Below are 56,066 nucleotides of genomic sequence, written 5' to 3'. Positions count from 1 at the left end.
GGGGAGACCACCGCGCGGTAGTGCTCGATCGCCCCCGACCGCTCCAGCTCGCGCACGCGGCGGTGGCACGGGGAGAGCGTCAGCCCGACGCGGTCGGCGAGGTCGGTGAGGCTGATCCGCCCATCCTCCTGGAGTACGGCAAGGATCTCGCGGTCGATGGCATCCATGCGGTGGATTCTTCCACATTCCGTCGGACACTGCGCAGAATCAGGGAGCACTTTCGGCCCGGATTGACATAGATTGCCGCCCAGAAGCGGGAAAGGCCCGCGTGAGGGACGGAGGCAGCGGGATGGCGACCACGGCGATCCTCGGATTCTGGGGCGTGGCAGCGCTCCTGGTGCTCACCCCGGGCGCCGACTGGGCGTACGCGATCGCCGCGGGGGCCGGGCGACGCGCGGTGTCGTCGGTCGCGGGCATCCTGAGCGGCTATGCGCTCGTCGTCGTCGCCGTGGCGGTGGGGGTGGGAGCCCTCGTGGCGGCCAGTCCCGTCCTCCTCGGCGTGCTCACGGTCGGGGGTGCGCTCTACCTCGTGTGGATCGGGTTGAACGGACTCCTGCGCCGTTCCGTGCCGCTGGCCGAGGTGACGTCGCGTGCGGGATCGCCGTGGGCCAGCTTCCTCCGCGGCGCCGGTGTGTCCGGGTTCAACCCCAAGGGACTCCTGGTGCTGGTGGCGCTCGTGCCGCAGTTCACCAGCCCCGAGTCCGGCTGGCCGCCCGCGGCGCAGATGCTGCTGCTCGGAGGACTGTTCGTGGTGACCTGCGCCGTCGTGTACTCGGGCGTCGCCCTCCTCGCGCGCTTCGTCCTGGTCTCGCGGCCGCGGAGCGCCGCGGTGGTCGCCAAGGTGTCGGGCGCTGCCATGACGGCGATCGGCGTGGCGCTGCTGATCGAGCGCGGAGTGATGCTCCTGCCCGGCCACTGAGCCGGCGGGGCGATGGGCCCCATCGCCGTCATGATCCGCTGATCGCTGCGTCCTCTCAGGTGACACCACCCGAGAGGACAGAGGATGAGGTTCCTGCGCGCACTCGCCGTCGGCGTTGCCGTGATCGCCGGCATCGGCAGTATCGGCAGCCTGGCGCCGACCGCGGCGCGTGCGCTCGAACGCAGTGCTCCGGCGGCCACGACTCCTTCCCGCGTGCTCTACATCGCAGTCGCACATCCCGACGACGAGTTCCAGGCGGCGGCGATGTACGCCGACCGGCCGGACCTCTACAAGGTCTTCGTGCTGATGACGCGCGGGGAGGCGACGACGCACTGCAGCCCGGTCGTGTACGGACTCGCCGTGAGCGAGGGAGCGCCGCCGGTGACACCCGCTCCGCGTGGGATCCGCACCGCGTCGTGCGAGGAGGCGCGGCTGAACTCCTGGCTGTCCTACTTCTCCGCCATGTCGCAGACCGACACCTCGCTGCCCGGCGACTTCGGCCCGGCGACGACGTCGGGGGCGTTCCCGGCCGGCGGGGTCTCGCTGTCACGTCCGGGGGTCCGGCCGGAGATCCCCTCGAATGCCGTGATCCCGGACTTCACGGACTCGACCGCCCGGGTGTGGGTCGACCGCCGGGGCCGGGGTGCGCTCGTCGGCTTCAACCTCGGCGACGGCGCGCTGACGCCGGCGAAGGCTGCGTGGGCGCTGCGGACGGTCATCGGCGGCAGGGCGGCGCTCGGTCTGGACACGACGCTTCCCGACTACGGCGCCGTCGGCACATTCAGCAACGAGAACGTGCCGGGCTGCTTCCGCTACAGCCACCGCGACCACACCGCGATCAGCGACGCGCTGCGGCAGACCGACCTCGGCTTGCGCTTCCAGGGCGCGACGACCTGCCGCGACGACTCCGGGACCACCAGCACCTCGACGGTCCCCGCGGGCCACCTCGATGCCGCCTACCCGGCGGACGGCTCCGCCGGCGCTTTCGCGCAGAGCTACTCGTGGCTCGAGACGCCGGTCGTCTCCCGCGCGGATCAGAGCTCCCTCTTCATGGGTGTCCAGAGCGTGGATGTGCGTTTCCAGCACCTGCCGGGGCGCCGGGTGAGCGGGGCCGACCGCTTCCTGACCAGTGTCGCGATCTCGCAGGCGTCGTATCCCGACGGCGCCCCGGTGGTCTATCTGGCGTCGGGCACGAACTTCCCGGACGCGCTCTCCGCCGGAGCGGCAGCGGCCCACCAGGGCGGCCCGCTCCTGATCACGGCGCCGTGGATGCTGCCGGGCGCGGTGGCGGACGAGATCACCCGGCTGCATCCCGCTCGGGTCGTCGTGGTCGGAGGCGACAGTGCGGTCACGCCCGCGGTCGCCGACGCCGTGGCCGCCCTCGCGCCCGACGTCGTCCGGCTCGCGGGCGGAGACCGGTTCGACACCAGTCGCCGGGTGGCCGAGTACGCTTTCGCGCCGGGCTCCGCGGCGACGGCCTACATCGCGAGCGGGTCCAGCTTCCCCGACGCGCTCTCGGCGACGGGCGCGGCGGGAACCGAGGGCGCTCCCGTCCTCCTGACGCCGGGCGGCGACACCACCGGCGCGACGGTCCGCGCCACGCTCGCCGGCCTGGCGCCGAAGCGGATCGCCGTCGTCGGGGGCGCCTCCGTCGTACCGGCCTCCCTCGACCGGGCACTGACCGGGGTCGCGCCGGTGCAGAGACTAGCGGGAAGCGATCGGTTCGCGACCAATGCGCTGGTGACGGCGTTCGCCTACGACTCCGCCCCGTCGGCGCTGATCGCCTCGGGCCTCAACTTCCCCGACGCCCTGACCGGCGCGGCCTGGGCGGGCCACGCGCACGTGCCCCTGCTCCTGACCCGCGGCGGGTGCCTCGCGAAGCTCGAGGCCGACCAGCTCTACACGCTCGGAGCCGACTCCATCACGATGCTCGGCGGAGCGGACGTTGTCGGGGACGGTGTCACGCGCGGCGCGACCTGCTGAGCGAACCGCCCGAAGTGGGGCCAGCGGTTCCCCAGATCTGGGGGTACTGAGCGGTCGTCCGTTATCCCTTCGCGCTTCTAGGCTGGCGAAGCCGGTGATCCCCGGCGACGAAAACCCGAAGGAGACGGACCAGCATCCGTCTCGACCTGCCCGAGGATCCGCTTGCCCCACCGTGCCTCCAGCGCGCGCGCCTTCGCCGCGCTCGCTCTCATCGCCCTGACCACCACCGGCTTCTCCGCCCTGCCCGCCGAGGTACCCGCATCCGCCGGCTCACGCGTGGTGGCGTCCACCAGCGACGCCGGCGACCCCACCGGCGCGACGAGCGATCCGTCGGCGACGGGCGCACCGGTCGATCCATCCGACCCGTCCGCTCCCACCGATCCGGCCGCACCCGCCACCCCTGACCCGACCGACCCGTCCGGCGGCAGCACCGGCACACCCGCGGACCCGACGGCACCGGAGAACACCCCGTCGCCCGATCCGACCGATGCGCCCAGCACGTCGACCCCCGCGCCGACCGACCCGGCAGCCCCCGCACCGGCGCCGACCGCGTCGCCGGCGCGCATCCTCTACATCGCCATCCCGCATCCCGACGACGAGTTCGAGGCCGCGTCGTTCTACGCGAACCGGCCGGACCTCTACAAGGTGTTCGTCCTGATGACCCGCGGCGAGTCCACCTACCACTGCAGCCCGGTCGGCTACGCACTCAGCGTGCTCGACGGCATCACCCCGGTGTCGCCTGCACCGCAGGGGATGCGGACCGCCTCCTGCGAAGAGGCGCGCCTGAACTCGTGGCTGAACTACTTCACGACGATGTCGCGGTCGGACACCAGCCTGCCCGGGGACTTCGGACCCTCCGTGACCACGGCGGCCTTCCCGACCGGGGGCGTGGATCTGAAGCGCGAGGCCCGTCAACCGGACCGGCCGAACGGCGTCCACGCCGCCGACTTCACCGACTCCACAGCCCGGGTCTGGACGGACCGGCAGGGACGCGGTGCCCTCGTGGACTTCGACCTCGGCGACGGCGACCTGACCCCGGCCAAGGTGGACTGGGCGATGCGCACGGTGCTCGCGCAGAAGGCGGCGCTCGGCATCGACGGCTCGCTGCCCGACGCCGGTGTCGTGGGCGCCTACAGCAACCTGGACGCCAAGGGATGCTTCGTCTACACCCACACGGATCACGCGGCCGTCGACGACGCGCTCCGGCAGAGCGACTTCACCCTGCGGCTGCAGGCCGTCGCCACCTGCCACACCGACCCCGGAGCGAGCACCACCCTCACCGTGCCGGCCGACGAGCTGGATGCCGCGTACCCGGCGGACGGCTCGGCCGGAGCGTTCGCCGCGAGCTACGGCTGGCTGGAGACCCCGGTGATCTCCCGCACGGACCAGAGCTCGCTGTTCATGGGCGTGCAGAGCTTCGACGTCCGGCACCAGCACCTGCCCGACCAGCGCGTGAGCGGATTCGACCGCTATGCGACGTCGGTCGCCATCTCGCAGGCCGGCTATCCGATCAGCGCTCCCGTCGTGTACGTCGCGTCGGGCACGAACTACCCGGACGCGCTCTCGGCGGGCGCCGCAGCGGCCCACGAGGGCGGACCGCTGCTGCTGACGGCGCCCTGGATGCTGCCGAAAACCGTGGCCGACGAGATCGTCCGGCTGCACCCGGCGCGGGTCGTCGTGGTCGGGGGCGTCAACGCCGTCACGCCGGCGGTGACCGACTCCCTCGCCGCGATCGTGCCGAACGTGGTGCGGCTGGCCGGGGGAGACCGGTACGACACGAGCAGTATCGTCGCCCACTACGCCTTCGCGCCGGGCTCGGCGGACATCGCGTACGTGGCGAGCGGCACGAGCTTCCCCGACGCGCTCTCGGCCACCGGCGCCGCCGGCAGCCAGGGCGGGCCGGTCCTGCTGACGCCGGGGAGCGACACGACCGGCGTCACGGTCGGTGGAACCCTGGCGGCCCTTGCACCGAAGCGCATCGCCGTGGTCGGCGGCGCGAACGTCGTCCCGTCGTCACTCGACCACGCCCTGTCCGCGGTCGCGCAGGTCACCCGGCTCGCCGGCTTCGACCGGTTCGCGACCAACGCCGCGGTCACGGCCTTCGCCTTCCCTGACGCTCCGACCGCGCTCATCGCCTCCGGGCTGGACTTCCCGGATGCACTCACGGGCGCCGCTTGGGGCGGTCACGCGCACCTGCCGCTCCTGCTTGCGCGGGGCGGCTGCCTCACGAAGCCGGAGGCCGATCAGCTCTTCAGCCTCGGCGTGCGCTCGACGGCCGTGCTGGGCGGCCCGAACGTGGTCGGCGACGGGGTCTCGCGCGGCACGACCTGCTGACGCCGGAGCCGCGGCCGGCCGCGCCGGGGGCGGCGGGGCCGCTCCCGCCTGCGCTGCGGCCGGCCGCGGTCAGCCGACCGGCGCCGTCGCCGCGTCGGCGCCGCGGCTCTCCACGACGCGTCGCGCATCCGGGCACGCCGCCTGAGCGGTCGCCGCGAGCAGGCCGTTCGCCTGGTCGGCGGTGAGCGAGTAGCCCTTCTGCTCGACGGTCAGCACCTGGCTGTAGAACGCCGTCGACATCTTGGGGGAGCGGAGGGTGGCGCAGGTCAGGTCGGTGAACTCGCCGACGCTGTCGGCCGTCACATCGTTCACCCCCGGCAGCGTCCGAACGTAGCCCAGGAGCTTCTCGTCGGCGGAGGACAGTGACGCCGTCGGCCGGGGCGTCGCCGCGGGCGCGGTCGTCCCGGGCGCCGCACCTGCGGACGCGACGGACGCCACGTGCGTCGGGTCCGCGGGGTGCGGGGCGGCCACTACGGCCGTCGTCATGGCGACGCCCAGCACCACGAGCGCTCCGCCGCCGATCGCGAGAGCGGTCCGCGCCCTCACGCGCCGTTGCCGCGGGGGTCGTCCGCGTCGCGCTCGGCCTGCTCCGCATCCAGCTTCTCCGCGATCTCCGCCCGGTAGCGCACCCGGCGGATGCGGCGGGTCATGTCGATCACGAGGAGGACGACGGCCACCGCGAGCAGGAACGTCACGACGAAGCCGAGCACGCCCGGGGTCACCGAGTCGTCGGAGGGCGATCCCGTCGGCGTGGGGGCGGGCGTCGCCGCCAGGCGGACGGAGGCGCGCAGCAGGGCGTCCGCGATCACTCGGCCATCACCCCGGCGAAGAGGTCGGTCTCGGGCATCTCGGTCTCCACTCCCATGCTGGACTCGTCGTCCGGGTGCGCGTGCACGGCCATCAGCCGGCGGGCGGCAGCATTCACAGCTTTCTCTCCTAGTCTGGTTCCAGCCTACCGTCGCCCGACGGCGGGCCCCTGAGCGGGAGGCGGAGCTGGACGGCATGGCGGTGCACGCATGACGGCGACCCCGACCCTCGACACCCGCTACGGCCGTACCCCGCAGCGCAAGCGGCGCGACCGCTGGCTGCTCGTGGGCGGTCTCGTGGCACTCGTCGCCGTCGTCACCGCCTGGGTGTTCTGGGCCGGCTGGGACAACGACCAGGCGAACCTCGAGGCCACCGACACCGCGTACACCATCCCCGACGACCACCATGTCGACATCTCGTTCACCATCAACGCCCCCGTCGGGACGCCGGTGACCTGCGCGATCCAGGCGCTCAACGAGGACTTCGCGATCGTCGGCTGGCGCATCGTCCAGTACTCCGGATCGGACCAGCGCGTGACCGCGCACACCGAGTCCATCCGCACGATCATGAAGCCCAACACGGGTTTGATCAACAGCTGCTGGCTGACCTAGTATTGTGCGGATACGCCCCGGCTTTGCCGGGGCGTCGACTTTAGCACCGGTTCCCAACCGGCCCCATCTGCCGAGCGGCTCCCCGCCGCACCGGCGCGAAGGAGTTCATCATGTCTCAGGAGTCTCAGGTCACGTTTCTGACCCAGGACGCGTACGACCGTCTCTCGGCCGAACTCGAGGAGCTCAGCGTCAACGGCCGTAACGAGATCGCGAAGCGCATCGAGGCGGCCCGCGAAGAGGGCGACCTCAAGGAGAACGGCGGCTACCACGCGGCGAAGGACGAGCAGGGCAAGATCGAGGCCCGCATCGTGCAGCTCACCAACCTGCTGCGCAGCGCCACCGTCGGCGCCGCCCCGGAGAGCCACGGCGTGGTCGAGCCGGGCACCGTCATCACCGCGACGATCGCGGGCGACGAGAGCGTCTTCCTCATCGGCAACCGCGAGATCGCCGCGGGCACCGACCTCCCCGTCTACAGCGAGCAGAGCCCGCTCGGCGCGGCCATCCTCGGCCTGAAGGTCGGCGACAAGACGGAGTACACCGCTCCCAACGGCCGTCAAATCGCGGTCGAGGTGACGAAGGTCGAGACCTACACCGGTCAGTGAGCCCGACCCGCACTACAGAGAGAACGCCCCGACTGACGTCCGGGGCGTTCTGCATTTCTGCGGCGCGCTCAGCCTCCGTTGTAGGCGGGGTGCATGGCGATCAGGAGGACGGCCGTCCAGTGGCAGAGGAACGCGAGCACGGTCAGCGTGTGGAAGATCTCGTGGAAGCCGAAACGCCCCGGGAACGGGTTGGGTCGCTTCATGCCGTAGATGACGGCGCCGATCGTGTACAGGATGCCGCCCACGATCACGAGGACCATCATGGCGACGTTCGCGTTCAGCAGGTCGACGATGTACATGATCGCCGCCCAGCCGAGCGCGATGTAGATGGGCACGTAGAGCCAGCGCGGGGCGTGGATCCAGAACACCCGGAACCCGATCCCGATCAGTGCACCGGCCCAGACCAGCGAGAGCAGCAGGATGCCCTTGCTCGGCGGCAGCGCCAGCACCGCGAGCGGCGTGTAGGTGCCCGCGATCAGCAGGAAGATGTTCGCGTGGTCGATGCGCTTCAGGATGACCTTGGTGCGCGGACGCCAGTTGAAGCGGTGGTAGAGCGCCGAGTTGCCGAACAGGAGCATCGACGTGAGCATGAACACCGCGGACGCCCACTTGGCGGGGGCGCCCTGCGCCAGGGAGATCAGGACGATCCCGGCCGCGATCGCGACCGGGAAGGTGCCCGCGTGGATCCATCCGCGCCAGGTCGGCTTGATGTCACCGGGATTCGCGGGCGACGCGTCCAGCAGCGGGATGTTGGGCAGTTCCGGTCCGCCATCGCGCGCCTCCTGGTCGTCGGCCTTCACGGCGGCGTCGGAGGCGTCGAGCGTGCTCGCGGGCTCGGCGAGGAGCTCGGCGACGTCCTCGCCATCGCGGACACCATCCGGACGGGAGGGGTTCGGGCTGTTGCGGGGCGACATGGAGCAAGCGTAGAGGAGGCGGGTGCCGGGATGCTGAAAGCACGGTCCGCACGGCAGCCGCATCCCGGTGACCGCGCTAACGTAGCAGCGTGAGCAGACGAGCAGCACCCGGGGCCAGCGGCCTGCTCTACGGTCTCTACCAGAAGCGCCTCCGCCGCGACCTCAACCGCGACGCGCTGCCGAAGCACGTCGCGATGATCATCGACGGCAACCGGCGGTGGGCGCGGCAGGCCGGGCTGACGACGGTCGCGCACGGGCACCGAGCCGGCGCGGCGAAGATGCGCGAGTTCCTGGAGTGGTGCGACGAGCTCGGGATCGAGGTCGTCACCCTCTACCTGCTGTCGTCCGACAACCTGACCAACCGCGAGAGCGGCGAGCTGGGCGACCTGATCGAGATCATCGCGCAGCTGGCCGAGGACGTCTCGCACTACCGCGACTGGCGGGTCAAGCACGTCGGGACGACGACCGGCCTGCCGGCCCGCCTGGTGGAGGCGCTCGCCGACGCCGAGAAGCGCACGGCCGACAACCCGGGGATGCACATCAACCTGGCGGTGGGCTACGGCGGACGCAAGGAGATCACCGACGCGATGCGCAGCATCGTCGCGGCGCACCACGCCGAGGGCGGGAGCCTGGAGACCCTGGCTGACCTGCTCACGCCGGACCTCATCGGCGAGCACCTGTACACCGGAGGCCAGCCCGATCCGGACCTCGTCATCCGCACGTCCGGCGAGCAGCGGCTCAGCGACTTCATGCTCTGGCAGAGCGCGCACAGCGAGTTCTACTTCGTCGAGGCGCTCGGGCCGGACCTGCGCGAGGTCGACTTCCTGCGCGCGGTGCGCGACTACTCGCGCCGCAACCGCCGCTTCGGCGGCTGATCCGGCGTGGGCTTCTGCGCGGCTTCGGCGGGCTTCGGCGGCTGATGCGGCGTCGGGCGATGCGCCCATCCGGCAGAATCGAAGGGTGACGACGATCGAGGAGTTCGCCCGCGGGTTCGGCGAGGAGCCCGGCTACCTGGACTACGGGCGGGTCGGACCGCTCTCGGAGGCCGCGCGCGCCGAGGCCCTCGGCCAGTACGAGATCCTCTCGCGCGCCCGCTTCGGCACGATCGAGCGGATGCGCGCGGAGGACGACCGCGTGCGCGATGCTGTCGCGGTCGTGACCCGGTTCCCCTCCGAGCAGATCGTGTTCCAGCCGAACGCGTCGAGCGGGCTCCTGCACGCCGCGTTCGGGCTGACCGGCGGCGACGTGCTCGTCTCGCCGGCCGAGTTCCCGTCCGTGACCTACGCGGCCGAGCGCGCCGCGCAGGCGCTGCGCGTCGTGACGCCGGTGTGGCTCGAGACCGACCACGACCGCGTGACGCCCGCGCGCATCCGGGAGCAGCTCACCGACTCCACCTCGGCGGTCATGGTCAGCCTCGTGGACTCGCGAACCGGTTACCTGGCCGACATCGACGGCATCCGTCAGGTCATCGGCGACCGTCTGCTGATCGTCGACGCGATTCAAGGCTTCGGCGTCGTCGACGCGCCGTGGGAGGTCGCCGACGTCGTCGTGTCGGGCGGCCAGAAGTGGATGCGCGCCGGCTGGGGCACCGGGTTCCTCGCCCTCAGCGAGCGCGCCGTCGACCACCTGACCCCGGTGTTCAGCGGCTGGACGGGCTCCGGCGTCGACCAGCCGTGGGACGAGGTGCTCGAACCGGTGCGCGGCGCCCGCGCCTTCTCGGTCTCGAACCCGGACCTCGTCGCGGAGGCGCGGTTCGCCGCCGCCCTCGAAGAGGTCGCAGAGGTCGGCGTCGCGGCGATCGCGTCCGCCGTCTCCGACGGGGTGGAACGCGTGCTGGAGCTGGCCGACGAGTTCGCCGTCCCGGTGTCGTCCTCGCGCAGCCCTAACGAGCGCGCGGGCATCATCGTGCTGGAGCCGCAGCCCGAGCAGCTGACCGCGCTCGGCGCATCCCTCTTCAACCACGGTGTCACCGCGTCGGTGCGCGCGTCCAACGTGCGGGTCAGCGTCCACGCGGGCACCACGGAGGAGACGTTCGACATGCTGCGCGCCGCCTTCACCTCGTACGCGTCCGTCGCCTGAGGGCCGCGGGCAACCTCCCAGAACTGGGGGCGATTGTTCACCCGGCCGTAACACGACACGCGGCAGGTCCGCCGATCGATGTCGGCGGCCGGGCGTAGGTTCGACCCATCGGGCACCGCGCCCGATCGAGACGGCCACAAAAGTTCGTCTCGGAACCCAGCGGCCGTCTCGCCAGTGAGATCCGCCGGCTCCCGAGGGAGCGGCGGGGTGGGAGTGGTCGTGGCGGAATCAGCAACCCGACAGGCAGCAACCCGGTCGAACGGCTCGACGGCGGGGGAGGCGAAGACCGCAGAGCGCACGTACGTGCTCGACACGTCCGTCCTCCTCTCCGATCCGAAGGCCATCTTCCGTTTCGCGGAGCACGCTGTCGTCATCCCGGTCGTCGTCGTGAGCGAGCTGGAAGGCAAGCGCAACGATCCCGAGCTCGGGTACTTCGCGCGGCAGGCGCTGCGCAACCTCGACGACCTGCGGGTCGAGCACGAACGGCTCGACTTCCCGATCCCCGTCGGCGACGGCGGCTCCCTGCGGGTGGAGCTCAACCACTCGAACATGTCCGTCCTCCCGAGCGGCATGCAGCTCGGCGACAACGACTCCCGCATCCTCGCCGTGGCGCTCAACCTGTCGAACGACGGGCTCGACGTGACCGTCGTCTCCAAGGACCTGCCGCTGCGCGTCAAGGCGGCCTCCATCGGCCTGGCGGCCGAGGAGTACCGGCACGAGCAGGTCGTCGACTCCGGCTGGACCGGCCTCGCCGACATCTCGCTCGGCAGCGACCAGATGGCGTCCCTCTACGAAGAGGAGTGGATGCGGAGCGACCAGGCGAAGGGCCTCCCGATCAACACCGGGCTCGTCATCCACTCGGACCGAGGCTCGGCGCTCGGCCGGGTCGTCGCCGACGGCGAGGTGAAGCTGGTGCGCGGCGACCGCGACGTGTTCGGGCTGCACGGCCGCTCGGCGGAGCAGCGGCTCGCCATCGACCTGCTCCTCGACCCGGAGGTCGGCATCCTCTCGCTCGGCGGCCGCGCCGGCACCGGCAAATCGGCGCTCGCGCTCTGCGCCGGCCTCGAGGCGGTGCTGGAGCGGCGGCAGCACAAGAAGATCATGGTGTTCCGCCCGCTGTACGCGGTCGGCGGCCAGGAGCTCGGCTACCTCCCCGGCGACGCGGGGGAGAAGATGAACCCGTGGGGTCAGGCGGTGTTCGACACGCTCGGCGCCCTGGTGTCGCAGAACGTCCTGGACGAGGTGCAGGACCGCGGCATCCTGGAGGTGCTGCCGCTCACGCACATCCGCGGCCGCTCCCTGCACGACGCGTTCGTGATCGTGGACGAGGCGCAATCGCTGGAGCGCAACGTGCTGCTCACGGTGCTCAGCCGGATCGGCCAGAACTCGCGCGTGGTGCTGACGCACGACGTCGCGCAGCGCGACAACCTGCGCGTCGGCCGCCACGACGGTGTCGCCAGCGTGATCGAGACCCTGAAGGGCCACCCGCTCTTCGCCCACGTCACCCTCACCCGCTCCGAGCGCTCCGCCATCGCGGCCCTCGTCACCGAAATGCTGGAGGCCAACGAACTCGCCTGACCCGGCGCGCCGCCCCCGGGCAACCCCCGTCGAGTACACGAAAACTGCACGCGGAGAACGGTTTCCGCGTGCAGTTTTCGTGTACTCGACGGTGGGGGGCGCGGGTTCGCGGGGCGGCTAGCGGGTGGCGGCGGCGAGGGGGCCGGAGAGCCAGCGTTCGACGTCGTGCGGGGAGCGGAGGCGGACGACCACGAGGTGAGGATGCGCGCGCTCAGCGGCCGGGACGCGCTCCGCATACGTGTTGCGGGTCGAGATCGACCAGCGCACGATGTGCTCGCGGTCGGTGAAGAACGTGGCCAGGCCCGGCTCGCGGTTACCGTTCCACAGCTCGATCCGGCGGATGCGGCGGACGACGGTGCGGCGCACCACCCGAGGCAGTGTCACGCGGAGGAAGGGGAGGTCGAGCCAGACGAGGAGGTCGGCGCGCTGAGCCAGAAGTTCGCGCGCGCTCGAGTACTGCCACTCGGTCGTCCAGGCCTCCTCGGCCGTGAACGCCTCCACATCCGCCACGAACTCCGGACGGGGCTGCCAGTCCGGGCCGTGGAAGAGACCGTCGATTTCGGTGTGCGGACCGCCCGTCAAGCGGGCGATCCGCCCCGCGAGCGTGGTCTTGCCGCTCCCCGCCACTCCCGCGACCAGCACGCGCCGCGGCCGCCTCGGCAGCGCATCCGCAAACGACAGCATCCCTCGACTCTAAAGCGCCTGCGCCCGCCTCCCGCCCCCCGTCATCGCTTCCTCACTTAATCCGCCGACACGCCGCCGCCGCCCGGATTAACTGAGGAACCGATGGTGGGGCAGCGCCCCCGAGTACACGAAAACTGCACGCGGAGAACGGGTTCCGCGTGCAGTTTTCGTGTACTCGACAGTGGAGCGACCACGGTGGGGCGGAGCCCCGAGAGGAGGGGTCAGCCGGGGTGGGTCATGGAGAGGACGTCGAGGGCCGAGTCGAGCTGGTCGAGGGTGACCTCGCCGCGGTCGACGAAGCCGAGGTCGATGACGGCCTCGCGCACCGTGATGCCCTTGGCGACGGCGTGCTTGGCGACCTTGGCGGCCGCCTCGTAGCCGATCACGCGGTTGAGTGGCGTGACGATGGACGGGCTCGACTCGGCGAACGCGCGCGCCCGCTCGAGGTTGGCCTCCAGGCCGCGGATCGTCTTGTCGGCGAGCACGCGGCTGGCCTGGGTGAGCAGGCGGATGGACTCCAGCAGCGCTGTGCCCATGACCGGGATGGCCACGTTCAGCTCGAAGAGGCCGGACGCGCCGCTCCAGGCGATGGTCGCGTCGTTGCCGATGACCCGCGCGGCGACCATGAGCACGGCCTCCGGGATGACCGGGTTGACCTTGCCGGGCATGATCGACGAGCCGGGCTGAAGGTCCGGGATGTGCAGCTCGCCCAGTCCGGTGTTCGGGCCGGAGCCCATCCAGCGGAGGTCGTTCGAGATCTTGGTCAGTGAGACCGCGATCGTGCGCAGGGCGCCGGACGCCTCGACGAGCGCGTCGCGGTTCGCCTGCGCCTCGAAGTGGTTGCGCGCCTCCGTGATCGGCAGCTCGGTCTCCTGCGTCAGCAGCTCGATGACGAGCTGCGGGAAGCCGAGCGGCGTGTTGATGCCCGTGCCGACCGCGGTCCCGCCGAGCGGCACCTCGGCGACGCGGGGGAGTGCGGCGCGGATGCGCTCGATGCCGTAGCGCACCTGCGCGGCGTAGCCGCCGAACTCCTGGCCGAGGGTGACCGGCGTCGCGTCCATCAGGTGGGTGCGGCCGCTCTTGACGGCCTCCGCCCACAGCTCCGCCTTCTCCTCCAGGGCGACAGCGAGGTGGTCGAGCGCCGGGATGAGCTCATCGGTCAGCGCGCCGGTGACGGCGATGTGCACCGAGGTCGGGAAGACGTCGTTCGACGACTGCGACGCGTTGACGTGGTCGTTCGGGTGCACCGGACGGCCGAGACGCTCCGACGCGAGCGTCGCGAGAACCTCGTTCATGTTCATGTTCGACGACGTGCCCGATCCGGTCTGGTAGACGTCGATCGGGAACTCCGCGTCGTGCGCACCGGCGGCGACCTCGTCGGCGGCGGACGCGATGGCGTCGGCCACGTCCTGGTCGAGCACGCCGAGGCGCGCGTTCGCCAAAGCGGCCGACTTCTTGATGCGGGCCAGTGCGGCGATCTGGGCCGGCTCGAGCACCGAGCCCGAGATGGGGAAGTTCTCGACGGCGCGCTGCGTCTGCGCGCTGTACAGGGCGTGCTTCGGCACACGCACCTCGCCCATCGTGTCGTGTTCGATGCGGTATTCGGCGTCCGCCTGGGTGTCCACCACGGTGTGTATTTCCTTTCTGTTGGCGGGAGCTGGTCAGTCGCGCAGACCGACGACGACGTCGGGCACGACCCGGCCCTCCGCGAGCCGGTAGTTGGCGCCCACGATCGCGAGGGTGTTCTCGGCGACCGCGGAGCTGATGATCTCGGACTGCGCGAGCAGCTCGGACACGGTGTCACGGAGGTGCTCGCGGCCGACCTCGCTCGCGTCGACCGCGGCCGGGTCGACCGCGCCCTCGCCCGCCACGCGGTGCACGGCGGGGACGATCGGCTGGATGAGCTGCGCGATGTGCGGCGGCAGGGGATCGGCGTCCGCGGCCTGCGATCCGATGGCCGCGGCGACCGCGCCGCAGCTGTCGTGACCGAGCACCAGGATGAGCGGGACGTGCAGCACCGCGACCGCGTACTCCAGCGATCCGATGACCGAGTCGGAGACGACCTGGCCGGCGTTCCGGACGACGAATGCGTCGCCGAGGCCGAGGTCGAAGATGATCTCGGCGGCCAGCCGCGAGTCGGCGCACCCGAAGATCGCGGCGACCGGCTCCTGGCCACCCGCGACGACCTCCCGTCGCGCGACGTCCTGGTGGGGATGCTGCGGCTCGCCGGCGACGAAGCGGGCGTTGCCGTCGAGCATCGCGGTCCAGACTTTTCCTGGGCGGGTCGTGGGCACTACTGTCCTCCTCCGAGTGAGCGGATCTGGTCGGCGAGCGACGCCGCCACCGTGCGGAACTCGCCGTCGTCGGCGGTGCCGAAGACGATGATCGAGCTGTCGCCGGACCGGTTGACGAGCGCGTACGCCACGTTGCCGTTGTCCGAGCTGGATGTGCGGTTGTCGTAGACGTCCCAGGTCACGCCGTCGATCTGGCGCGTCCCCTTGATCATCGACTTGTTCACCTGGTCGGCGACCCAGCTGTCGTTGGCGCCGAATCCCTGCGTGATGCCGATGTACTGCTGCTTGGGCGTGATGAGGCCGATGTACCAGGAGTCGACGTTGTCCGGGGTCTTGGTGCGCAGCTCGGCGCTGTTGGACGACCACGTGGACGGCAGCTTCGGCACGAGCAGCCGGTCGGGCTCGCTGCCCTGCGCCTGCTGGGCGATGCTCGTGTAGTCGACGGCCGGCTTCGTCGCCGTCGGGTTGCCCCGCGGCACGATGAGGACGATCACCGCGACGATCGCCAGGGTGGCGAGGAGCGAGTAGACGAGGTTGTTGATCGTCTGACGGTTGCGGTGATTGGCCGAGTTCTGCGCCTTACGGGCGGCGGTCTCCTCGGGCGTCTCGGGCCGGCCGAGCTCCGCGACGACCACGGGCGGCTTGTTGCGGGGGCTCATTCGCCGTCGAACGCCCCCGATGCGCCGGAGGGCGCTGATGCGCCGGAGGGCGCCGATGCGCCGGAGGGCGCTGCTGCGCCGGACGCTGCGGCCGAGCCGGCGCGTGCGGCGTCGAGCCGCGCCTTCGCCCCGATCAGCCACTCCTCGCAGTGCCGCGCGAGCGCCTCGCCGCGCTCCCAGAGGGAGATCGAGTCCTCGAGGGTGGCGGTGCCCTGCTCGAGCTCGCCGACCACGCGGATCAGCTCGTCGCGCGCCTCCTCGTAGCTGAGGGCGCTGAGCGGATCCCCGGCAGGGGACGTCGTCTCGGGAGTGGGCATGGCATCCATTCTATTTGGCTGGCTGTGCGCCCGCTGGCCGCGCGGTCTCGCCTGTGGAGAACCCGTCATGCCCGGCCGGTGAGGGCAACTCCGTGCCGGCGGTGGCGCCCAGCGACCCGCCGGACACCGTCAGCCGCAGCGCCGTGCCCTCCGGCGCCTCCGCCGGGTCGGTGACGACGTGGCCGGCAGTCGTCTGCACGATCGCGTAGCCGCGGTCGAGGGTCCCCTGGGGGGAGAGGGCGCGGAGTTGGCCGCGCAGCTCGGCGACGCGGGTAGTCTCGCGCTCGACGCACCGACCCACGAGCTCTGTGCCGCGCGCGACGAACCGGGTCAGCTCCTCGGCGCGCGAGTCGACGATCCACGACGGGGATGCGAGGACCGGCCGGGTGCGCAGGTGCCCGATCCGGTCGATCTCGTGGGCGATGCGCTGCGTGACGCGCATCCCGAGCCGCGCCCGTGCCTGCTGCACCCGGGCGAGCTCTTCGGCGACGTCCGGCACCACACGCTTGGCCGCATCCGTCGGCGTGGATGCGCGCAGGTCGGCGACCTCGTCGAGCAGCGGGCGGTCGGCCTCATGACCGATCGCACTGACGATCGGCGTCAGGGCCGCCGCGGCGGCCCGCACCAGGCGTTCGTCGCTGAAGCCGAGCAGGTTCTGGAAGTCTCCGCCGCCGCGCGCCACGATGATCACCTCGACCTCGGGGTCGGCGTCGAGCGTGCGGATCGCGGAGACCACCTCGGTGACGGTCCGCTCGCCCTGCACGGCCGCGTGCAGCACCCGGAAGCGCACCTGCGGCCAGCGCAGCTGCGCGTTGCGGAGCACATCCTTCTCGGCGTCGGAGTCTTTGCCCGTCACCAGCCCGATGGTGTGCGGGAGGAAGGGGAGGCGCTTCTTGCGCTCGATCGCGAACAGGCCCTCGGCGGCGAGCTGCTGGCGCAGGCGCTCCAGCCGCTCGAGGAGGTCGCCCAGGCCGACGTGCTTCATGTCGTAGACCTGCATGGTCAGGGTGCCGCCCTTGACCCAGAAGTTCGGCTTGATGGCGGCGACCACGCGGTCGCCCTGCTTCAGGTCGGCCGGGATGCGCGCCTTCACCGACGACCAGATCGTGAAGCTGATCGTCGCGTCCTCGTTGAGGTCTTTGAGCTTGCCGTAGACGTTGCCGCCGGAGATGCCCCACTGCGTGATCTCGCCCTCGACCCAGGCGGTGCCCAGGCGGTCGATCCATCCCTTGATCTTGCTGTTGAGCAGCGCGACGGGCCACGGAGCGTCGACCGTCGGGGGAGCGGCCTGCATGGCGACCGTGGAGGTCGGCGCCGTCGAGGTTTGGCTCACCGGGTGCTCCCATTCCGTGTTCAGCGCGCTCACGTAGGATCGAGGGGTGAGCGACGCAACCATCAGCCTCCCGATGCCGCGCATTCCCGGCGCCAGGCGACGGCTTCAGGATAACCCGGTCGTCGGACATAAGCGGGTGCTGCTGGCAGCGCCCCGCGGTTACTGCGCCGGGGTCGACCGGGCCGTCGTCGCCGTCGAGAAGGCGCTCGACCTGTACGGCGCGCCGGTCTACGTGCGCAAGCAGATCGTCCACAACGTGCACGTCGTCTCCGAGCTGGAGCAGCAGGGCGCGATCTTCGTCGACGAGGTCGACGAGGTGCCGTCGGGCGCGCACGTCGTGTTCTCGGCACACGGCGTCTCGCCGGCGGTCGTCAACGCCGCCGCCGAGCGTGGACTTCGCGCCATCGACGCGACGTGCCCGCTGGTGACCAAGGTGCACCGCGAGGCCGTGCGGTTCTCGCGCGACGACTTCCAGATCCTGCTCATCGGCCACGCCGGTCACGAAGAGGTCGAGGGGACCGCGGGCGAGGCGCCCGACCACGTCACCCTGGTGAACGGTCCGGACGACGTCGACTCGATCGTTGTGAGGGATCCGGACAAGGTCGTGTGGCTGTCGCAGACCACGCTCTCGGTCGACGAGACGATGGAGACGGTGCGCCGCCTGCGCGAGCGCTTCCCGAACCTGCAGGACCCGCCCAGCGACGACATCTGCTACGCCACCCAGAACCGCCAGGTCGCCATCAAGAAGGTGGCCGAGCAGGCCGACCTCGTGATCGTCGTCGGCTCGGCGAACTCGTCGAACTCCGTCCGGCTCGTCGAGGTCGCACTCGAGTACGGCGCGAAGGCCGCCTACCGGGTGGACTACGCGAGCGAGATCAAGCAGGAGTGGCTGGACGGGGCGGCATCCATCGGTGTCACCAGTGGCGCCTCGGTGCCGGAGGTGCTCGTGCAGGAGGTGCTCGACGACCTGGCGGGCGCGGGGTACCGCGACGTGCAGGAGGTCAAGACGGCGGAGGAGGACCTCATGTTCTCGCTGCCGAAGGAGCTGCGCAAGGACATCACGGGCAAGCAGGACGCGCGGGCGCTCGGCGGTCGCGGGCGCTGATTCCGGTCGGGGGCGCTGATCCCGCGCCCGGGCCTCAGGGGTTCTGCGTCGGCGACGACGTGCCGGGCGCGGTCGTTCCGCTGTAGAACCCGAGCAGCACCGGATCCGTCGCGAGCACGGCGCCCGCGAAGATGAGCAGGACGACCATCGCCACGATCCCGGCGACGAGCGGCACCCAGAAGGCCAGCCTCCGCCGGACCAGCAGCAGCGCGGCGATCACGGCGGACACGACCCAGATGACCGCCATGAGGATCGAGCCGACGAGCACCAGCGTGCTGACGACGGGGGCAGGCGTGTAATCGCCGAGGCCGTTCGTGCTGTGCAGCAGCTGCATCGAGGCGGGGATCGCCTGCAGCGTGGCGATCGAGTACGACATCCCGAAGAACCCGAAGACGGCGAGCAGGACGGTGAGCGTCAGATTCCAGGTCGGGGCCGGCTGACCGGGTCCCGCGGTCTGGCCGGGCGCTCCGGGGACTCCCTGCGGGTGGCCGTCCGGACGCTGGCCGTAGGGCGGCTGCAGTCCGGGCACTCGCGCACCGGACGGCGGTGCGCCCGCGCGGTCGTACGCGTCGTCGCCGTCGCCCTCCCGCTCCAGCGGGCGCGACGTGTCCAGCCGGTCGGCGTCGGCCGGGGGATGCCACACCCAGCCGGGAGGCGCCAGCTCGCCGTACTGCGGGCGCGGCCGGTCGTCCGGCTGCGATTCCTGCTCGGCCATCGCGGGGCGCCTCCTCGCTGGGTGGTGGTGTGGCGGCGGGATGTCGTGGACGCCTCCGCCGCCGCGCTGGCTACTTGCCGGAGTGTCCGGCCGAGCCGAGCTGCTGCGTCGCCTCGACGACGCGTGCGGCCATGGCGGTCTCGGCGACCTTGCCCCATGCCCGCGGGTCGTAGGCCTTCTTGTTGCCCACTTCGCCGTCGATCTTGAGCACGCCGTCGTAGTTCTGGAACATGTAGCCCGCGATCGACCGGGTGAACGCGTACTGCGTGTCGGTGTCGATGTTCATCTTCACGACGCCGTTGCGGACCGCCTCGGCGATCTCCTCGTCGGTCGAGCCCGAGCCGCCGTGGAAGACGAGGTCGAGCGGCTTCGGGCCGTGGCCGTACTTGGCGGCCAGGCCGTCCTGGATCTCCTTGAGCAGCTCCGGGCGCAGCTTCACGTTGCCCGGCTTGTAGACGCCGTGGACGTTGCCGAAGGTGAGGGCGGCCATGTAGCGGCCCTTCTCGCCGAGCCCGAGGGCGTCGACAGCCTTCTCCGCGTCGGCGAGGGTCGTGTAGAGGGCCTCGTTGGAGCCCTCGTGACGCACGCCGTCCTCCTCGCCGCCGACGACGCCGATCTCGACCTCGAGGATGGCGTTGATGGCCTTGGTGCGCTTGAGCATCTCCTGCGCGATCTGCAGGTTCTCGTCCAGCGGCACGGCCGAGCCGTCCCACATGTGCGACTGGAAGATCGGGTTGCGGCCGGCCTTCACCTCTTCTTCGGAGGCGGCGATGAGGGGGAGCACGAAGTCGTCGAGCGCGTTCTTCGGGCAGTGGTCGGTGTGCAGCGCGACCGTGATGGGGTAGTTCTTGGCGACCTCGGTGGCGAACCGCGCGAACGCCAGCGCACCGGTGGCACGCGCCTTGACGGTCTGGCCCGCGAAGTAGTCCGCACCGCCGGTGGTGACCTGGATGATGCCGTCGCTGCCCGCCTCGGTCAGACCCTGTAGCACCGCGTTGATGGTCTGCGAGGACGACACGTTGAACGCGGGGTAGGCGAACCCGCCGGCCTTCGCTTTGTCGAGCATCTCTGCGTACTGGTCCGGCGTGGCGATGGGCATTGCAGCTCCTTGGGATGGGGATGTCGAACGCCCTCATCATACCGAGGCGGTCGGACGCCCGATCCGGGGTCGCGGAGGCGGGCCGAGTCTGTGGAGAAGCCGCCGCCTGTGGACGGATCTGGACATCCGTGCACGACCCCTGACGGGCCGGGACCCGCTCGATACACTGGCAGCGTCCGGCCGCGACGCCCGCGCCGGCGTTGACGACGACGTTCCGCATCCGTCCGGGAGGACCCACCATGACCAGCACCGACAGCGCACCCCACTTCACGCATCCCGACCGGAACCTGGCCATGGAGTTGGTGCGCGCGACCGAGGCGGCGGCCATCCGGGCGACCCCGTGGATCGGGCGCGGCGACAAGAACGCGGCCGACGGTGCGGCGGTGGATGCGATGCGCAAGTTCCTCGGGACGGTCAACTTCGACGGCGTCATCGTGATCGGCGAGGGCGAGAAGGACAACGCGCCCATGCTGTTCAACGGCGAGCACGTCGGCAACGGCCGCGGACCGGCCGTCGACATCGCGGTGGACCCGATCGACGGCACGTCGCTGACCGCCGCCGGGCGGCAGAACGCGCTGTCCGTGATCGCCGTGTCGGACCGCGGTTCGATGCTGGATGCGTCGTCCGTCTTCTACATGTCGAAGATCGTGACGGGGGCCGAGGGACGCGGGGTCGTCGACCTGTCGCGGCCGATCGGGGACAACATCCGCGAGCTGGCGAAGGCGAAGGGCAAGCCGGTGGGCGAGATCCGTGTCGCCGTGCTGGACCGGCCGCGGCACGAGGAGCTGATCGAGGAGATCCGTGCGGCCGGCGCGGGGACCCGCCTGCTGCTCGACGGCGATGTCGCGGGCGGCATCAACGCGGCCCGGTACGAGTCGCGCATCGACATGTGCGTGGGCATCGGCGGCAGCCCGGAGGGCATCACCACCGCGTGCGCGATCAAGGCTCTGGGCGGTTTCATGCAGGGCCGGCTCGCGCCGAAGGACGACGCGGAGCGCGCGGCCGGGATCGCCGCGGGCCTCGACATGGACAAGATCTACGATGCGGATGACCTGGTGAAGGGCGACAACACCTTCTTCGTGGCGACCGGTGTCACCGACGGCGGCCTTGTGGAGGGCGTCCGCCGCAAGGGCCCGATCATCCGGACCGAGTCGATCGTGCTGCGGTCGAAGTCCGGCACGGCTCGTCGTGTGATCGCCGACCACCTCGCGGAGAAGTGGCTGGAGCCCGACCAGCTCTGACCGGCCCGCTCTGAGGCCCCCGCTCCGACCGGCCCGGCTCTGACCGGCCCGGCCGCCGGCCTTACGCCGCGCCGCTGTCGCGCTCGGCCTCCAGGGCGTGAGCGCGCTCCTGCTCCTCGATCGCCAGCTTGTCGATCCCGTGCATGTCGCGCGGCTCCAGCTCGCTGACCAGTTCGAACGCGGTCAGCTCGCGCGGCGCCTCCTCGATGCCGTCGAGCACCCCGATCACCTTGGTCTCGTCGAGCGCGTTGAGCTTGCGGGCGGCCGGGAACACCTGGCGCTCGAACGACCCGACGAAGCCGTTGTAGTCCTTGACGGTGCGCTCCAGCGAGCGTCCGAGCTTCTCGATGTGGCCGGCCGTCGTGGCCAGCCGGCTGTAGAGAGTGCGGCTCAGGTCGAAGAGCTGCTTCGCCTCCTGGGTGAGCACATCCTGCTGCCAGCTGAACGCCACGGTCTTGAGCACCGACCACAGCGTCACCGGCGAGGCGAGCGCCACGCGCTTGCCGAACGCGAACTCCATGATCGACGGGTCCGCCTCGAGCGCGGACGACACGAGCGACTCGCTCGGGATGAACGCGATGACCAGCTCCGGTGACGACTCCAGGCCCGTCCAGTACGCCTTGCTGCCGAGCGCCGTGATGTGGTCGCGGACCGCCTTGACGTGCTGCTTGAGCAGGGCCTCGCGCTGAGCACCTTCCGGTCCCGTCGCGGTCGCGGGGATCTGGCTGGCTTCGAGGTACGCGTTGAACGGCACCTTGGCGTCCAGCGCAATGCTCTTGCCGCCGGGCAGCCGCACGATCATGTCGGGACGGCCCGCGCCGGACTCCGAGTGGATGCTCGACTGCACGTCGAAGTCCACGCGCTCTAGCAGGCCCGCAGCCTCCACCACGCTCCGCAGCTGGGTCTCGCCCCAGACTCCGCGGGTGCTGTTCGACCGCAGCGCGGACGCCAGGGCCTCCGCCGTGCTGCGCAGGCGCTCCTCCGACTCGGCGGCCGACCGCAGCTGCTGGGTCAGCTGACCGTGCTGCTGGTTGCGCTGCGTCTCGAGTTCCACAACCTTGCGCTGCATGTCGCTCAGGCTCTCGCGCACCGGCGCGAGCGCCTGCAGCACCTTGCTCTCGGCCCGCTCCTGCGCGGAACGCGCCTCGGCCTCGGCGCGGTGCCGCTCCACCGTCTCGCGGTACTGCTGCTGGGCGGTGAGCAACTGCTCCTGCAGGGCGTCCACGCGGCCGTGCGCAGCGGCCAGGTCGGCGCGGATCTCCGACTGCACCGCGGCCTCCGTCGCGCGCAGCTCGGCCAGCTCGGCCTGATGCTGCGCGGCCAGCACGGCCGGGTCGACCAGCGGCGTCGCGGGCTCGGCCGCGGACCGCGTGCGCATGAGCTTCGCGACGGCGAAACCCGCGCCGACGGCGCCGGCGATGAGCCCGATCAGGAGGCCGAAGAGCAGGGCGAGGATGTCCATGCCCTGAGTGTGTCAGAGGCCGCCGACACTGGGGGTCGCCGGGTCCGCGAGTCGTGAGTGGATGCGCGTATCCGCCGCGAGTGGCGACATCTACTCACGACTCGACGCCCGCCGGAGCGGGGCGCGCGAGGCGCGGGGCGCGAGGGTCAGGCGGCGACGGGGACGCCGATCCGCCCGAGGCGGGCGCCGGTCAGCGCGGAGAGGTCCGCGATCGTCGCGGCCTCGTGGCGCCGCGCCGCGTGGATGACGATGGCCGCGCAGGCCTCCGCGTCGGCGAGGGCGTCGTGGTGCTGGAACCCGTCGAATCCCGCCGCCATCGCCGCGACCGGCAGGCGGTACGACTCGAGCGTGTAGGTGCGGCGGGCGACCTGGAGGCTGCACAGGTAGCTGTATTCGGGGCAGGCGACGAGTGTGGCCTGGCAGGCGGCGCGGATGACACCCATGTCGAAGCCCGCGTTGTGGGCGACGAGGTGGTCGTCCTCGGCGAACTCGACGAGGTCGGCGAGCTGGTCGACCCAGCTCGCCGCGTCCGCCACCTGGTGGGGCTGGATGCCATGGATGCGGATGTTCCACTCCTGGAACTGGTCGTGCCCGAGCGGCGGCCGGATGAACCATCCCGCGCGGTCGACGACCTTGCCGTCCCGCACTTTCACCAGCCCGACCGAGCACGCGGAGGCGGGGGAGGAGTTGGCGGTCTCGAAGTCGATGGCGGTGAAGTCCAGGGTCACGTCGTCATGCTGACACGGCCCACCGACGCCGCCCGGCATCCCGCCCGCGTGCCGCCGCATCCCGCATCCACAACCCGAAGAGGTCGGCGTGAGCGCCGGCGCGTACCATCGGCGGCATGCGATCCCGTCACCAGCGCGACCTCCACGCGGCCTCGTTCGACCGGGCCGCCGACGTGTACGACGCCGCGCGGCCGTCCTACCCGGCGGATGCCGAGAGCTGGCTCACCGAGGGCATCGAGGGTCCGGTACTCGACTTAGGCGCAGGGACCGGAAAGCTGACCGCGGCGCTGGTCGCGCGCGGCTTCGAGGTGTCCGCGGTCGACCCGTCGCCCGAGATGCTCCGCGTTCTCGGCGAGCGCCTGCCGGACGTGGACGCGCGCGAGGGCAGCGCCGAGCGCATCCCCTTCCCGGACTCCGCGTTCGGGCTGGTGCTGGTCGCGCAGGCGTGGCACTGGGTGGATGCGGAGCGCGCGATCCCCGAGGTGGCCCGCGTGCTGCGCCCGGGAGGCCGTCTGGGGCTGATCTGGAACGAGCGCGACGAGAGCGTCGGCTGGGTGCGCGAGCTGGGCGAGCTGATGGATGCGGGGTCGTACGCCTTCGACGACGAGGGCGACCCGGTGCTCACCGAGCCGTTCGGGCGGTTGGAGAAGCACGAGACAGGCTGGGTGCAGGCGCTCAGCCACGACGGGCTGCTCGACCTGGCGCGGTCCCGCAGCTACTTCATCACGAAGGATGCGGACGGTCAGGCCGCGGTCATCCAGTCGCTGCGGCGCCTGCTGCGCGAGCATCCCGACCTCGCCGGCCGCGACACCATCGAGCTGCCGTACGTCACCCGCTCGTACCGAGCCGCCCGGGAGGGCTGACCCCGGCCCGTAGAATGGACGACCGTGGCTCTCACTATCGGAATCGTCGGACTGCCCAACGTGGGCAAGTCCACCCTGTTCAACGCGCTGACCAAGAACGACGCGCTCGCCGCGAACTACCCGTTCGCGACCATCGAGCCGAACGTCGGCGTGGTGAACCTCCCCGACCCGCGGCTCGACCGCCTGGCGGAGCTGTTCCACAGCGAGCGGATCGTTCCGGCGCCGGTGTCGTTCGTCGACATCGCGGGCATCGTGAAGGGCGCCAGCGAGGGCGAGGGCCTGGGCAACAAGTTCCTGGCGAACATCCGCGAGGCCGACGCCATCGCGCAGGTCGTGCGCGGCTTCAGCGACGCGGATGTGGTGCACGTCGCGGGCAAGACCGACCCGGCCGGCGACATGGAGACCATCAACACCGAGCTCATCCTCGCCGACCTGCAGACCCTGGAGAAGGCGGAGCAGCGCTACGAGAAGGAGGTCAAGGGCCGCAAGCTGGAGCCGATCGTGCTCGAGACCGCGCGCGCCGCGATCGAGTACCTCAACTCCGGCAAGCCGCTCTCGACGTCCTCGATCGACCTGGAGCCGGTGCGCGAGCTCGGGCTCCTCACCGCGAAGCCGTTCATCTACGTCTTCAACGTGGACGAGGACGTGCTCACCGACGAGTCCCGCCGCGCCGAGCTGGCAGCCCTGGTCGCCCCGGCGCAGGCCGTCTTCCTCGACGCGAAGCTGGAGTCGGAGCTGATCGACCTCGACGCGGCCGACGCTGCAGAACTGCTGGCCTCCACCGGCCAGGAGGAGTCCGGCCTCGACCAGCTCGCCCGCATCGGCTTCGACACCCTCGGCCTGCAGACCTACCTGACCGCGGGCCCGAAGGAGTCGCGCGCCTGGACCATCCACAAGGGATGGAAGGCCCCGCAGGCGGCCGGCGTCATCCACACCGACTTCGAGAAGGGCTTCATCAAGGCGGAGGTCATCTCCTTCGACGCCCTGATGGAGGCCGGAAGCGTCGCCGAGGCCCGCTCCCGCGGCAAGGCGCGCATGGAGGGCAAGGACTACGTGATGCAGGACGGGGACGTGGTGGAGTTCCGGTTCAACGTGTAAGACCGCCGGACGCCCGCTGAATGCGGGACGCTTAGTGTGCCCGTGGTGCTGTTGGCGCAGTCGGAGGGACCTCCCGCCGGGCCTGACGGATCTGAGCCGGGGACCACGGTTGATTGACGACCAATCGCTCGGTTGTTGTGCACCCTTGTTGCCTCACATCACTCGGAACACCGCGTGGAGGCCCTCGCTTGGTGGATGAATGCGGTGACGATCTTCGCTGCGTGCGCTTCCCTGTTACCGCACAGCGACTGCCAGACTGTATGCGTTATCGAGTCTTGAGCCGATCAAGGATGTGGCGATTTTGAAGTTCCAGGTAAGCGACAGGCAGCCCTCAGAGCCCGAGGCAGGCACATTCTGGCTGCAACACGCTGAATGGAACGACTGGTGGAAGTTCCGCACTCTTTACTCGCTGCATTATTTCGATTCGCGCGAGTCGACTCGACTCGGTTTCATCAAAATTCTGGATCGCGAGCACAACTACGTCGAGGACGAGCAAGAAACTTGGTCGACCCCGATTCCTGAACTTTTCGATTCGCTGCCGCCGAGGTACGTCTCTGTCGGCCAAGACACGGACCTTTACATCAATATTCACAATCTATTCGGCGCCGAACGCGGCGCTGACATTCTGTCGGATCTCAGAGACCTGGCTGTAAATCAGAGCGAGTTCGAGGACGTTCGTTTGTCCCCCGGTGTCATCAATTCGCTCATGAGAAGCGTCACCGCCTACTCTGTTCGCCGTCAGTACCCACGACTTCTTCAGCTTGGCGACGTGCGGGCGTCGTTCGATTTCTCGTTCGTCCGTGAATCGCTCAACCCGATTGCACCCCCGCTCAAACTCGACTTCGAGGTAATTGGTGATTCCAAGCCGCCGACCAACGTCCACGTATTGATTGGCCGGAACGGTGCTGGAAAGACCAGCACACTCCTCTCACTGGGGCGCCACATCTTGGGCACGTCGACCCCCAAGGATCGCGACGGCTATATTCCGACCGACGGTCCGCCCCTCGAGGCGGCGAATCTCGTCTATGTTGCGTTCAGCGCTTTCGATAACCCGTCGCTGCCAGTCGAAGACGATCGCGAGTCGTACAAGGTGCCCTACGCGTATCTAGGTCTCCAGCGGAGGACTGACGACGGCAAGATCGTCACGCAAACCCCGAACGATCTTGCTGTTGGCTTTGCGGACAGTGCATGGCTTGTCGCCAGTTCCAAATCGCAAGGCACATGGATCGAGGCGCTTGCCACCCTAGAATCCGACCCAATCTTCTCGGCGGCTGAGGTCAGAGAATTGGCGGTCAGATACGACGAAGAGACGACTGAAGCTGAGTTCCGTGAGTCGGCGATGTCGGTCTACAACAAGTTGAGTTCGGGACACAAGATCGTCCTCCTCACTGTGACGCGCTTGGTGGAGACCGTAACTGAGCAGACGCTCGTTTTGATGGATGAGCCGGAAGGGCATCTTCATCCGCCTCTGCTATCAGCATTCACACGGACGCTTTCGGACCTGATGCGTAACAAGAGTGGGATTGCCATAGTTGCGACGCACTCGCCCGTCGTTCTGCAAGAGGTTCCACGAAAATGCGCTTGGAGGATTCGCCGAACAGGGGCGTTCGTTCAGGGACGTCGGCCCGTCTTGGAGACCTTCGGTGAGAACGTGAGCACTCTCACGAGCAGCGTGTTCGGATTAGAGGTAACGGATTCCGGCTTTCATAAAATGGTCATCGATGCGGCACGCAGTCGAAGTTCCTACGAGGAAGTACTCGACTACTTTGGCGACGAACTGGGGTTTGAAGCTCGAAGCGTTCTCATGAACTGGTACGCCGAAGTGGAGTCGAGGTGAGGACCCTAACTAAACCCCCTTTTGGCGTGGGGGATGTTCTCGCGGTTATGGAGTCCTCGCCGGAGGTGATCCTCGCGGTCGCGAGCAAACAGTCCTTGGTGGACGCGGAAGCGACCTACGCGACACTGGGACAGGCCGGAGAGTTGTACCGCACTCCAAAGACGCTCGGTACGATCGGTGCTCCCGAGCATCTCGCCGTCAAATGGGCATATACGAACCGGCTAGTACCCCAAGACCGCAATGCTCGCATGTACTACGAGATTCTGAAGGAACTAGTCGGAGATTTTGACTGTCCGTACTGTCTCCGACGCGAGGTCGACGAGCTCGATCATTACCTGCCTAAGTCGACGTTCCACTATCTCGCTGTCACTCCGCTCAACCTTGTGCCGATATGCAGCAAGTGCAACAAGAAGAAGAAGGCCTTCGTGGCCGCGGTGGCGGAGGAACAACCGCTCCACCCGTATTTTGATGATCTCGGAGAGTTCGATTGGCTGGTCGCCGTCCTAAATGAGACGAGCGGAGCGTTGACTTACACGATCGTGTCGCCCCCTCGGTGGAACGCGACCCTATCGGCGCGAGTCGGCGCGCACTTCAGCCGTCACGAACTCGGGCGGCTCTACTCGAAACAGGCGTCCCGCTTCCTCGGTGGTCTCCGTCTCGAACTGACAAAAAGGTTCGTGCTTGGCGGCGCGCCCGCCGTAAGGCAATCTCTTCTCGACCTTGAACGCTCTTGGGCAACCGGAGGCTTCGAGCCGTGGAACGTCGCTGCACTTCGCGCGTGGAGTCAAAGCGAATGGTTCTGTGGGGGTGGTTTTGGGCCGCTTGTCTTGGCCAATGATGACCTGCCGTCAGCAAGCGACCCGATTGCTTGACAAAGCCCGACACGCGCCTTCATCTTCGCGTCCTCTGGAAGTAATGCTTCGCGCTCGGTTCGACCCGGTCCAGCAATGCCTAACCGTGTCGTAACGTGGTGGAGTTCCGGTTCGACGTCCAGCCATTTCAGCAAGGGACTAAGCCATGAATAACTGGCCCGACGGAGCGCTGACGCGTGAGGACGTGTCCGAGTTCCTCGACGAGACGACACGTTGGCATGTCGAGTGGTGCGCAGGATCGGGACGGGCCGCAACCGAAGGACGGGGCGTATCGCTGCCTGACGGGGTGCTGAACGGCGTCCCTACGCGTGCGAAGCGTCGCAAGTTCGAGCGCGGCGCCCACGACCATCGGACATGGTTCTTCGCCTTCGTCGGCCAGGACGGCAGTTTGACCTTCCACGAGGGGCCATAAGCACTCAGCTGTAGAGCTGGCGACAGGTATCCCCGGCGCTCACCAGCCGTATGACCCAGGCACCCCCTTGAACGGCCCGACCACAGCCCTCGTGACCCAGCCGCCGTAGAAGCCTCCGGGCTGCGGCGTGACGACCTCGCCGTCGACCGTGCACTCGTCCATCTGCTGGGCGTAGACGGCGACGCGGTCCCGGAGCAGCTCGTACCCGGGCGACGGATGCGGGTAGTTCCATCCGCTCGCGGACCGCACCTCGCCTCCGCCGCGCACGTCGAGGTATCGTGCGGTTCCCTTGAACTCGCAGAACGACGAGCCGTCGGCGTCGACCAGCGCGCCGGGCGCGAAGTCCGCGATCGGGAGGTAGTAGACAGGCGGATGGCTGGTCTCGAGCACCCGGACGACGTCTCGGGTGTCGACGATGAGCTGGCTGCCCAGACGGATCGTGACGGGCGCGGCCACGCGCTCGATGCGCGGCGGCCTCGGGTAGTCCCACACGGACTCCTGACCCGGTCCTGGGATCTCGGGGCGGGGTCGGGTCACCTGTTCACTGTACGTCCGCGGTGCTTCACTGGGGTATGGCCGCCTCACCGATGTTCCCGCTCGGATCCGTGCTGTTCCCGTTCGTGGCGATCCCGCTGCGTGTCTTCGAGCCGCGCTATCTCACGTTGGTCGGCCGATTGCTCGACGAGGTCGAACCGGGGTTCGAGTTCGGCGTCGTCCTCATCGAGCGCGGGTCCGAAGCCGGAGGTGGCGACCAGCGCGCCTCGGTCGGGACGATCGCGCATCTTGTGAGCGCCACCGCGGACGCCGACGACCTGTTCATCGTGGGCGTCGGGACCCGGCGGTTCACGGTCGAGGCCTGGCTCGACGACGACCCGTATCCCCGGGCCGAGCTCTCGATGCTGCCCGATCTGGAGTGGTCCGACGCGCTCGAACCCCTGCGGGCCGAGGCCGAAGCGGTCGTCCGCCGCGTGATCGCCCGCGTCGACGAGCCGGAGTCGGATGCAGCGATCGAGCTGTCGGAGGATCCGGTCGCAGCCGTGTGGCAGCTGGCGGCGATCGCCCCGCTGGGCGAGTACGACAGGTACACCCTGCTGAGGTCGACATCGATGGGGGGTCTCCTGCGTCAGGTGATCGATCTGACCCTGGAGGCCGAGGAGCTCTGGGCCGCCGGGGGAGGCATCTGACCACCGCTCACCGCCTCCAGTCCTCCATTCCTCCATTCCCAGCCCTGCCCCTCGAACGAGGGAATACAGATCGTCCGCCCGGGATGCTTAGCTGATTTGATGCGCTCCAACCCGGCCGGCTCGCGCCGGCGCTTCCCGTCCCTCCTTCGCCGATCGTCCGTTGCGGCCGTGACGCTGCTCGTGGCCGGGCTCACGTGGACGGGGACGACCGCCGTTGCGACGCCCACGACGGTGTCGACGCCGTCGGCCGGGCAGCTCGTCGTGCCGGGTGGCGGAGGCAGCCAGCTCGCCATGCTGCCGGACGGGTCGCAGCTGTATGCCACCTCAGCGGCGAGCATCCTCTCGCATGTGGACATGGTCGGCCACCGCGCCCTGGCCTCCGTGCCGATCGACGTCTACCCGTACGACGTCGATGTCACCCCGGATGGACGGATGCTGGTCGTCGCCGACCTGCAGACACGGTGGAACACCGGCCTCGGGACCGCCGGCGCTGTCGTGCTCGTGTCGACTGCCTCCAATTCCGTCGTCAAGGTCCTGCCTGTCCGGGGCGAGGCGCTGACCGTCCGGGTCGCACCCGACGGCCGGACCGCCTGGGCGCTGACGAGCACATCCATCCCTGACACGACGCAGGAGATCTCGACGCTCGTCGGCGTCGACCTCGTGCAGCAGAAGGTGACGACGACGATCGACCTGGGCACGGGCACGGTGATCGGCGCCGACATCGCTTTCGCTCCCGACTCGTCGAAGGTGTACGTGCCGGAGTTCGACACCGCGGGCGCGGTGGGGCGGCTTGCCGTGATCGACATCGCGTCCGGACAGCTGACCTCGACGGCGCCGCTTCAGACGCAGCCCCGCGCCGCGGTGATCACCCAGGATGGCGCGTCGCTGTTCCTCCTGAACCGCCCCGGCGTCGACAGGTCGTCCGCCACGCTCGAGAAGGTCGATCTGGCGACAGGGACCTCCACGGTGATCTCGTTGCCCGGCTCCCAGAACCTGTTCCACCCGATCGGGATCTCGCCCGACGGCTCCTCCGTGTACGTCGGCATGACACAAGCTGTCGACCGGCTCCAGGTCTCCGACAGCACCGTGACGAGCATCAGCCTGCACACCGACGCGACCTCCATCGGCTTCGTGCCCGGAGGCGCCCGCGTCCTCGTCAGCGAGAACAACCGCGAGCTGGCCGTCATCGACGACGCGTCCCGGACCGTCACCGCGCAGGTTCCCGGCGCCGGCGGCGGGCCGATCGCCATCACCCCCGACGGGCACACCGCGTTCGTCATGGGCGGCGGCCGCACCGACACGACCGTGGACGAGCAGGGGTTCGGGATCGTCGACCTCGACTCGGTCGGCTGGGCGCCGACGGTGACGCGCATCTACGGTTCCGACCGGTATCAGACCTCCCTCGCTGCCGCCTCCGCCGCCTACCCGGCGACCGCCCCGGTCGTGTACGTCTCCACCGGGACCGACTTCCCGGATGCCCTGGGCGCCGCGGCCGTCGCCGCCAAGGCGAAGGGCCCGCTCATCCTCACCCCGCCGGGCTTCCTCGCAGCGGGGACGGTCGACAAGATCAAGGCCCTTGCCCCGAAGCGGATCGTCGTCGTCGGCGGCGTCAACGCGGTCGCACCGGCCGTGGTCGACCAGCTCAGCGCGATCGCGCCCGTCACGCGCGCGGCCGGGTCCGACCGGTATGCGACGAACCGCGCGCTGGTGCAGTCCGCCTTCACAGCGCCGGTGCCCAAGGCGTACATCGCCACCGGACGCGGGTTCGCCGACGCCCTGTCCGCCTCGGCCGCCGCGGGCGGCGCCGGAGCGCCGGTGATTCTCGTGGACGGCTCGGCCGCGACCGTCGATCCGGCGACGCTCGAACTGCTGCGCACGCTGGGGACCACATCCTTCACCGTCGTCGGCGGCTCGGACGTGCTGTCGGACGGCATCGCCCAGCAGCTGGCGACGCTCGGCTCGGTGACCCGCCTCGGCGGCGGCGACCGCTACGGGACGTCGTTCCTCGTCGGCCAGGACGCGAACGCCCACCCCGCCTCCGCCTACCTCGCCACCGGCTCCGCGTTCGCGGACGCGCTCTCCGGTGCGGCGCTCGCGGCGAGCACCGGCTCCCCGCTCTACCTGGCCCCTCCGGGGTGCATCCCGCGGATGACGGAGGACGCGCTCGCGGCGGCCGGCACGGCGAAGGTCGGCGTGATCGGCGGCCCGAACGCGCTCGGCCCGTGGGTCGAGTCGCTGTCGATCTGCTGACGCCGGGGCTGCTACGCCGCTCCTCCGGAGGGCCCTCGCATCCTGTCTCGCGCCGCCCGTCACCCCGGTCGTACCATGACCCTGCGCCCACGATGCACCAGGAACGGGGGACGGCACGACGGACGAAACAGGGAACCCGGACGACGATCTCCCGCCGGACGATCGAGTGGACGACCTCGGCCTGCCGCCACCCCTGAACGCCGGCAAGCCGGCCGCGCCCCCCGCCATCAGCTCCAGTTACGGCGAGGAGGTTCCGCGCGATGCCTGAACTCCTCAACCGGTCGCCGGGGGAAGTGCTCGCCGCGATGGGCCGGTCGTTCGGCGCCACCTGGCCGAACCCGTGGTGGCCGAGCGGCAACAGCAACTACGACGACTGCGCGGCCTGCGTCAGCTACTACCTGTTCGGGCTGAACTCGTTCGGCAATCCCTACTACACCTACGTCTCGCAGATCCAGAACTGGGGACGCGACCGCGGCGTCTGGCACGACGGCTCGGCGGGCGTGCAGCCCGGCGACGTGCTGGCGTTCGACTGGGACGGGGACGGCGACCCCGACCACACCGAGATCGTGGTGGCCGTGTCGCCGGGCGGCTCCGTCGTGACCTCGCGCGGCACCAACTCCAATCCCGGCGACGACATGCGCGACCGCACCCGCTCGGCCGGGTACATCCTCAGCTACATCCGGCCGCCCTATCTGCAAGGAGATGAGTTCGACATGGCCTCACTCGACGACCTCAACCGCATCGTCAACGACGCCGTCGCGCGGGCGATCGCCGCGACGGCGAGCGCCACCGCCACGCGCACCAGCGCGATCCGGAGGGAGGGACGCGGGCGGCTCTACTTCTGCGAGGAACCTCCGCCCGGGCTGCCCCAGTTCATCTGCATCTTCTGGGATCGCACGGCCAACAACATCCTCTACGCCAACGGCGGCGAGACGCAGGCCCGGCACTGGAACGAGCTGTACTACCAGACGGCCGACACCGTGGAGCAGGCGAGAAGCGCCGCCGTCGAGCCGGACCGGTTCCGGAAGCTCGTCGATTTCGCACTCGGCCGGGATTCGTCGTTCACGAACCAGTTCGCGGACAACCCCTGAGCGGAGCCGACCGTCAGGGCAGGTCGAGCTCGCGTCGGGACCCGGCGAACCGGTCGGCCAGGAACCGGCCGTTGGCCAGCAGGGCCGAGGCGTCCCGCTCGACCGCCGCATCCCTCATCGTCCGCGCCGCGGACTCGAGGGCGTCGAGCTGCGCGATCAGCGCCTGAGCCGGGGTGAGGCCGCCGGCGAGCGTGTGCTCGGCCGCCCACCCGGCGGGCAGCGCGAGGTAGGCCCGCAACGTGTCGGGGAGGTACACGGTCGCCGCCACGCGCACGATCACCTCGGGCTCGCCGGTCCCGGCCACTCGCGGGAGTGTGTCCGCCAGCAGGGCGCCGATCCGCTCCACGGCCTCCGCCGCCTCCGCGGGGACCCGTCGCCGGACGCGCGCGGCGAGGGTCAGCAGGTCGCGCGAGAGGTTGGCGTCGTCGACGCGGACCTCCGATCCGGGCGCCAGGATCCCGAGCGCCTGCAGCGCGCGCTCCGAATCCGCCGCGTCTTCCGCGGCGCTCACCGCGAGGGCGGTGACGAGCTGGGCGAACGCCGTCAGCCACTGACTGACGGGGACGGTGCGGCTCGACAGCGAGACCGTCCCGTGGAGCTGCTCCACCGTGGCGGTCCAGCGCGGCCCCGGCTCCCACTCCAGCGACAGCGCCTCGGTGGGACCGGACAGGCGCAGGCGGGTGATCGGACCGGGCCGCTGTGCCATCCAGTCGCTCAGCGACCGGGTGCGCTCGACGAGCAGGGCGCGGGATGCGACGTCGGCCGGGAGCGAACGGACGACGCTGTCGATGAGTTCGAGCAGGAGCATCTGGGGGTCGGAGTCGGTCGCCGCCCCGCTCAGTCTGTCGAACTCCATACTCGCGCTCCTGCGACGTGCCGGTCCGGGTGAGACGTTCGTCGGACGCCCCACCCGCTCATCCAAGCACGTCCGGCCGTGTCGCAGAACAGGGCGGATCACCTTCCCGGCGGGCGCCCAGACGGCGCGCGGGGCCGCGGCAGCCCGCGGTCACCAGGACCGTCGCACCGTCGCCTTCCCGCCCGCTACGAGACTCCGCGGCGGCACGTCCTCCGCGACGACCGCGCCTGCCGCGATCACGGAGTCTCGGCCGATCGTGACACCGGGTAGGATCGTGGCGCCCGCGCCGATCCACACGTTCTCCTCCACGTCGATCGGGCCTCCGGTCAGCCAGATGCGGCGGTCCTCGGTGTCGACGGGGTGTCCGACCGTGATGAAGGTCGCCTGGGGCGCGACCATGACGCGCTCGGCCAGGCGGATGCCCGCATAGTCGAGGAACGTGCAGTTCTGGTTGATGAAGACGCGGTCCGCGAGGTCGAGGTTGAGCCCGTGGTCGGTGAAGAACGGCGGGTAGATCGTGGCGCGCGGCGGCAGCGGACGGCCGAGGATGCGCTCGAACAGCTCCGCCTTGCCCGCCTCATCGTCGAAGGGCAGCACGTTGAGGCGGGACGTGAGGGCGGTCACCTCGAGCACGCGCTCGGACATCGCCTGGAACTCGGGACTCTGGATGCGCATCAGCAGGTCGGACACCCGTCGATCCTCGCGCTCCTTCCGGGCCGTGCGCAGCGGACACGCCCGTGCACCGCATCCACTCGTCGCGCTAGGTTGGTGCGGGCGGCGAGCCGCCGCCGAGATCCGGGAGGGCAACATGCCGTACGTCGTCGACTTCGAGAACGTGTCCACCGTCGGGCTGGAGTCGTCCCCGGTCGCCGAGGCGCTCGCGGGGCTGCGGGCGAACGAGGCGCGCTACTTCCGCAACAAGTACGACCACGCCTTCACCGTCGGAACGGCAGAGGAGGAGGCGGACGCCGTCGCGCGCGTCGCCCGGGTGCTCGAGGAGGAGCGCGGCATCGTGATCGCGTCGCCGGCGCTCGAGGCGACACGGTTCCAAGTCGAGGGGATCGACTGGACCTACGTCTTCTACGAGTCCGGCCTGTCGGTGAACCTGCTCTGGACGCTGGAGGATGCGGGCAAGCGCGCCGTCGGGTTCAAGCTCTCCGATGGGATGGACGAGCCCGACGAGCTCTCCGCGTTCAAGTTCGCGCGCCAGCGGTCGAAGCTGGCCGGCACCATCCGCGGGTCCTACTTCGTCGTCAAGGGCGACTACTGACCTCGCGCACGAACCCCTCCACCGACGCGGTGAGCAGTTCGCGCACGTCCGCCGGCCCGAACGCGGAGGCCTTCGCCACCTTCATGCCGTGATCGGCGCCGGGCACCTCCACCACCCGGACGCCCGTCTGCGTGCCGAGTTCGGCCACGAGCTGCTCGGCGCCGCCGAACGGGTCCCGGCCGCCCTGCAGCACGAGGACGGGCACGTCCGGTTCGCGGAGCTCGTCCAGCCGTGACGCGTCCTGTCGGCCCGGCGGGTGCAGCGGGAACGCGAGGCAGACCACGCCGGCGGCACCGGTGGATGCGGCGGTGCGACAGGCGACGCGCGCACCCGCGCTGCGTCCCCCGACGACGAGCGGGAGCCCGTGCGCAAGCTCCCGGACGGCCGGCGCGGTCTCGAGCCACGCCACGTCGAGAGTGGCCGGCCGCGCGGCGACGCGCTTACCCGCGACCCGCCACGGCTGCTCGTAGCGGATCACGGTGATGCCGCGGTCGGGCAGCCGCGACGCCAGCACGGCGAGGTCGGGCGCGTCGATGCCGCCGCCCGCGCCGTGGCCCAGCCAGAGCACGGCGGTGGGCTCCGGGGCGGCGGACACCGTCAGGCGCCCTGGGCCGACCGAGGTGGGGACATCGCACTGCATGTCGACGACGTTACCGAGAACCGGGCGGCCCATGGGCGGATCAGGCCGACGGCGCAGGGCTCGGAGTGCCCGTCGAGGTGGCGTGGAGATGGACGATCTTCTTCGCAGTCACCGTCGTGCCCGACCGCGTGCCGAGCACCCCGATGCGGTCGCCGACGGCGAAGGAGTCGCGAGTGGCAGGGGTCTTCTTCGTGCCGAAGGTGGTCGCCGAGTCGAGCTTGACCGTCGCCGTCTTGCCGGATGCGCTGCGAACAGTCCAGCTGTCCCCGGAGATCGCGGTGATCGTTCCCCGCACGGCGTGCGCCTTCGCGTGCTTGGAAGCGGCAGCCTTGCGAGCGGAAGCTTTCGTGCCGGCGGCGTGGACGGTCGGCTTCATGGGCGCGCTCGCCGTCTGCGTGCTCGCGACGGCCGCGGAGACGCCCCACGCCGTGCCTCCGGCGACGACGATGACCGCGAGCACCGCGGCGACGATCGCGACGGCCACAGCGTGCCGCCGCACGAACGGTTCGGGTGCGGCGGGTTGGGCAGGCGGCGCCGAGGGGACGGCAGCGCCGGGGGCGCTCACGGTGTCGTACGGGCGCGTCTCGTCGGACGCGAGAGGGGTGGGGATGTCGTTGTCGCTCATGACGCCAGCGTCCCAGGGACGTGTCAGCGCTCCGCTCGGGGAATGTTCGAGGAAGGTAAGGAGACGTCGAAGGAGGCGCCGCCCTCGGGCGCCGCGCCCACCCCGATGGTCCCGCCGAGCCGCCCGACCAGGCGGCGGGCGATCGACAGTCCGAGCCCGGTGCCGACCGAGCGCACCTCCCGGTACCGATCGCGCAGTTCGCCGCGCTCGAACGCGACCTCCGCATCCTGCTCGGTCAGCCCCGGCCCGCCGTCACGCACCGAGAGCCGGACGCCGCCGCCCGGCGCCGGCGAAGCCGCCACCACGATCGGGGACCCGGAGGGGGTGGCGCGCAGTGCGTTCTCGATCAGTCCGTCGAGCACTTGCCGCAGGCGCATCCCGTCGGTCACCACGGTCGGGATGCCCGGAGCGAGCTCTGCGCGGAGAGGCACGTCGACGCGTCCGGCCGCTCCCTGCCAGGCATCAACGGCGGCGATCACCGTCGAACCCGGGTCGACGGGCTGCGGGTCGAGGCGGAAGTCGTCGGCTTCAAGGCGCGCCAGCTCCAGCAGGTCGTCGAGGAACCGGCGGAGCCGCTCCGACTCCTCGGCGAGCGTGCGGCCGACGCGCATCCGATCGTCCGGGGCCACCATGCCGTCCCCCAGGGCCTCGGCGTACCCGCGGATCGCGGTGAGCGGCGTGCGGATCTCGTGGGACACCGACAGCAGGAACTCGCGCTGCCGCTCCTCGCTCACCGTGAGCGCTCCATCCAGCCCGCGTAGAGCGTGCGCGATGTCGTCGATCTCGGCGATCGACTCGTCCCGGATCGGCACGCCCCGGCCGCCTGCGGCGAGGGCTCGCGCGCTCCCCGCGATACGGGTGAGGGGGCGCCCGAGGCGGCGCGCGAGCAGCACCCCGCTGACGACGGCCACGACGAGGCCGCCGGCGAGAGCGAGGAGCAGCCAGCGGGTCAGCTCCGCATCGGCCGCGGCGATGTCGGCCACTTTCCGCACGCCGACGACGCCTCCACCGTCCGCCGCCGGGATGCCGACGTAGACGGCGTCGTGCCCGGCGAGCGTCGTCGAACCGGAGACCGACCGTCCGCGTGTCAGGTCGCGCACAGCACTCGCGGGCACCGCGGCCCGCGCCGGACCCGAGAGGGTGCCGTCCGCATCCACCACGGCGAACCGGTCGCCGAGCACCGCCAGCCGCGCTGCACCGAGCCGCACGCCGGACGCCCGGACGGCGACGAGGGCCGTCGCCTGCGCCTTGAGCTGCTGCCGCGCCTGGCTCTCGGCCACCGACTGCACGACCTGGACGGCGAGCAACGCGGTCACCAGCACAGCGATCACCCCGACCGCGACGGTCCCGACCATGATCCGGCCGGCGAGGGAGGCGCTCCAGCGCCGGGCGCAGGGGAGCGGCGGCGTGCGAGCGGCGTCAGTCATCGGCCCCGGCGGCGCTGTAGCCGACGCCGCGTGCCGTGCGGATGATCCAGGAGGCGTCGCCGAGCTTGGTGCGCAGCTGCGCGACATGCACGTCCACGGTGCGGCTGCTGCTGTAGTCGGCGACGCCCCAGACCGAGGAGAGCAGCTGCTCGCGGGTGAACACCCTCCCGGGCTGCGACATCAGGTGCTCCAGCAGATCGAACTCGGTGGCGGTCAGCTCCACCCGCGCGCCCCCGGCCTCCACGCGCCGGCGTGCCGGGTCCAGGCTCACCGGACCGATCCGGCGGGCCTCGGCGCCAGGGGAGCCGGCCGCACGACGGATCAGGCCGCGGATGCGCGCCACCAGCTCGCGCGGCGAGAACGGCTTGGTCACGTAATCGTCGGCGCCCAGCTCCAGGCCCAGGATGCGGTCCACCTCGTCATCGCGCGCCGTCACGAACACCACCGGCGTCCAGTCGCCCCGGGCCCGGAGCCGTCGGCAGACCTCGACGCCGTCCATTCCCGGGACGCCGATGTCGAGCACGATGGCCGCGGGGCGCAGGCGGGACACCGACTCGAGTGCGCGGGACCCATCGCGCTCGACATGAACGCCGAATCCGGCATCGGCCAGATACATCCGCTCCAGCTCGGCGATCGCCGGCTCGTCCTCGACCACCAGCACGAGGCCCCTGTCATCGCCCACGTTCCCATCTTGGCGGGCGCGTGCCTCCGGCGCGGCCGTCCGGCAGCGTCCTTACCGTTTCTTTACATGGCCTTCTCACGATTCGAACCGCGGGCGGCGGTCCACCGGACGAACCCCGCTCTTGCTTCCGGCGGTCGCCGGGCGGACCATGGAAGTGGCGAAGCGGGCGCCACGGGTCACGGATGGGGTTGATCGGTATGGTCGCGGACGCACAGGTGTGCGCGGAGTGCGGGTGGCCGCTCTCCGCCGAGCGAAGACTGGCGCGGACGTCGAGCGGGTCGTGGACGGTGGTGGCGCTCCCGGTGGGCTGCACGAATCCACTGTGCCGCGAGGCATCGACGTCGAGCGCAGCGCGACGGCGCGGCACCGTGCCGCCGGGCGGGACGGCGCTCGTCGCCTGAACTCACGCCGCCGCGGGCTGCTCCGCGCGCGGACTGCGCGGCCGGACGAACACCAGCAGCGCGAGATGCACCACGGCCAGCGCCGTCGCCACGGTGACCGCCGTGAGCCAGCTGGACGCCGTCGTCCCGCCGCTGAACAGCAGGCCGAGGACCGTCGTCGCCACGATGGCGCCCACGTACCTCGACGTCTGGAAGATGCCCGCCGCGACGCCGCTGTCCTCCGGTCGCGCCGACGAGTAGAGCGCCTGGTTCATCGCGATGCTGACCACGCAGTAGGGGATGCCGAGCGCTGCGGTCAGCAGCAGCACCGCCCACGGCGCCGGCGTGATCGCGGCGACCGCGAGCAGGGCCGCGCCGGCCACGAGCGCGACCGCGCCCGAGAGCAGGGTCGGCCGCAGCCCGATCGACTCGATCGCCCGCGCCGCCAGCGGCGTCACGACGATGGTGACCGCCGCCAGCGGGAACATCAGCAGACCGGCGGCCCCCGCCGAGTAACCGTCGTGCGTCTGCAGGTACTGGGGGAGGCCGAAGAACGCCGAGTAGTAGACCACGTTGAAGATGGCGAAGCACAGGTAGACCATGAGCAGCCGCCGGTTCGCCGCCAGCAGTCGCAGGTCGAGGAACGGATGCGTGCTGCGGAGTTCCCGCCAGACGAACAGCCCGGCCGCGACGACGCACACCGGGAGCAGCCACCACAGCGGCTGCGGGTGCAGGTCGAGCAGGAACACCAGCAGCGACGTCAGCGTGGCGACGAACAGCAGGATGCCCGGGATGTCCGACTCGGCGAGCGTCCGGCTGAGCGGCGTCCGCGCGCGCTCGGCGTCACGCGGGGCGAACAGCTGTACGCCGACGAAGGTGAGCGCGGCCAGCGGCACGTTCACCCAGAAGATCGCCTGCCAGCCGAGGAAGGTGACCAGCGCTCCGCCCAGCACCGGCCCGATCGCGGCACCCGACGTGTTGGCGATCTGGATGCGCCCGAGCAGGCGCGGCGTCCCGACACCGGACTGCGCGGCGAGGGGACGCAGCATCGCGATCGCCGACGGGAACGCCGTCGCCGTGCCGATGGCCAGCGCGACACGGCCCGCGCACACCGCGGCGAACGACCCCGAGAACGGCGTGACGGCGCACGCGAGCGCGACCACGACCATCCCGAACAGGAACAGGCGGCGCGGACCGAACCGGTCCGCGAGGCGACCCATCAGCGGCTGCCCTGCCGCTGAGGCGAGATAGAACGAGGTGATCACCCAGGTGACCGCTGTCACATCCACACCGAAGTCGTGCTGCAGCGGCACCAGCGCCACGGCGATCATGGAGGAGTTGAGCGGGTTCAGGAGCGTGCCGAGGCTGAGCGCGGTCACCGCCCAGCCGGTGCGCGGGCGGGCGCGGTCGTCGGAGGGTGTCACTCCGTCAACGCTACTCGCGGGCGGGTGGCGCCCCGGTCAGTCCTCGAGGTCCTTCGTCGTGACGGGAACGGTGGAGCGGTAGGGGTAGGCCGGCATGGAGGAGAACTGCTCCTCGTCCGCCAGCTCGTACACGTCGTAGGCGAGGGCGCCGGCGAACGTGGTGGCGACGCGGATCTCCCCGGGCGGGCATCCGCCGATCAGGGGAACGACCACGACGCTGTCGAGGGTCCGGCCGTCCTCGTAGAGGAGGGCCGCTTTGATGGTTCGCGTGAGAGCGTCCATGACCGGACTGTACGGCGGCGCGCGCAGTAATGCCTTGACGGCGCGCGGCTGTTTCGAGAAAGTGATCTCGACAGGAAGGACCCCCGTGGGAACCTTGATCTACGACGGTGCGGACGGTTTCACGTTCGACGATCGCGTGCTCGCGCACCTGCAGGCGGTGATCCAGTCGAAGCTGCGCCGCCGCGAGGGTTTCCTGCTGATCTGGACCGACCGCACTGCCAGCCCGCAGGGCGTGCTCCGGTCGATCTGGCTCGACCCGTCGATCTCGGTCCAGTTCGTGTTCGCCGGGACGGAGCTGCCCGAGCTCAACCGCGACTGGCTCACCATCCTGAGCGAGCGCGCCAACAGCAACGTCGGGCTGGTGCTGGAGGACGCCCTCCGCGCCGAGATCCGCGAGGAGGTGCCGGCCGGCAGCTACCGCGAGAGCAAGGCGAAGCAGGGCAGGCGGCACGAGGTCGGGTGACGTGGGCAGACTGATCTACGGCACGCAGGCGCAGGAGTACGAGTTCGACGACCGCACCCTGGCGCATGTGAAGATCGCCCTCGTCACCAAGCTTCGGCGCCACGAGAGCTTCCTGCTGAACTGGCAGATCGCGGCCGAACTGGGCGGCGGGCGCATGAGCCTCTGGATCAGCCGCGAGATCCCGCTGGCCTTCGTTTTCACGGAGACGCACCCGCCGAAGCTCAACGAGCGGTGGATGGAGGCGCTGCTGCACACGAGCCAGCGCACCGGAGGCATGGAGCTGATCTCGGAGCGCGAGGCCGAGGGGCTGGCCGGGCGCGACTGACCCGCGAAGATTTGTGCCAAATAGTGGTTTTGGCGCTGCCATAACCGCGATTTGGCACAAATCTTCGACCGCGAGGGGACGCGGGCGCCCGCGCTAGGGGAGCAGCGCGAGCTTGCCGCCGGGGTGGCCCTGCTTCAGGAACGCCAGCGCGTCGGGGGCCTCGGCGAGGGGGTAGGTGCGCGCGACCGGGACCTGCAGGCGGCCGCTGCCCGCGAGCTCCAGCAGGTGGGCGCGGACGGAGTCGCGGTAGGCCTGGCTCTCGGGCTGCGCGCCGAACACGGCGTGGAAGCCCTCCTTCTCGGCCCGCTGCGCGGCGACGATCGTCACGATGCGGATGCGGTCGGGGACGAGCTCGAGGGACACGTCGATCGCCTCCTCGGTTCCGACGGTGTCGAGCGCCGCGGCGATCGGACCTTGCGCGGCCTCGGTCACCCGCTCGGCGAGGCCCGCGCCGTAGGCGACCGGGAGCCCGCCGAAGCGGCGCACCCGCGCGAAGCTGGCCTCGCTCGCGGTGCCGATCACCCGTGCGCCGATCTCGGCGGCCTGCTGCAGGATGCTCACCCCGACCGCGCCGGACGCGCCGTGCACGAGGATGGTCTCGCCCGCACGCACATCCGTCACGTGCAGCATCTGGGAGGCGGTGGTGCCCACGAGGAGGAGGTTCGCGGCCTCCTCGTCGGCCAGGCGCGGCGGCTTGGCGAAGACGTCCTTCGCGGGGACGGTCACCTCGGTGGCGTACCCGCCCTGGATGCGGAACGCCACCACCGGGTCGCCGACCGAGCCGCCGCCGGAGGCGAGCTCGGTGTCCGGACCGAGGGCCGACACCACGCCGGCGACCTCGTAGCCGATCGGCACCGGCAGGTCGAGTCCCGGCCGCGGCTGGGACACGTGCTTGTAGTCAGCGGGATTGACGCCCGCGGCCGTCACCCGGATGGTCACCTCGCCGGGCCCAGGATCGGGCACCGGCACCTCCGCGAACTCCCAGGTCTCCGGTCCGCCCCACTGCGTTGCTGTCCACTGTCGCGCTGTCCGCTCGCTTGCCATGGACCGCAGTCAACTCCCGGTGGCTGTGTGCCGGCTCAGGACGCGGACACCCGGTCGGCCGCGCGCCCGCTGTGCCGGGCGCGGCGCGGGCGGGTCGGCGCGAGCCGCAGCATCTGGGCGGTGGAGCTGTCGTCCAGCTCGACGAGGTCGCTGCGCGACTTGATGAAGTCACTGAACGAGCGGTAGCCGAGCGCCTTCTCGCTGAAGGACGGATCCATCCGCTTCATCTGGCCCTTCACCGTCGAGCTGTGCAGCCACGGCGAGTCGTCCTTCTCGTGGCCGAGCTGCATCGCCCGGGCGAGCAGGCGGGTCGCCACGTGCTGCGGGTCCTCCTGCTGCTCCTCCGTCGCATCCGCGCCGCCCTCTGCGGCCGGGGCGCGTTTACGACCGCCGCGGCGGGTCGGGCGCTTCGCGGGCGCAGCGTCCGCCTCGGGAGCGGCGCCGTCGGCGGCGGCCGCCTCCGTGTCGCCGTCGGCCTCCGCCGGCGAGTCCTCCGCCACGACGGCAGAACCGCTCGAGGCCGCAGCCGCAGCCGCGCCCGACCCGGCCTCAGCCTCGGCGACAGCAGCCTCCGCCTCCTCCGCCTCCAGCTCGGCCTCCTCGGCGTCCGCCGCCTCGTCCCGGGCGATGCCGGGCAGGTCGTCGTAGCTGACGAACTCGTCGCACGCGGCGGCGAGAGACTTGGCGGTCGACCCGGCCACGCCGATCCCGATCACGTAGCGGCCGAGCCGCTTCACCCGCTGGGCCAGCGGGATGTAGTCCGAATCGCCGGCCACGATCACGACGTGCGTGAGCTCCGGCAGGCGGAACAGGTCTTCAACGGCGTCGACTGCGAGCCGGATGTCGGCTCCGTTCTTGGCGTACGCCGCCGCGGGGAAGAGCTGCACCAGGTCGACCGCCCGGCCGACCAGCTGCCCGCGGTACTCCGCGTTCACGGCCGACGACCAGTCCGCGTAGGCGCGGGTGAGCACGAGCGTGCCGAACGACGACGAGAAGTCGATCACCGCGCCCAGGTCGACGCGGGCCTCGGCCAGCTTGTCGGCGAAGGATGCTTTGGGCTGGGTCGAGCTCGACTTCGGGCGGTCGCGCATGTAGCTGCCGCGCCCGTGCACCTGGTCGTAGCGCGAGATGACGATGTTGTCGAAGTCGATGTAGACCGCGACACGGCCGTCTCCGGGTTCACTCATGGTGCCAGGTTAGCCTGCGCCCGCCCGGGCGGACCGGGGCGGGCGCAGGCTGTGGAGAACTGTCAGCGTGTGGAGTACCGGTCCGCCACATCCAGGGCGGCGTCGATCGCGGCGAGTCCGCGCCGCAGCTCGTCCTCCTCGATGACCAGCGGCGGTGCGATGTGCACGCGGTTGAAGTGCGTGAACGGCCAGACGCCGGCCGCCTTGCAGGCCGCCGCGACCTCCGCCATCGGCGCCGCATCCGGACCCGCCGCGTTGAACGGCACCAGCGGCTCGCGGGTCTCGCGGTCGCGCACCAGCTCCAGCGCCCAGAACAGCCCGCGCCCGCGCACCTCGCCGAGCGAGGGATGCCGGTCGAGCCACGAGCGGATCTCCGGCTCGACCACGCGGCTCCCCAGGTCGCGGACCCGCTGCAGGATGCCGTCGCGCTCGAACACGTCGAAGGTCGCCACCCCGGCGGCGCAGGCGAGCGGGTGGCCCGAGTACGTCAAGCCGCCCTGGAAGGCGACGTCGTCGAAGTAGGAGGCGATCGCGTCGGAGATCACGACGCCGCCCAGCGGCACGTATCCGGAGTTGACGCCCTTCGCGAAGGTGATGAGGTCTGGGACGACGTCGAACGCATCCACCGCGAACCACTCGCCGACCCGGCCGAAACCGACCATCACCTCGTCGGCGATGTAGACGATCCCGTACCGGTCGCACAGCTCGCGCACGCCCGCCAGGTAACCGGGCGGCGGCACGAGCACGCCGTTCGTCCCCACGATCGTCTCGAGGATGACCGCCGCCACGGTGGCCGCGCCCTCGAGGACGATGACGCTCTCGAGGTGCTCGAGTGCGCGCTGCGTCTCCTCCTCAGCGGTGGTCGCGTGGAACGCCGACCGGTACGGGTACGGCCCGAAGAAGTGCGCCACCGACGGGTCGGACGGCTCGTTCGCCCAGCGGCGCGGGTCGCCGGTCAGCGAGATCGCCGTCGCCGTGCCGCCGTGATACGAGCGGTACATCGAGAGCACCTTGCGGCGGCCGGTCACCCGGCGGGCGAGGCGCACCGCGTACTCGTTCGCGTCCGCTCCGCCGTTCGTGAAGAAGACCTTGTTCAGCGTCCCCGGCGCGACCTCCGCGATGCGGCGGGCGAGCTCCCCGCGCACGTCGTTCGCCATCGACGGCTGCACCGTCGTCAGGCGGCCGGCCTGCTGCTGGATGGCGGCGACGAGATCGGGATGCTGGTGGCCGAGGTTCAGGTTGACCAGCTGGGAGCTGAAGTCGAGGTACGCGTTGCCCTCGTAGTCCCAGAAGGTCGAGCCCTCACCTGCGGCGATCGGCAGCGGGTCGATCTTCGCCTGCGCGCTCCAGGAGTGGAAGACGTGCGTGCGGTCGTCGCTGCGCACCTGGCGCTCAGCCGCCTCGTCGCCGAACGGGTGCTCGACGCCGTGCCGGTCGAGGTAGCCGGTGCGCGTGGTCGCGGCGGTGTGGATGGTGTCGGTCATGTCGTCCTCGTCGCTCAGGAGTTGCCGGGGAAGGAGAGCTCGATGCGCGAGTGCACCGGGTCCGGCCACCGCGTGGTGACCACTTTGCTCCGCGTGTAGAAGTGGAACGACTCGGGGCCGTAGATGTGCGAGTCGCCGAACAGCGAGTTCTTCCAGCCGCCGAACGAGTACGCGCCCACGGGCACCGGGATGGGCACGTTGATGCCGACCATCCCGACCTCGACCTCGAACTCGAAGCGCCGTGCCGCGCCTCCATCGCGGGTGAACAGCGCCACGCCGTTTCCGTACGGATTGGCGTTGATCAGCTCCACCGCCTCCTCGTAGGAGCCGACGCGGACCACGCTCAGCACCGGCCCGAAGATCTCGTCGTCGTACGCCTTCATGCCCGGCCGGACGTTGTCGAGCAGGCTGACGCCGACGAAGAAGCCGTCTCCGTCGAACTCGCGTTGCGTGCCGTCGGCGACGACCGTGGCGCCCTCGGCGGCCGCGCCGCTGACGTAGGAGGCCACCTTGTCGCGGTGCTCGCGGGTGATGAGCGGGCCCATCTCGCTGGCCGCGTCGGTGCCCGGGCCGATCCGCAGCGCATCCAGGCGCGAGTGGATGGCCGGCACCAGCCGGTCGCCCACGTCGCCGACCGCGACCACCACGCTCACGGCCATGCAGCGCTCGCCGGCCGATCCGTACGCGGCGGAGACCGCGGCGTCCGCGGCCGCGTCGATGTCCGCATCCTCGAGCACCACCATGTGGTTCTTCGCGCCGCCGAGGGCCTGCACCCGCTTGCCGGCGGCCGAGGCCCGCGTGTAGATCGAGCGGGCGATCGGGGTGGAACCGACGAAGCTGACGGCCGACACGTCGGGGGAGTCGAGGATGGTGTCCACCGCCTCCTTGTCGCCGTGGACGACGTTCAGCACGCCGTCGGGCAGGCCCGCCTCGCGGAACAGCTTCGCCAGGAAGACGGAGGCGCTCGGGTCCTTCTCGCTCGGCTTGAGCACGACGGTGTTGCCGCAGGCGATCGCGCTGGCGACCATCCACAGCGGCACCATGACCGGGAAGTTGAACGGCGTGATGCAGCCGACAACGCCGACCGGCTGCTTCACGCTGTGCACGTCGATGCCGGTGGACACCTGCTCGCTGTACTCGCCCTTGAGCTTGTCGATGAGGCCGGAAGCGAACTCGACGTTCTCGAGCCCGCGGCCGATCTCGCCGGCCGCATCCGACAGCACCTTGCCGTGCTCGGAGGTGACGATCGCGGCGAGCTCGTCGCGCCGCTCCGTGAGCAGGTGACGAAGGCGGAACATCACGTCGGCGCGCTTGGTCAGGCTGGTGGCGCGCCAGGCCGGGAAGGCGGCCTTGGCGGCGGCGATCGCGCGGGCCGTCTCCGCTGCGTCGGCGAGGGCGACCTCGTGCTGCTGCTCGCCCGTCGCGGGGTCGAACACGGGACCGGTGCGGTCCGGCCGCGCGGTCGGGTCGGCGGGGTGCTCCGCGCCGGCGATGAAGTGGCGGATCAGGGCCACGAGGTCCTCCAGGTGGATCGGTCCGGACGTTCTGCCCGGTGGTGGAAGTAGGCTGGTCTCCCCATCGTCACAGAGCGGAGGCGCCAGAAGCGATGCCAGATCGTCGGGACCCGGCACCCAGCCGAACAGTTCGTCCGGAGCCGGTGGTGACGGTGAGCTCCGTGCTCCCGACCGTGCGCGAGGTGCTGCGGATGGAGCCGGTCGCGCGGGCGCTCCCGGAGGTGCTGACCGGACGGGACCGGCTGGATGCTCCGGTGCGCTGGGTGCACGTCGCCGAGACCGCGGAGGCGGCACGGCTCGGGTCGGGCGGCGAGCTGCTGCTCGCCACGGGGGTGGGCTGGCCGTCCGACGACGCGGCGCTGCGCAGGCTCGGGCGCGTGCTGATCGAGGCGGACGTCGCCGGGCTGGTCCTGGAGCTCGGGCCGCCGATGCCGGTCGCTCCCTCCGCCCTCGTCGACGAGTTCGAGGCCGCCGGCCTGCCCTTCGCCGTGCTGCACCGGGAGGCGCGGTTCGTCGCCATCACGGAGGCGGTCCACGCCCGGATCATCGCGGAGCAGATGGCGGCTCTGCGGGCGCGGGACGACATCCACGCGCTCTTCACCGACCTCAGCCTGCGCGGCAGCCCGGCCGACTTCATCGTCGAGCAGGCCGCGCGGGTGCTCGCGTCACCGGTCGTGCTGGAGGACACCAGCCACCGCGTCGTCGCGGCGGCCGGACTCGATGCCGGCCAGCGCGGCGGGGAGGCGGAGCTCGCGCAGTGGGAGCAGCGCTCGCGCTCGGCGCACCGCGGCGAGGGCGGAGGCTGGACGATCGTGCCGGTCGAGGCGCGCGGGATGCGCTGGGGGCACCTCGTCGCGCTGCCGGGCGAGCAGCATCCCGCCGGCCGCTCCAACGTGCTGGAGCAGGCGGCCGTCGCGCTCGCGCTCAGCCGGCTGTCGGACCGCGACGACGACGAGTGGACGCGGCGCAGCCACGACGCGCTGCTGTCCGCCCTGCTGGGGCGGCGGTTCGCGGGGGAGGGCGGCGTGACGGCGCGCTTCGAGGCGGCCGGGTTCCCGGTGGCCGGGCGGACGCTGGCGGGCGCGGCGCTGCGTCTCCGATCGGGAACGCTGCCGGTGGCCGCGGCGCCGCGGGCGGTGGAGGCGGCGCGGGCGGCGGGGGCGGACGCGGTCGCGGGGCGGCACCCGGAGCAGGCGGGGACGTTGGTGGTCGCGGTGTCGGTGGGGGCGGGGCGTGGGGTGAGTGGTGCCGCGGGTGGCGCGGTGGTTGGTGGCGCGCTGGGCGGCTCCGTGCGTGGCGGGCCTGGCGCCGGGCCTGGTGGCGCGGCGGGCGGTGCCGTGGGCGGCGGACCGAGTGGTCGATCGGGTGGCGGGCTGAGTGACGCGCTGTTCGAGGCGATCGCTGAGGCGGTCGCCGGTGCGCGGCTGGACGACCCGGCGACGGTCGTCGCCGTCGGGTCGGACGCCCGCGGGATCACCGGGCTGCTGTCGTCGCTCGAAGAGGCCGTCGAACTGGCGGCGGGATCGTCGGCCCGGCCGGACGCGCGCCTCGGCCGGCGGCCGGTCGTGCAGCGGGTGCAGCACCGTCCGCTGCTCCGGCTGGTGAACGCCTTCGGCAGCGATCCGCGGATGCTCGAGCACACGGAGCAGATGCTGCGGCCCCTGATCGAGCACGATCTCGCGACCGGCGGCGACCTGGTGGATGTGCTGCGCGCCTACCTGACGCACCCCGGCAACCGCACGCGCGCGGCGGCGGCGAGCCACCTGTCCCGCTCGGTCTTCTACCAGCGGATCGCCCTCATCGAGGAGCTCCTCGGCATGGACCTCGACGACGGCGAGACGGTCGCCGCGCTGCACGCCGCCGTGCTGGCGCGCGGCCGCACCGCGCGCTGACGCGCGGCGTCGGCGGCGTGCTGCGTGGGCCGTCGCCGCCGATGCCGTCTACGAGATTTGTGCCAAATCGCGGTTATGCGCCGCTCATTCCCACGATTTGGCACAAATCTTCGCCACTCTCGCGGGGCGCCGCGCGCATCCCGTGTCGCTCCAGACATTCGTCACGAATGACGGGATTGCGCCCTCCGTAACCGCGATTCGTCACGAATGTTGCCGTCGCTCGCGGGCAGCGCGCGCATCCCGGCGCCGTCGCTCGAGACATTCGTGACGAATGGCGGGATTGCGCCGCCCGACACCACGATTCGTGACGAATGTCGCGTCCACACGCGGGCGCCCCGCCATCGGCGACGGCGCCGCGCGCGAGATTCGTGCCAAATCGCGGTATTGCGGCGCTCATTCCCACGATTTGGCACAAATCGTGCGGCCCGACGAGAACCTCGGCGCCACGCGCCGCCTCAGGAGTCGAATCCCATCCCCACCGCGTCGAGCGCGCGGAGGAACGCGTTGCGGTGCCCCGCCCGGTGGTCCGCCTGGTCGAGCGACCAGCGGGTGAGCGCGATCCCGGCGGAGGCCGCCGGCTCGGGCGGGAAGGGGACGGGGCGCGTCCGCACCATTTCGAGTGACGTGCGCTCGGTGGTGCGGCCGGCCAGGAGGTCGAGCATGACCTTCGCGCCGAAGTGCGTCGCCGCCACGCCGAGGCCGGTGTAGCCGGCGGCGTAGGCGACGCGTCCCTGGCGCGCCGAGCCGAAGAAGGCGCAGAAGCGGCTGCAGGTGTCGATGGCGCCGGCCCAGCGGTGCGTGAACGTGAGTCCTTTGAGCTGGGGGAAGGTGGTGAAGAAGTGCGCGGCCAGCCGCCGGTACGTCTCCGGCCGCTCCTCGTACTCCTGCCGAACGCGTCCGCCGTAGTGGTACACCGCGTCGTAGCCTCCGAAGAGGATGCGGTCGTCCGCGGTCAGTCGGTAGTAGTGGAACTGGTTCGCCGAGTCGCCGATGCCCTGCCGTCCCTCCCAGCCGATCGAGGCGCGCTGCGCGGGGGTGAGCGGCTCGGTCATCAGCACGTAGTCGTACACCGGCACGGTCGCGAGACGATTCCGGCGCAGCAGGCTGGGGAACACGTTGGTGGCGAGCGCCGTCCGCCGCGAGCGCAGCGTCCCCGCAGGCGTCTCCAGCACCGTCCCGTCGCCGATGCTCTCCACCGGCGAGTGCTCGAAGATCTCGACGCCCGCCTCGACGCACGCGCGAGCCAGCGCACGGGCGAGCTTCGCCGGGTGGATGAGCGCGGAGTCCCGCCGTCGCAGCAGACCCGCCCGGTAGGTGGGCGAGTGGACGAGCGCCCGCACGGCGTCCCGGTCGAGCAGCGTGGCGTCCGGTCCCTCCGACTCGCGGAGCCCCTCGATCTGGTACTCCTCCGTGGCGACGTCGAGGGCGCCGTTGCGCTCGAACTCCGCATCCAGGCCCAGTTCGGCGACGATCGCCTCGATCTCGTCGAGGTTCCGCATCCCGAGCCGCTGCAGCTCGTCGAACTCGCCGGGCCAGCGGGAACGGCCGTTGTCGTCGCCGTGGGTGAGGCTGGCCTCGCAGAAGCCGCCGTTGCGTCCGGAGGCCGCCCATCCGACCCGCCGGCCCTCGAGCAGCACGACGCGCGCGGAGGGGTCCTCGCGCTTGGCGAGGAGCGCCGTCCACAGTCCCGTGTAGCCGCCGCCGACGACGGCGAGGTCGCAGCTCACGTCGCCGTGCAGTCGCGGGTAGCGGTCGCCGGGGGCGTCCTCGGTCCAGAACACCGCCTGGCGACTGGGCGCGAGCGCGTGGCGCACCACCGCGTCGTCGGGTCGCGTCCGCTCGAACACCGTGCTGGTCCGGGATGGGCTCACGCGGTCATTCTGCCGGATGCGGCCGGAGCCGTTCGTCGGGAAAGGACGGCTGCGCCGTCCAATCCGTCCGGATCGCCCACGCGAACCCGCGGGGTGCGCCGGAAGCGCGAACAAGTATTGTTGGCCGCGCACCATGAAGGGAGGCGGCCGTGAGCAACGGAGCGGGGCGCGTGACCATCGCGGGGCTGGCCGACCGGCTGGGTCTCTCGAAGGCGTCGGTGTCGTACGCGCTCAACGGGCTGCCCGGTGTGAGCGACGAGACCCGGGAGCGGGTGCTGGCGCTCGCCGAGCAGCTGGGATGGCACCCCAGCTCGTCCGCGCGTGCCCTGTCGCGGGCGCGGTCGGACACGATCGGCATCGTGCTGCGTCGCGACCCGGGACTGCTCGGCGCGGAGCCGTACTACATGAGCCTGCTCGCCGGCGTCGAGAGCGAGCTCTCCGAGACCGGGCAGTCGCTGCTGCTGCGGATGGTCGGCGCCGACACCGGCCAGGAGGTCGCCGCGTACCGGCGCTGGAGCGCCGAGGCGCGGGTGGACGGCGTGATGCTGTTCGACCTGACGTTCGACGACCCGCGCCCGGCGCTGCTCGACGAGCTCGGGCTGGCGTACGTGCTGCACGGCAACCGCGAGACGCTGGCGCCGGGCAAGGTGCTGCTGTACGACGCGCGGTCCGACGCCGGGCTGCTGGTCGAGCACCTGGCGTCGCTCGGCCACCGGCGGGCGCTGCACATCGCGGGTCCGGCCGAGTTCGAGCACGAGCAGGACCGGCGGGATGCGGTGGATGCGTGGGGCCGCGAGAACGGGATGGAGTTCTCGTTCGCCACCTCGGACTACTCGATGGAGGCGGGGGAGCGGATCGCTGCGGAACTCGTGCGCGACGACCCGTCGATCACCGCGGTGCTCACCTCGAACGACCTGCTGGCGCTGGGCGCCCAGACCGCGCTGACGCACGGCGGACGCGACGACGTCGCGATCGTCGGCTGGGACGATTCGCTGCTGTGCCGCCTGGGGACGCGCCCGATCACGGCCCTCGACCGCTACCCGGAGGAGCAGGGCCGACGCTCGACCCGGCTCCTGCTCGACCAGCTCGCCGGCCGGACCGCGTTCGACCGCCGCGCCCGGGCGAGCCGCCTGGTGCCCCGCGCGACGAGCATCCCCGCCCGCTCCGAGGCGCGCACCGCGTCCCGCTGACGGGAGTCGCCTGCCTACGCGCGCCCACTCCGTCGAGTACACGAAAAGTGCCCGCTTCAACGGCGCGTCGCGTGCACTTTTCGCGTACTCGACGGAGGGGGGCGGGCGGGACGCGGGCGGCGCGCCAGCAGACGCATCCCGCACCGGCGTACCGCCCGGTATACCCTCGGACGAGGTGAAGTCAAGCATTGACAGATGAACCGGTTAAGTTAGGCTTCCCCTGGCGCCCCGCCGCACGGCCCTCGCACCAGACCGGCAGCGCCCCCATCAAGAGACGAAGGAGTCACAATGAGGAAACGCGCCATCGCCGCGGCGGCGGTCGCCGCAGCGGTCTCGCTCGTGGTCGCGGGCTGCAGCAGCTCGGGATCGGGATCGTCCGCCAGCGGCTCGACGATCACCTACTGGGCGAGCAACCAGGGGACCAGCCTCGATAACGACAAGCAGGTCCTCACCCCGGTGCTCGACGAGTTCACCAAGGAGAGCGGCGTCAAGGTCAAGCTCGAGGTCATCGGCTGGAACGACCTGCAGACCCGCATCCAGACGGCCGTCACCTCCGGCCAGGGTCCGGATGTGCTCAACATCGGCAACACCTGGGCCGCGTCCCTGCAGGCGACCGGCGCGTTCCTGCCCTACGACGACGCCAACATGAAGGCGATCGGCGGCAGCGACAAGTTCGTCCCGACGGCGCTGAAGACCGGCGGCCAGGAGGGCAAGCCCGTCACCAGCGTCCCGCTGTACGGCCTCGCCTACGGCCTGTACTACAACAAGAAGATGTTCAGCGACGCCGGCGTGCAGCCGCCGACGAACTGGGAGGAGCTGGTCGCCGCAGCCAAGAAGCTGACCAACGGCACCACCTACGGCTTCTCGCTCGCCGCGGGCAGCTACACCGAGAACGTCCACTTCGCCTTCATCAACGCGTCGCAGAACGGCGGCGAGTGGTTCGACAGCAAGGGCAACCCGACGTTCACCAGCCAGGCCAACGTCGACGGCATCAAGCGCTACCTCGACCTGATGCAGTCCGACAAGGTCGTCAACCCGTCGAACGCGCAGTACGACAACGGCGTGCAGGCGGTCAACGACTTCGCCACCGGCAAGGTCGGCATGATCCTCAGCCAGAACAACGCGGACGCCTCGATCGTGTCGAACGGCATGAAGAGCGACCAGTACGGCGTCGTGCCGTTCCCGGCTCCCGCGGGCGCCAAGCAGATCGCGACGTTCCCGGCCGGAATCAACCTGTCGATCTTCAAGAACACGAAGAACAAGGATGCGGCGCTCAAGTTCGTCAAGTACATGACGAGCGAGTCCACCCAGTCCAAGCTGGCGAAGCCGTACGCGACGCTTCCGGTGCTGGACGGCGTCAAGCCGACCTTCACGGACAACGCCGAGGAGGCCGCGACCTTCCAGAAGATCTACAACGACATGTCCAAGCCGCTCCCGCTGGTCCCCGCTGAGGACCAGTTCGAGAACACGGTCGGCAAGGCGATGAACGACATGTTCGCGAAGATCGCCACCGGCAGCACGGTGTCCGCCTCGGACATCAAGTCCGCGATGCAGAACGCGCAGGACCAGGTCAAGCAGTCCATGGGCGGCTGATCAGCCCACGACCCGTTCGTCGGGCGGGGCGCGGCCGGCCGCTCAGCGGCCACCGCGTCCCGCCCGGCGACCAGCCACACCTGTAAGGAGACCCATGTCGACGACGACAGACGTCCGAGGCCCCGCACAGACCGTGCCGGCGGCCGCCGCCCCGCCCGCGCCCAAGCGCCGACGCCCGAAGGGATGGTGGCTGCCGTTCATCCTGCTGGTGCCGGCCGTCGTCTTCGAGCTGTTCATCCACGTCATCCCGATGCTCACCGGCATCTGGATCAGCTTCCTCCAGCTCACCAAGTTCTACATCGCCAACTGGGGCGAGGCGCCGTTCGTCGGGCTCAAGAACTACGCGGTCGCCCTGGACTTCAGCGGCTCCGTCGGTGCCGGCCTGCTGCACTCGTTCATGGTCACCGTCGGCTTCACCATCCTGGTGGTCGGCCTCTCCTGGGTGCTCGGGATGGCCGCGGCCGTCGCACTGCAGGGCCGGTTCCGGGGGCGTGCATTCTTCCGCACCCTGTTCCTGGTGCCCTACGCCCTGCCGCTCTACGCCGGCATCATCACCTGGAAGTTCATGTTCCAGAAGGACACCGGCGCGATCAACAACTTCTTCTTCGACACCCTCGGGTTCTCGGGCGACAAACCCTTCTGGCTGATCGGGAACAACGCCTTCTGGGCGATCGTCATCGTCGCCATCTGGCGGCTCTGGCCCTTCGCCTTCCTGATGCTGATGGCCGGCCTCCAGTCGATCCCGGCCGAGGTCTATGAGGCCTCCGCGGTCGACGGGGCGAAGCCGTTCCGCCAGTGGCGGGCGATCACCCTCCCGATGCTGCGCCCGGTCAACTCGGTGCTGCTCCTGGTGATGTTCCTCTGGACCTTCAACGACTTCAACACGCCGTACGTGCTGTTCGGGAGCACCGCGCAGCCGGCGTCCGGAGACCTGATCTCCTTTCACATCTACAACGCCTCGTTCCTGACGTGGAACTTCGGCTCGGGAGCCGCGATGAGCGTGCTGCTGCTGATCTTCCTGCTGATCGTCACCGGAATCTACCTGCTCGCCGTGAATCGGAGGAACCGCGATGCGTGAGACCGTCTCTTCCCACATCTTCCGCTGGGTCGTCATCGCCTTCCTGACGATCTTCACGGTCGTCCCGCTCTGGGTCATGGTGACGTCGTCGATGAAGCCGCTGTCCGAGGTGCAGGCCGCATTCACCTGGATCCCGCGGAACATCACCTTCCAGCCGTTCATCGACATGTGGTCGACCGTGCCGCTCGCGTCGTACTTCGTGAACTCGCTCATCGTGTCCAGCGCCGCGACGCTGATCTCGCTGGTGATCGCGGTGTTCGCCGCCTACGCGGTCTCTCGCTACCGGTTCAAGGGCCGCAACGTCTTCACGACCACGGTGCTGTCGACGCAGATGTTCCCGGGTGTGCTGTTCCTGCTCCCGCTGTTCCTGATCTTCGTGAACATCAACCAGGCGACCGGAATCCAGCTGGTCGGCACCCGCTGGGGCCTCATCATCACGTACTTCACGTTCGTGCTGCCCTTCTCGATCTGGATGCTCGCCGGCTACTTCGACGGCATCCCGCGCGACCTGGATGAGGCGGCGAAGGTGGACGGCTCAGGCCCGATGGGCGCGCTGTGGCACGTCGTGCTCCCTGCCGCGCGGCCGGGTCTCATCGCGGTGGCGATCTACTCGTTCATGACGAGCTGGGGCGAGGTGCTGTTCGCGTCGGTGATGACGACCGATGAGAACCGGACGCTCGCCGTCGGACTGCAGCTGTACTCCACGCAGACGAACGTCTACTGGAACCAGATCATGGCCGCCTCCCTCGTGGTGTCCATCCCGATCGTCGTGGCGTTCCTGCTGCTGCAGCGCAACTTCGTGGCGGGACTCACCGCCGGCGCGGTCAAGTGACGCGCGTCGACCGTCCCTCGCCGGTGCTCCACGTCGGCGAGGCGCCTGTGGTGTGGCTGGGCGCGAACTTCTGGTCGCGCACCGGGGGTCCGCTGATGTGGACGCGCTACGACCCGGCGGTCGTGCGCGAGGAGCTGCGCGTGCTCGCCGAGCACGGCCTCAACATGACGCGCTCGTTCTTCTACTGGCCCGACTTCCATCCCACCCCGGACTCGCTCGACGAGCAGTGCGTGGCGAACTTCGCGGACTTCCTGGACGCGCATTCCGAGACCGGCATGACCACGGTGCCGACCTTCCTGGTCGGTCACATGTCGGGGGAGAACTGGGATCCGGCGTGGCGGGACGGGCGCGACCTGTACCGCGACGTCTGGTTCGTCGGGCGCCAGGCCTGGTACGTCCGGGAGCTCACCGCGCGGTTCGCCACGCATCCCGCGGTCGCCGGCTGGCTGCTCACCAACGAGGTGCCGATCTACGGCGGCGAGGCGCCGCGTCCCATCGTCGACGCGTGGGCGTCGCTCCTGGTGGATGCGGTGCGCGCGGGCGGCGGGACGCAGCCGGTCGCGGTCGGCGACGGCGCCTGGGGCATCGAGACCACCGGGCACGACAACGGCTTCTCGGTGCGCGACCTCGCGGAGTACACCGACTTCATCGGGCCGCACGTCTACCGGATGGAGACGGACCAGATCCGCCAGCACCTGAAGGCCGCGTACATCGCCGAGCTGGCTGCGACGAACGGGCTGCCGGTGATCATGGAGGAGTTCGGGCTCACCAGCGACTTCGTGTCGGATGCGGGAGCCGCCTCCTACTACCGGCAGCTGCTGTACACGACGCTGCTGGCAGGAGCGACGGGCTGGATCGCGTGGAACAACACCGACTACGACGACCTGGCCGACCAGCGGCCGTACTCGCACCATCCGTTCGAGATGCACTTCGGCA

At 70.6% G+C, this 56,066-nt stretch carries 55 protein-coding genes (2 of these 55 running past the window's edge); 27 read left to right on the top strand and 28 right to left on the bottom strand.

From position 1 onward, the window contains the following. Positions 1–167: the 5' portion of an Lrp/AsnC family transcriptional regulator gene (locus tag J2W45_RS07140; protein WP_310130224.1), read on the bottom strand. Its footprint begins 307 nt before the window's first position; only the first 167 of its 474 coding nucleotides appear in the window; its start codon is at positions 165–167; its stop codon lies off the left edge, out of view. A gap of 122 nt (positions 168–289) precedes the next feature. Between J2W45_RS07140 and J2W45_RS07135 the strand changes: the two genes are divergently transcribed. The 3 genes from J2W45_RS07135 (at position 290) to J2W45_RS07125 (ending at position 5,236) form a co-directional block, all read left to right on the top strand. Continuing rightward, a complete protein-coding gene (locus tag J2W45_RS07135; protein WP_310130223.1) occupies positions 290–919 on the top strand; it encodes a LysE family translocator in 630 nt (209 codons plus the stop codon). Positions 920–1,003: 84 nt separating this feature from the next. Continuing rightward, positions 1,004–2,902: a cell wall-binding repeat-containing protein gene (locus J2W45_RS07130; protein ID WP_310130219.1), complete on the top strand. Its 1,899-nt coding sequence runs from the start codon at positions 1,004–1,006 to the stop codon at positions 2,900–2,902. A 162-nt stretch (positions 2,903–3,064) separates the two neighbouring features. Further along, positions 3,065–5,236 carry a cell wall-binding repeat-containing protein gene (locus J2W45_RS07125; protein ID WP_310130216.1) on the top strand — a complete coding sequence of 724 codons (2,172 nt, stop codon included), beginning with the start codon at positions 3,065–3,067 and terminating at the stop codon, positions 5,234–5,236. Between the two features lie 69 nt (positions 5,237–5,305). Here the strand turns inward: J2W45_RS07125 and J2W45_RS07120 are convergent, their stop codons facing one another. Together J2W45_RS07120 and J2W45_RS07115 are read right to left on the bottom strand one after the other, a co-directional pair. Next, the gene (locus J2W45_RS07120) at positions 5,306–5,782 is read right to left on the bottom strand and encodes a hypothetical protein (RefSeq protein WP_310130215.1); all 477 of its coding nucleotides are present in this window, start codon (positions 5,780–5,782) and stop codon (positions 5,306–5,308) included. Continuing rightward, positions 5,779–6,045: a hypothetical protein gene (locus tag J2W45_RS07115; protein WP_310130213.1), complete on the bottom strand. Its 267-nt coding sequence runs from the start codon at positions 6,043–6,045 to the stop codon at positions 5,779–5,781. Before J2W45_RS07115 ends, J2W45_RS07120 begins: the two co-directional genes overlap by 4 nt. A 207-nt stretch (positions 6,046–6,252) precedes the next feature. Between J2W45_RS07115 and J2W45_RS07110 the strand changes: the two genes are divergently transcribed. Both J2W45_RS07110 and greA read left to right on the top strand, forming a co-directional pair. Beyond that, entirely contained in the window at positions 6,253–6,654 is a 402-nt protein-coding gene (locus J2W45_RS07110) for a DUF4307 domain-containing protein (protein ID WP_310130211.1), read from the top strand. A 110-nt stretch (positions 6,655–6,764) separates the two neighbouring features. Then, positions 6,765–7,256 (top strand): transcription elongation factor GreA, encoded by a 492-nt coding sequence (greA, locus tag J2W45_RS07105; protein WP_018191562.1) that lies wholly within the window; start codon positions 6,765–6,767, stop codon positions 7,254–7,256. A gap of 68 nt (positions 7,257–7,324) precedes the next feature. Here greA and trhA read toward each other — a convergent pair whose 3' ends face one another. Further along, positions 7,325–8,170, bottom strand: coding sequence for a PAQR family membrane homeostasis protein TrhA (trhA, locus tag J2W45_RS07100; RefSeq protein WP_310130209.1), 846 nt, complete (start codon positions 8,168–8,170; stop codon positions 7,325–7,327). A gap of 89 nt (positions 8,171–8,259) precedes the next feature. On the opposite strand from trhA, the gene J2W45_RS07095 reads away from it, so the two are divergent. The 3 genes from J2W45_RS07095 to J2W45_RS07085 all read left to right on the top strand — a co-directional run bounded on the left by J2W45_RS07095 (position 8,260) and on the right by J2W45_RS07085 (position 11,827). Beyond that, entirely contained in the window at positions 8,260–9,045 is a 786-nt protein-coding gene (locus J2W45_RS07095; protein WP_310130207.1) for an isoprenyl transferase, read from the top strand. An 85-nt stretch (positions 9,046–9,130) separates the two neighbouring features. Beyond that, positions 9,131–10,249 (top strand): aminotransferase class V-fold PLP-dependent enzyme, encoded by a 1,119-nt coding sequence (locus tag J2W45_RS07090; RefSeq protein ID WP_310130206.1) that lies wholly within the window; start codon positions 9,131–9,133, stop codon positions 10,247–10,249. Positions 10,250–10,462: 213 nt separating this feature from the next. After that, positions 10,463–11,827 (top strand): PhoH family protein, encoded by a 1,365-nt coding sequence (locus J2W45_RS07085; RefSeq protein WP_396427110.1) that lies wholly within the window; start codon positions 10,463–10,465, stop codon positions 11,825–11,827. 117 nt (positions 11,828–11,944) lie between these two features. Here J2W45_RS07085 and J2W45_RS07080 read toward each other — a convergent pair whose 3' ends face one another. The 6 genes from J2W45_RS07080 to xseA form a co-directional block, all read right to left on the bottom strand. Then, positions 11,945–12,511: a P-loop NTPase family protein gene (locus tag J2W45_RS07080; RefSeq protein ID WP_310130203.1), complete on the bottom strand. Its 567-nt coding sequence runs from the start codon at positions 12,509–12,511 to the stop codon at positions 11,945–11,947. A 221-nt stretch (positions 12,512–12,732) separates the two neighbouring features. Further along, positions 12,733–14,139, bottom strand: a complete 1,407-nt coding sequence (locus J2W45_RS07075) for a class II fumarate hydratase (protein ID WP_310130201.1) — start codon at positions 14,137–14,139, stop codon at positions 12,733–12,735. Positions 14,140–14,172: 33 nt separating this feature from the next. Further along, complete coding sequence (locus J2W45_RS07070) at positions 14,173–14,769, bottom strand: carbonic anhydrase (protein WP_310134961.1); 597 nt, start codon at positions 14,767–14,769, stop codon at positions 14,173–14,175. Between the two features lie 35 nt (positions 14,770–14,804). Further along, complete coding sequence (locus tag J2W45_RS07065) at positions 14,805–15,464, bottom strand: DUF4245 domain-containing protein (protein WP_310130198.1); 660 nt, start codon at positions 15,462–15,464, stop codon at positions 14,805–14,807. Further along, a complete protein-coding gene (locus tag J2W45_RS07060; RefSeq protein WP_310130197.1) occupies positions 15,461–15,781 on the bottom strand; it encodes an exodeoxyribonuclease VII small subunit in 321 nt (106 codons plus the stop codon). The genes J2W45_RS07065 and J2W45_RS07060 overlap by 4 nt, the downstream gene beginning before the upstream one ends. A 10-nt stretch (positions 15,782–15,791) precedes the next feature. Further along, on the bottom strand, positions 15,792–17,075 hold the full coding sequence (gene xseA, locus J2W45_RS07055) for an exodeoxyribonuclease VII large subunit (RefSeq protein WP_310134958.1): 1,284 nt from the start codon (positions 17,073–17,075) through the stop codon (positions 15,792–15,794). A gap of 112 nt (positions 17,076–17,187) precedes the next feature. On the opposite strand from xseA, the gene J2W45_RS07050 reads away from it, so the two are divergent. After that, the gene (locus J2W45_RS07050) at positions 17,188–18,219 is read left to right on the top strand and encodes a 4-hydroxy-3-methylbut-2-enyl diphosphate reductase (protein ID WP_310134957.1); all 1,032 of its coding nucleotides are present in this window, start codon (positions 17,188–17,190) and stop codon (positions 18,217–18,219) included. Between the two features lie 34 nt (positions 18,220–18,253). Here J2W45_RS07050 and J2W45_RS07045 read toward each other — a convergent pair whose 3' ends face one another. Together J2W45_RS07045 and fbaA are read right to left on the bottom strand one after the other, a co-directional pair. After that, positions 18,254–18,934, bottom strand: a complete 681-nt coding sequence (locus J2W45_RS07045; protein ID WP_310130196.1) for a DUF6264 family protein — start codon at positions 18,932–18,934, stop codon at positions 18,254–18,256. 70 nt (positions 18,935–19,004) lie between these two features. Next, complete coding sequence (gene fbaA, locus J2W45_RS07040; protein ID WP_310130194.1) at positions 19,005–20,033, bottom strand: class II fructose-bisphosphate aldolase; 1,029 nt, start codon at positions 20,031–20,033, stop codon at positions 19,005–19,007. Between the two features lie 239 nt (positions 20,034–20,272). Here fbaA and glpX point away from each other — a divergent pair, with 239 nt between their 5' ends. Beyond that, positions 20,273–21,274, top strand: a complete 1,002-nt coding sequence (gene glpX / locus J2W45_RS07035; protein ID WP_310130192.1) for a class II fructose-bisphosphatase — start codon at positions 20,273–20,275, stop codon at positions 21,272–21,274. A gap of 61 nt (positions 21,275–21,335) precedes the next feature. On the opposite strand, the gene J2W45_RS07030 is transcribed toward glpX, so the two are convergent. Next, entirely contained in the window at positions 21,336–22,736 is a 1,401-nt protein-coding gene (locus J2W45_RS07030) for a DNA recombination protein RmuC (RefSeq protein WP_310130190.1), read from the bottom strand. A gap of 146 nt (positions 22,737–22,882) precedes the next feature. After that, entirely contained in the window at positions 22,883–23,464 is a 582-nt protein-coding gene (locus J2W45_RS07025; RefSeq protein ID WP_310130188.1) for an exonuclease domain-containing protein, read from the bottom strand. A gap of 116 nt (positions 23,465–23,580) precedes the next feature. Between J2W45_RS07025 and J2W45_RS07020 the strand changes: the two genes are divergently transcribed. The 5 genes from J2W45_RS07020 (at position 23,581) to J2W45_RS07000 (ending at position 28,546) form a co-directional block, all read left to right on the top strand. Then, positions 23,581–24,327 (top strand): class I SAM-dependent methyltransferase, encoded by a 747-nt coding sequence (locus tag J2W45_RS07020; RefSeq protein ID WP_310130187.1) that lies wholly within the window; start codon positions 23,581–23,583, stop codon positions 24,325–24,327. Positions 24,328–24,351: 24 nt separating this feature from the next. Next, complete coding sequence (gene ychF / locus J2W45_RS07015) at positions 24,352–25,425, top strand: redox-regulated ATPase YchF (protein ID WP_310130185.1); 1,074 nt, start codon at positions 24,352–24,354, stop codon at positions 25,423–25,425. A 301-nt stretch (positions 25,426–25,726) separates the two neighbouring features. Beyond that, positions 25,727–27,262, top strand: coding sequence for an AAA family ATPase (locus J2W45_RS07010; protein ID WP_310130183.1), 1,536 nt, complete (start codon positions 25,727–25,729; stop codon positions 27,260–27,262). A gap of 26 nt (positions 27,263–27,288) precedes the next feature. Next, positions 27,289–28,134: an HNH endonuclease gene (locus tag J2W45_RS07005; protein ID WP_310130181.1), complete on the top strand. Its 846-nt coding sequence runs from the start codon at positions 27,289–27,291 to the stop codon at positions 28,132–28,134. 145 nt (positions 28,135–28,279) lie between these two features. Continuing rightward, complete coding sequence (locus J2W45_RS07000) at positions 28,280–28,546, top strand: hypothetical protein (RefSeq protein WP_310130178.1); 267 nt, start codon at positions 28,280–28,282, stop codon at positions 28,544–28,546. A gap of 39 nt (positions 28,547–28,585) precedes the next feature. Here the strand turns inward: J2W45_RS07000 and J2W45_RS06995 are convergent, their stop codons facing one another. After that, entirely contained in the window at positions 28,586–29,083 is a 498-nt protein-coding gene (locus J2W45_RS06995) for a DUF427 domain-containing protein (RefSeq protein ID WP_310130175.1), read from the bottom strand. Between the two features lie 35 nt (positions 29,084–29,118). Here J2W45_RS06995 and J2W45_RS06990 point away from each other — a divergent pair, with 35 nt between their 5' ends. The 3 genes from J2W45_RS06990 (at position 29,119) to J2W45_RS06980 (ending at position 33,071) form a co-directional block, all read left to right on the top strand. Then, positions 29,119–29,730 (top strand): LON peptidase substrate-binding domain-containing protein, encoded by a 612-nt coding sequence (locus tag J2W45_RS06990; protein WP_310130172.1) that lies wholly within the window; start codon positions 29,119–29,121, stop codon positions 29,728–29,730. A gap of 168 nt (positions 29,731–29,898) precedes the next feature. Continuing rightward, a complete protein-coding gene (locus tag J2W45_RS06985; RefSeq protein WP_310130168.1) occupies positions 29,899–31,980 on the top strand; it encodes a cell wall-binding repeat-containing protein in 2,082 nt (693 codons plus the stop codon). A gap of 260 nt (positions 31,981–32,240) precedes the next feature. Beyond that, the gene (locus tag J2W45_RS06980; protein ID WP_310130165.1) at positions 32,241–33,071 is read left to right on the top strand and encodes a CHAP domain-containing protein; all 831 of its coding nucleotides are present in this window, start codon (positions 32,241–32,243) and stop codon (positions 33,069–33,071) included. Positions 33,072–33,084: 13 nt separating this feature from the next. Here J2W45_RS06980 and J2W45_RS06975 read toward each other — a convergent pair whose 3' ends face one another. Continuing rightward, the gene (locus tag J2W45_RS06975) at positions 33,085–33,927 is read right to left on the bottom strand and encodes a hypothetical protein (RefSeq protein WP_310130162.1); all 843 of its coding nucleotides are present in this window, start codon (positions 33,925–33,927) and stop codon (positions 33,085–33,087) included. 150 nt (positions 33,928–34,077) lie between these two features. After that, complete coding sequence (locus J2W45_RS06970) at positions 34,078–34,617, bottom strand: sugar O-acetyltransferase (RefSeq protein WP_310130160.1); 540 nt, start codon at positions 34,615–34,617, stop codon at positions 34,078–34,080. Between the two features lie 118 nt (positions 34,618–34,735). On the opposite strand from J2W45_RS06970, the gene J2W45_RS06965 reads away from it, so the two are divergent. After that, positions 34,736–35,197: a phage tail protein gene (locus J2W45_RS06965; protein WP_310130157.1), complete on the top strand. Its 462-nt coding sequence runs from the start codon at positions 34,736–34,738 to the stop codon at positions 35,195–35,197. Here J2W45_RS06965 and J2W45_RS06960 read toward each other — a convergent pair. The 6 genes from J2W45_RS06960 to J2W45_RS06935 form a co-directional block, all read right to left on the bottom strand. Further along, entirely contained in the window at positions 35,181–35,837 is a 657-nt protein-coding gene (locus J2W45_RS06960) for an alpha/beta hydrolase family protein (protein WP_310130156.1), read from the bottom strand. The genes J2W45_RS06965 and J2W45_RS06960 overlap by 17 nt on opposite strands. 40 nt (positions 35,838–35,877) lie before the next feature. Then, complete coding sequence (locus tag J2W45_RS06955; protein WP_310130153.1) at positions 35,878–36,462, bottom strand: DUF5666 domain-containing protein; 585 nt, start codon at positions 36,460–36,462, stop codon at positions 35,878–35,880. A gap of 23 nt (positions 36,463–36,485) precedes the next feature. Further along, complete coding sequence (locus tag J2W45_RS06950; protein WP_310130152.1) at positions 36,486–37,889, bottom strand: HAMP domain-containing sensor histidine kinase; 1,404 nt, start codon at positions 37,887–37,889, stop codon at positions 36,486–36,488. Continuing rightward, complete coding sequence (locus J2W45_RS06945) at positions 37,882–38,571, bottom strand: response regulator transcription factor (protein WP_310130149.1); 690 nt, start codon at positions 38,569–38,571, stop codon at positions 37,882–37,884. Before J2W45_RS06945 ends, J2W45_RS06950 begins: the two co-directional genes overlap by 8 nt. Before the next feature lie 403 nt (positions 38,572–38,974). Continuing rightward, on the bottom strand, positions 38,975–40,375 hold the full coding sequence (locus J2W45_RS06940; RefSeq protein WP_310130147.1) for an MFS transporter: 1,401 nt from the start codon (positions 40,373–40,375) through the stop codon (positions 38,975–38,977). 36 nt (positions 40,376–40,411) lie between these two features. Next, positions 40,412–40,657: a hypothetical protein gene (locus tag J2W45_RS06935; RefSeq protein WP_310130144.1), complete on the bottom strand. Its 246-nt coding sequence runs from the start codon at positions 40,655–40,657 to the stop codon at positions 40,412–40,414. A gap of 85 nt (positions 40,658–40,742) precedes the next feature. Between J2W45_RS06935 and J2W45_RS06930 the strand changes: the two genes are divergently transcribed. Both J2W45_RS06930 and J2W45_RS06925 read left to right on the top strand, forming a co-directional pair. Then, positions 40,743–41,120 carry a DUF7882 family protein gene (locus tag J2W45_RS06930; RefSeq protein WP_310130142.1) on the top strand — a complete coding sequence of 126 codons (378 nt, stop codon included), beginning with the start codon at positions 40,743–40,745 and terminating at the stop codon, positions 41,118–41,120. 1 nt (position 41,121) lies between these two features. Then, complete coding sequence (locus tag J2W45_RS06925; protein ID WP_310130139.1) at positions 41,122–41,445, top strand: DUF7882 family protein; 324 nt, start codon at positions 41,122–41,124, stop codon at positions 41,443–41,445. Positions 41,446–41,538: 93 nt separating this feature from the next. Here the strand turns inward: J2W45_RS06925 and J2W45_RS06920 are convergent, their stop codons facing one another. The 4 genes from J2W45_RS06920 to J2W45_RS06905 all read right to left on the bottom strand — a co-directional run bounded on the left by J2W45_RS06920 (position 41,539) and on the right by J2W45_RS06905 (position 46,674). Then, on the bottom strand, positions 41,539–42,489 hold the full coding sequence (locus J2W45_RS06920) for an NADP-dependent oxidoreductase (RefSeq protein ID WP_310130137.1): 951 nt from the start codon (positions 42,487–42,489) through the stop codon (positions 41,539–41,541). A 35-nt stretch (positions 42,490–42,524) separates the two neighbouring features. Further along, positions 42,525–43,676, bottom strand: coding sequence for an NYN domain-containing protein (locus J2W45_RS06915; RefSeq protein ID WP_310130135.1), 1,152 nt, complete (start codon positions 43,674–43,676; stop codon positions 42,525–42,527). A 62-nt stretch (positions 43,677–43,738) separates the two neighbouring features. Then, entirely contained in the window at positions 43,739–45,160 is a 1,422-nt protein-coding gene (locus J2W45_RS06910) for an aspartate aminotransferase family protein (RefSeq protein WP_396427075.1), read from the bottom strand. Between the two features lie 14 nt (positions 45,161–45,174). After that, positions 45,175–46,674 carry a CoA-acylating methylmalonate-semialdehyde dehydrogenase gene (locus J2W45_RS06905; protein ID WP_396427074.1) on the bottom strand — a complete coding sequence of 500 codons (1,500 nt, stop codon included), beginning with the start codon at positions 46,672–46,674 and terminating at the stop codon, positions 45,175–45,177. A 146-nt stretch (positions 46,675–46,820) separates the two neighbouring features. Between J2W45_RS06905 and J2W45_RS06900 the strand changes: the two genes are divergently transcribed. Next, positions 46,821–48,566: a PucR family transcriptional regulator gene (locus tag J2W45_RS06900; RefSeq protein ID WP_310130134.1), complete on the top strand. Its 1,746-nt coding sequence runs from the start codon at positions 46,821–46,823 to the stop codon at positions 48,564–48,566. 455 nt (positions 48,567–49,021) lie between these two features. On the opposite strand, the gene J2W45_RS06895 is transcribed toward J2W45_RS06900, so the two are convergent. Then, positions 49,022–50,437, bottom strand: a complete 1,416-nt coding sequence (locus tag J2W45_RS06895) for an NAD(P)/FAD-dependent oxidoreductase (protein ID WP_310130133.1) — start codon at positions 50,435–50,437, stop codon at positions 49,022–49,024. A 149-nt stretch (positions 50,438–50,586) separates the two neighbouring features. Between J2W45_RS06895 and J2W45_RS06890 the strand changes: the two genes are divergently transcribed. The 5 genes from J2W45_RS06890 to J2W45_RS06870 all read left to right on the top strand — a co-directional run. Beyond that, positions 50,587–51,627 (top strand): LacI family DNA-binding transcriptional regulator, encoded by a 1,041-nt coding sequence (locus J2W45_RS06890; protein ID WP_310130131.1) that lies wholly within the window; start codon positions 50,587–50,589, stop codon positions 51,625–51,627. 288 nt (positions 51,628–51,915) lie between these two features. Further along, positions 51,916–53,220 (top strand): ABC transporter substrate-binding protein, encoded by a 1,305-nt coding sequence (locus J2W45_RS06885; protein ID WP_310130127.1) that lies wholly within the window; start codon positions 51,916–51,918, stop codon positions 53,218–53,220. A gap of 94 nt (positions 53,221–53,314) precedes the next feature. After that, positions 53,315–54,298, top strand: a complete 984-nt coding sequence (locus J2W45_RS06880) for a carbohydrate ABC transporter permease (RefSeq protein ID WP_310130124.1) — start codon at positions 53,315–53,317, stop codon at positions 54,296–54,298. Further along, a complete protein-coding gene (locus tag J2W45_RS06875; protein WP_310130121.1) occupies positions 54,291–55,130 on the top strand; it encodes a carbohydrate ABC transporter permease in 840 nt (279 codons plus the stop codon). The genes J2W45_RS06880 and J2W45_RS06875 overlap by 8 nt, the downstream gene beginning before the upstream one ends. Then, on the top strand, positions 55,127–56,066 hold the beginning of the coding sequence (locus J2W45_RS06870) for a cellulase family glycosylhydrolase (protein WP_310130119.1). The gene runs 1,001 nt beyond the window's last position; 940 of the gene's 1,941 nt are visible here — the first part of the coding sequence; its start codon is at positions 55,127–55,129; the stop codon falls past the right edge of the window. Before J2W45_RS06875 ends, J2W45_RS06870 begins: the two co-directional genes overlap by 4 nt.

Origin of the sequence: Leifsonia shinshuensis, from assembly GCF_031456835.1 — a bacterium.
GTDB classification, from domain to species: domain Bacteria; phylum Actinomycetota; class Actinomycetes; order Actinomycetales; family Microbacteriaceae; genus Leifsonia; species Leifsonia shinshuensis_C.
The sequence above is the reverse complement of the archived record's forward strand: the minus strand, read 5'-3'. Positions and strand labels throughout refer to the sequence as shown.

What these genes read in the sequence shown, in the direction of transcription:
- J2W45_RS07135 (WP_310130223.1), top strand. Translation starts at nt 290, where the DNA reads ATGGCGACCACGGCGATCCTCGGATTCTGGGGCGTGGCAGCGCTCCTG.
- J2W45_RS07130 (WP_310130219.1), top strand. Translation starts at nt 1,004, where the DNA reads ATGAGGTTCCTGCGCGCACTCGCCGTCGGCGTTGCCGTGATCGCCGGC.
- J2W45_RS07110 (WP_310130211.1), top strand. Translation starts at nt 6,253, where the DNA reads ATGACGGCGACCCCGACCCTCGACACCCGCTACGGCCGTACCCCGCAG.
- greA (WP_018191562.1), top strand. Translation starts at nt 6,765, where the DNA reads ATGTCTCAGGAGTCTCAGGTCACGTTTCTGACCCAGGACGCGTACGAC.
- trhA (WP_310130209.1), bottom strand. Translation starts at nt 8,170, where the DNA reads ATGTCGCCCCGCAACAGCCCGAACCCCTCCCGTCCGGATGGTGTCCGC.
- J2W45_RS07080 (WP_310130203.1), bottom strand. Translation starts at nt 12,511, where the DNA reads ATGCTGTCGTTTGCGGATGCGCTGCCGAGGCGGCCGCGGCGCGTGCTG.
- J2W45_RS07070 (WP_310134961.1), bottom strand. Translation starts at nt 14,769, where the DNA reads ATGCTCGACGGCAACGCCCGCTTCGTCGCCGGCGAGCCGCAGCATCCC.
- J2W45_RS07065 (WP_310130198.1), bottom strand. Translation starts at nt 15,464, where the DNA reads ATGAGCCCCCGCAACAAGCCGCCCGTGGTCGTCGCGGAGCTCGGCCGG.
- J2W45_RS07060 (WP_310130197.1), bottom strand. Translation starts at nt 15,781, where the DNA reads ATGCCCACTCCCGAGACGACGTCCCCTGCCGGGGATCCGCTCAGCGCC.
- xseA (WP_310134958.1), bottom strand. Translation starts at nt 17,075, where the DNA reads ATGCAGGCCGCTCCCCCGACGGTCGACGCTCCGTGGCCCGTCGCGCTG.
- J2W45_RS07050 (WP_310134957.1), top strand. Translation starts at nt 17,188, where the DNA reads ATGCCGCGCATTCCCGGCGCCAGGCGACGGCTTCAGGATAACCCGGTC.
- J2W45_RS07045 (WP_310130196.1), bottom strand. Translation starts at nt 18,934, where the DNA reads ATGGCCGAGCAGGAATCGCAGCCGGACGACCGGCCGCGCCCGCAGTAC.
- fbaA (WP_310130194.1), bottom strand. Translation starts at nt 20,033, where the DNA reads ATGCCCATCGCCACGCCGGACCAGTACGCAGAGATGCTCGACAAAGCG.
- glpX (WP_310130192.1), top strand. Translation starts at nt 20,273, where the DNA reads ATGACCAGCACCGACAGCGCACCCCACTTCACGCATCCCGACCGGAAC.
- J2W45_RS07030 (WP_310130190.1), bottom strand. Translation starts at nt 22,736, where the DNA reads ATGGACATCCTCGCCCTGCTCTTCGGCCTCCTGATCGGGCTCATCGCC.
- J2W45_RS07020 (WP_310130187.1), top strand. Translation starts at nt 23,581, where the DNA reads ATGCGATCCCGTCACCAGCGCGACCTCCACGCGGCCTCGTTCGACCGG.
- J2W45_RS07000 (WP_310130178.1), top strand. Translation starts at nt 28,280, where the DNA reads ATGAATAACTGGCCCGACGGAGCGCTGACGCGTGAGGACGTGTCCGAG.
- J2W45_RS06990 (WP_310130172.1), top strand. Translation starts at nt 29,119, where the DNA reads ATGGCCGCCTCACCGATGTTCCCGCTCGGATCCGTGCTGTTCCCGTTC.
- J2W45_RS06980 (WP_310130165.1), top strand. Translation starts at nt 32,241, where the DNA reads ATGCCTGAACTCCTCAACCGGTCGCCGGGGGAAGTGCTCGCCGCGATG.
- J2W45_RS06975 (WP_310130162.1), bottom strand. Translation starts at nt 33,927, where the DNA reads ATGGAGTTCGACAGACTGAGCGGGGCGGCGACCGACTCCGACCCCCAG.
- J2W45_RS06965 (WP_310130157.1), top strand. Translation starts at nt 34,736, where the DNA reads ATGCCGTACGTCGTCGACTTCGAGAACGTGTCCACCGTCGGGCTGGAG.
- J2W45_RS06960 (WP_310130156.1), bottom strand. Translation starts at nt 35,837, where the DNA reads ATGCAGTGCGATGTCCCCACCTCGGTCGGCCCAGGGCGCCTGACGGTG.
- J2W45_RS06955 (WP_310130153.1), bottom strand. Translation starts at nt 36,462, where the DNA reads ATGAGCGACAACGACATCCCCACCCCTCTCGCGTCCGACGAGACGCGC.
- J2W45_RS06950 (WP_310130152.1), bottom strand. Translation starts at nt 37,889, where the DNA reads ATGACTGACGCCGCTCGCACGCCGCCGCTCCCCTGCGCCCGGCGCTGG.
- J2W45_RS06935 (WP_310130144.1), bottom strand. Translation starts at nt 40,657, where the DNA reads ATGGACGCTCTCACGCGAACCATCAAAGCGGCCCTCCTCTACGAGGAC.
- J2W45_RS06920 (WP_310130137.1), bottom strand. Translation starts at nt 42,489, where the DNA reads ATGGCAAGCGAGCGGACAGCGCGACAGTGGACAGCAACGCAGTGGGGC.
- J2W45_RS06915 (WP_310130135.1), bottom strand. Translation starts at nt 43,676, where the DNA reads ATGAGTGAACCCGGAGACGGCCGTGTCGCGGTCTACATCGACTTCGAC.
- J2W45_RS06910 (WP_396427075.1), bottom strand. Translation starts at nt 45,160, where the DNA reads ATGACCGACACCATCCACACCGCCGCGACCACGCGCACCGGCTACCTC.
- J2W45_RS06885 (WP_310130127.1), top strand. Translation starts at nt 51,916, where the DNA reads ATGAGGAAACGCGCCATCGCCGCGGCGGCGGTCGCCGCAGCGGTCTCG.
- J2W45_RS06880 (WP_310130124.1), top strand. Translation starts at nt 53,315, where the DNA reads ATGTCGACGACGACAGACGTCCGAGGCCCCGCACAGACCGTGCCGGCG.
- J2W45_RS06875 (WP_310130121.1), top strand. Translation starts at nt 54,291, where the DNA reads ATGCGTGAGACCGTCTCTTCCCACATCTTCCGCTGGGTCGTCATCGCC.